Origin of the sequence: Amycolatopsis sp. NPDC101161, assembly GCF_044768185.1 — a bacterium.
GTDB lineage: Bacteria > Actinomycetota > Actinomycetes > Mycobacteriales > Pseudonocardiaceae > Amycolatopsis.
Genome location: NZ_JBIWPI010000001.1, coordinates 1,322,124 through 1,379,794, shown reverse-complemented (window position 1 = coordinate 1,379,794; position 57,671 = coordinate 1,322,124). Strand labels below are relative to the sequence as shown.

Annotated in this window: 44 protein-coding genes and 1 pseudogene (2 of these 45 cut by a window edge); 17 read left to right on the top strand and 28 right to left on the bottom strand. The window is 70.9% G+C overall.

Translation table 11 applies throughout. The features are described 5' to 3' along the window. Window positions 1–113 carry the 5' portion of an SDR family oxidoreductase gene (locus ACIRSS_RS06780; protein ID WP_400891439.1) on the bottom strand. The gene continues 646 nt to the left of window position 1, outside the view, so 113 of the gene's 759 nt are visible here — the first part of the coding sequence; it begins with the start codon at window positions 111–113; its stop codon lies beyond the left edge, outside the window. Between the two features lie 99 nt (window positions 114–212). On the opposite strand from ACIRSS_RS06780, the gene ACIRSS_RS06775 reads away from it, so the two are divergent. Beyond that, window positions 213–1,064 carry a helix-turn-helix transcriptional regulator gene (locus ACIRSS_RS06775; RefSeq protein ID WP_400891437.1) on the top strand — a complete coding sequence of 284 codons (852 nt, stop codon included), beginning with the start codon at window positions 213–215 and terminating at the stop codon, window positions 1,062–1,064. Window positions 1,065–1,112: 48 nt separating this feature from the next. Here the strand turns inward: ACIRSS_RS06775 and ACIRSS_RS06770 are convergent, their stop codons facing one another. From ACIRSS_RS06770 to ACIRSS_RS06750, 5 genes are read right to left on the bottom strand one after another with little or no spacing between them, the layout of a single operon-like run. Then, on the bottom strand, window positions 1,113–4,016 hold the full coding sequence (locus ACIRSS_RS06770) for a carbohydrate-binding protein (protein ID WP_400891435.1): 2,904 nt from the start codon (window positions 4,014–4,016) through the stop codon (window positions 1,113–1,115). Window positions 4,017–4,046: 30 nt separating this feature from the next. Further along, window positions 4,047–4,910: a carbohydrate ABC transporter permease gene (locus ACIRSS_RS06765; RefSeq protein ID WP_400891433.1), complete on the bottom strand. Its 864-nt coding sequence runs from the start codon at window positions 4,908–4,910 to the stop codon at window positions 4,047–4,049. Next, window positions 4,907–5,869, bottom strand: a complete 963-nt coding sequence (locus tag ACIRSS_RS06760) for a carbohydrate ABC transporter permease (RefSeq protein ID WP_400891431.1) — start codon at window positions 5,867–5,869, stop codon at window positions 4,907–4,909. Before ACIRSS_RS06760 ends, ACIRSS_RS06765 begins: the two co-directional genes overlap by 4 nt. Then, window positions 5,866–7,230, bottom strand: a complete 1,365-nt coding sequence (locus tag ACIRSS_RS06755) for an ABC transporter substrate-binding protein (protein WP_400891429.1) — start codon at window positions 7,228–7,230, stop codon at window positions 5,866–5,868. Before ACIRSS_RS06755 ends, ACIRSS_RS06760 begins: the two co-directional genes overlap by 4 nt. Before the next feature lie 12 nt (window positions 7,231–7,242). Further along, window positions 7,243–8,895 carry a glycoside hydrolase family 13 protein gene (locus ACIRSS_RS06750; RefSeq protein WP_400891428.1) on the bottom strand — a complete coding sequence of 551 codons (1,653 nt, stop codon included), beginning with the start codon at window positions 8,893–8,895 and terminating at the stop codon, window positions 7,243–7,245. Window positions 8,896–8,991: 96 nt separating this feature from the next. On the opposite strand from ACIRSS_RS06750, the gene ACIRSS_RS06745 reads away from it, so the two are divergent. Next, complete coding sequence (locus tag ACIRSS_RS06745) at window positions 8,992–10,020, top strand: LacI family DNA-binding transcriptional regulator (protein WP_400891426.1); 1,029 nt, start codon at window positions 8,992–8,994, stop codon at window positions 10,018–10,020. A 19-nt stretch (window positions 10,021–10,039) separates the two neighbouring features. Here ACIRSS_RS06745 and ACIRSS_RS06740 read toward each other — a convergent pair whose 3' ends face one another. Further along, window positions 10,040–12,427: a ricin-type beta-trefoil lectin domain protein gene (locus ACIRSS_RS06740; RefSeq protein WP_400891424.1), complete on the bottom strand. Its 2,388-nt coding sequence runs from the start codon at window positions 12,425–12,427 to the stop codon at window positions 10,040–10,042. 27 nt (window positions 12,428–12,454) lie between these two features. Then, the gene (locus tag ACIRSS_RS06735; RefSeq protein WP_400891422.1) at window positions 12,455–14,428 is read right to left on the bottom strand and encodes an alpha-L-fucosidase; all 1,974 of its coding nucleotides are present in this window, start codon (window positions 14,426–14,428) and stop codon (window positions 12,455–12,457) included. A 256-nt stretch (window positions 14,429–14,684) separates the two neighbouring features. On the opposite strand from ACIRSS_RS06735, the gene ACIRSS_RS06730 reads away from it, so the two are divergent. From ACIRSS_RS06730 to ACIRSS_RS06720, 3 genes and pseudogenes are all read left to right on the top strand, one after another. Continuing rightward, entirely contained in the window at window positions 14,685–16,034 is a 1,350-nt protein-coding gene (locus tag ACIRSS_RS06730; protein ID WP_400891420.1) for a glycoside hydrolase family 43 protein, read from the top strand. Window positions 16,035–16,056: 22 nt separating this feature from the next. Continuing rightward, complete coding sequence (locus tag ACIRSS_RS06725; RefSeq protein ID WP_400891418.1) at window positions 16,057–17,670, top strand: glycoside hydrolase family 27 protein; 1,614 nt, start codon at window positions 16,057–16,059, stop codon at window positions 17,668–17,670. Between the two features lie 207 nt (window positions 17,671–17,877). Then, window positions 17,878–18,474: pseudogene (locus tag ACIRSS_RS06720) on the top strand (transposase). A gap of 115 nt (window positions 18,475–18,589) precedes the next feature. Here the strand turns inward: ACIRSS_RS06720 and ACIRSS_RS06715 are convergent. The 5 genes from ACIRSS_RS06715 to ACIRSS_RS06695 form a co-directional block, all read right to left on the bottom strand. Continuing rightward, a complete protein-coding gene (locus ACIRSS_RS06715) occupies window positions 18,590–20,050 on the bottom strand; it encodes an arabinofuranosidase catalytic domain-containing protein (RefSeq protein WP_400891416.1) in 1,461 nt (486 codons plus the stop codon). 75 nt (window positions 20,051–20,125) lie between these two features. Next, the gene (locus ACIRSS_RS06710; protein WP_400891413.1) at window positions 20,126–21,151 is read right to left on the bottom strand and encodes a LacI family DNA-binding transcriptional regulator; all 1,026 of its coding nucleotides are present in this window, start codon (window positions 21,149–21,151) and stop codon (window positions 20,126–20,128) included. Window positions 21,152–21,218: 67 nt separating this feature from the next. After that, window positions 21,219–22,586 (bottom strand): RICIN domain-containing protein, encoded by a 1,368-nt coding sequence (locus ACIRSS_RS06705; RefSeq protein WP_400891411.1) that lies wholly within the window; start codon window positions 22,584–22,586, stop codon window positions 21,219–21,221. Between the two features lie 21 nt (window positions 22,587–22,607). Further along, window positions 22,608–23,927, bottom strand: coding sequence for a PHB depolymerase family esterase (locus tag ACIRSS_RS06700; protein ID WP_400891409.1), 1,320 nt, complete (start codon window positions 23,925–23,927; stop codon window positions 22,608–22,610). 389 nt (window positions 23,928–24,316) lie between these two features. Beyond that, the gene (locus tag ACIRSS_RS06695) at window positions 24,317–25,060 is read right to left on the bottom strand and encodes a FadR/GntR family transcriptional regulator (RefSeq protein WP_400891407.1); all 744 of its coding nucleotides are present in this window, start codon (window positions 25,058–25,060) and stop codon (window positions 24,317–24,319) included. Between the two features lie 230 nt (window positions 25,061–25,290). Here ACIRSS_RS06695 and ACIRSS_RS06690 point away from each other — a divergent pair, with 230 nt between their 5' ends. From ACIRSS_RS06690 to ACIRSS_RS06675, 4 genes are all read left to right on the top strand, one after another. Then, on the top strand, window positions 25,291–27,681 hold the full coding sequence (locus ACIRSS_RS06690; RefSeq protein ID WP_400891405.1) for a ricin-type beta-trefoil lectin domain protein: 2,391 nt from the start codon (window positions 25,291–25,293) through the stop codon (window positions 27,679–27,681). A gap of 17 nt (window positions 27,682–27,698) precedes the next feature. Further along, window positions 27,699–28,781 (top strand): ricin-type beta-trefoil lectin domain protein, encoded by a 1,083-nt coding sequence (locus tag ACIRSS_RS06685; protein ID WP_400891403.1) that lies wholly within the window; start codon window positions 27,699–27,701, stop codon window positions 28,779–28,781. A gap of 157 nt (window positions 28,782–28,938) precedes the next feature. Then, window positions 28,939–30,378, top strand: a complete 1,440-nt coding sequence (locus ACIRSS_RS06680) for a non-reducing end alpha-L-arabinofuranosidase family hydrolase (RefSeq protein ID WP_400891400.1) — start codon at window positions 28,939–28,941, stop codon at window positions 30,376–30,378. A gap of 142 nt (window positions 30,379–30,520) precedes the next feature. Further along, window positions 30,521–31,261 (top strand): ribonuclease activity regulator RraA, encoded by a 741-nt coding sequence (locus ACIRSS_RS06675; protein ID WP_400891397.1) that lies wholly within the window; start codon window positions 30,521–30,523, stop codon window positions 31,259–31,261. On the opposite strand, the gene ACIRSS_RS06670 is transcribed toward ACIRSS_RS06675, so the two are convergent. The 5 genes from ACIRSS_RS06670 to ACIRSS_RS06650 all read right to left on the bottom strand — a co-directional run bounded on the left by ACIRSS_RS06670 (window position 31,258) and on the right by ACIRSS_RS06650 (window position 38,000). Continuing rightward, the gene (locus ACIRSS_RS06670; RefSeq protein ID WP_400891395.1) at window positions 31,258–32,526 is read right to left on the bottom strand and encodes a mandelate racemase/muconate lactonizing enzyme family protein; all 1,269 of its coding nucleotides are present in this window, start codon (window positions 32,524–32,526) and stop codon (window positions 31,258–31,260) included. The genes ACIRSS_RS06675 and ACIRSS_RS06670 overlap by 4 nt on opposite strands. Next, window positions 32,523–34,532: an ABC transporter permease subunit gene (locus ACIRSS_RS06665; protein ID WP_400891393.1), complete on the bottom strand. Its 2,010-nt coding sequence runs from the start codon at window positions 34,530–34,532 to the stop codon at window positions 32,523–32,525. Before ACIRSS_RS06665 ends, ACIRSS_RS06670 begins: the two co-directional genes overlap by 4 nt. Then, window positions 34,529–35,965: an extracellular solute-binding protein gene (locus ACIRSS_RS06660; RefSeq protein WP_400891391.1), complete on the bottom strand. Its 1,437-nt coding sequence runs from the start codon at window positions 35,963–35,965 to the stop codon at window positions 34,529–34,531. The genes ACIRSS_RS06665 and ACIRSS_RS06660 overlap by 4 nt, the downstream gene beginning before the upstream one ends. Before the next feature lie 90 nt (window positions 35,966–36,055). Beyond that, a complete protein-coding gene (locus ACIRSS_RS06655) occupies window positions 36,056–37,204 on the bottom strand; it encodes a Gfo/Idh/MocA family protein (RefSeq protein WP_400891388.1) in 1,149 nt (382 codons plus the stop codon). Between the two features lie 16 nt (window positions 37,205–37,220). Continuing rightward, window positions 37,221–38,000, bottom strand: coding sequence for a FadR/GntR family transcriptional regulator (locus ACIRSS_RS06650; RefSeq protein WP_400891385.1), 780 nt, complete (start codon window positions 37,998–38,000; stop codon window positions 37,221–37,223). Window positions 38,001–38,073: 73 nt separating this feature from the next. On the opposite strand from ACIRSS_RS06650, the gene ACIRSS_RS06645 reads away from it, so the two are divergent. After that, window positions 38,074–39,231, top strand: coding sequence for a mandelate racemase/muconate lactonizing enzyme family protein (locus ACIRSS_RS06645; RefSeq protein ID WP_400891382.1), 1,158 nt, complete (start codon window positions 38,074–38,076; stop codon window positions 39,229–39,231). A 1-nt stretch (window position 39,232) separates the two neighbouring features. On the opposite strand, the gene ACIRSS_RS06640 is transcribed toward ACIRSS_RS06645, so the two are convergent. From ACIRSS_RS06640 to ACIRSS_RS06595, 10 genes are all read right to left on the bottom strand, one after another. Then, complete coding sequence (locus ACIRSS_RS06640; RefSeq protein ID WP_400891380.1) at window positions 39,233–40,612, bottom strand: hypothetical protein; 1,380 nt, start codon at window positions 40,610–40,612, stop codon at window positions 39,233–39,235. 12 nt (window positions 40,613–40,624) lie between these two features. Continuing rightward, on the bottom strand, window positions 40,625–41,557 hold the full coding sequence (locus ACIRSS_RS06635) for a hypothetical protein (RefSeq protein WP_400891378.1): 933 nt from the start codon (window positions 41,555–41,557) through the stop codon (window positions 40,625–40,627). 11 nt (window positions 41,558–41,568) lie between these two features. After that, window positions 41,569–41,808: a hypothetical protein gene (locus ACIRSS_RS06630; RefSeq protein ID WP_400891376.1), complete on the bottom strand. Its 240-nt coding sequence runs from the start codon at window positions 41,806–41,808 to the stop codon at window positions 41,569–41,571. Between the two features lie 135 nt (window positions 41,809–41,943). Then, on the bottom strand, window positions 41,944–43,167 hold the full coding sequence (locus tag ACIRSS_RS06625; RefSeq protein WP_400891375.1) for a 2-hydroxyacyl-CoA dehydratase: 1,224 nt from the start codon (window positions 43,165–43,167) through the stop codon (window positions 41,944–41,946). Next, window positions 43,164–44,174 (bottom strand): 2-hydroxyacyl-CoA dehydratase, encoded by a 1,011-nt coding sequence (locus ACIRSS_RS06620; RefSeq protein WP_400891372.1) that lies wholly within the window; start codon window positions 44,172–44,174, stop codon window positions 43,164–43,166. The genes ACIRSS_RS06625 and ACIRSS_RS06620 overlap by 4 nt, the downstream gene beginning before the upstream one ends. After that, window positions 44,171–45,409 carry a CaiB/BaiF CoA transferase family protein gene (locus tag ACIRSS_RS06615; protein WP_400891369.1) on the bottom strand — a complete coding sequence of 413 codons (1,239 nt, stop codon included), beginning with the start codon at window positions 45,407–45,409 and terminating at the stop codon, window positions 44,171–44,173. The genes ACIRSS_RS06620 and ACIRSS_RS06615 overlap by 4 nt, the downstream gene beginning before the upstream one ends. Then, window positions 45,406–46,545, bottom strand: a complete 1,140-nt coding sequence (locus ACIRSS_RS06610) for a CapA family protein (protein ID WP_400891367.1) — start codon at window positions 46,543–46,545, stop codon at window positions 45,406–45,408. The genes ACIRSS_RS06615 and ACIRSS_RS06610 overlap by 4 nt, the downstream gene beginning before the upstream one ends. After that, on the bottom strand, window positions 46,542–47,327 hold the full coding sequence (locus ACIRSS_RS06605) for an amino acid ABC transporter ATP-binding protein (RefSeq protein WP_400891365.1): 786 nt from the start codon (window positions 47,325–47,327) through the stop codon (window positions 46,542–46,544). The genes ACIRSS_RS06610 and ACIRSS_RS06605 overlap by 4 nt, the downstream gene beginning before the upstream one ends. Next, window positions 47,324–48,199 (bottom strand): amino acid ABC transporter permease, encoded by an 876-nt coding sequence (locus ACIRSS_RS06600; protein WP_400891363.1) that lies wholly within the window; start codon window positions 48,197–48,199, stop codon window positions 47,324–47,326. The genes ACIRSS_RS06605 and ACIRSS_RS06600 overlap by 4 nt, the downstream gene beginning before the upstream one ends. Beyond that, window positions 48,196–49,113, bottom strand: coding sequence for a transporter substrate-binding domain-containing protein (locus tag ACIRSS_RS06595; RefSeq protein WP_400891360.1), 918 nt, complete (start codon window positions 49,111–49,113; stop codon window positions 48,196–48,198). The genes ACIRSS_RS06600 and ACIRSS_RS06595 overlap by 4 nt, the downstream gene beginning before the upstream one ends. A 119-nt stretch (window positions 49,114–49,232) precedes the next feature. Here ACIRSS_RS06595 and ACIRSS_RS06590 point away from each other — a divergent pair, with 119 nt between their 5' ends. From ACIRSS_RS06590 to ACIRSS_RS06560, 7 genes are all read left to right on the top strand, one after another. Next, window positions 49,233–50,246, top strand: coding sequence for a PaaX family transcriptional regulator C-terminal domain-containing protein (locus ACIRSS_RS06590; RefSeq protein ID WP_400891357.1), 1,014 nt, complete (start codon window positions 49,233–49,235; stop codon window positions 50,244–50,246). 138 nt (window positions 50,247–50,384) lie between these two features. Further along, window positions 50,385–51,767, top strand: a complete 1,383-nt coding sequence (locus tag ACIRSS_RS06585; RefSeq protein WP_400891354.1) for an endo-1,4-beta-xylanase — start codon at window positions 50,385–50,387, stop codon at window positions 51,765–51,767. A gap of 93 nt (window positions 51,768–51,860) precedes the next feature. Then, window positions 51,861–53,306, top strand: coding sequence for a non-reducing end alpha-L-arabinofuranosidase family hydrolase (locus tag ACIRSS_RS06580; RefSeq protein ID WP_400891352.1), 1,446 nt, complete (start codon window positions 51,861–51,863; stop codon window positions 53,304–53,306). A 296-nt stretch (window positions 53,307–53,602) separates the two neighbouring features. Beyond that, window positions 53,603–54,631 carry a sugar ABC transporter substrate-binding protein gene (locus ACIRSS_RS06575; RefSeq protein ID WP_400891350.1) on the top strand — a complete coding sequence of 343 codons (1,029 nt, stop codon included), beginning with the start codon at window positions 53,603–53,605 and terminating at the stop codon, window positions 54,629–54,631. 11 nt (window positions 54,632–54,642) lie between these two features. Beyond that, window positions 54,643–55,611 (top strand): ABC transporter permease, encoded by a 969-nt coding sequence (locus ACIRSS_RS06570; protein WP_400891348.1) that lies wholly within the window; start codon window positions 54,643–54,645, stop codon window positions 55,609–55,611. Next, window positions 55,608–56,372, top strand: a complete 765-nt coding sequence (locus tag ACIRSS_RS06565; RefSeq protein ID WP_400891346.1) for an ATP-binding cassette domain-containing protein — start codon at window positions 55,608–55,610, stop codon at window positions 56,370–56,372. Before ACIRSS_RS06570 ends, ACIRSS_RS06565 begins: the two co-directional genes overlap by 4 nt. A gap of 98 nt (window positions 56,373–56,470) precedes the next feature. Beyond that, window positions 56,471–57,671, top strand: partial view of a DUF1800 family protein gene (locus ACIRSS_RS06560; RefSeq protein ID WP_400891343.1) — the 5' portion only. The gene runs 101 nt beyond the window's last position; only the first 1,201 of its 1,302 coding nucleotides appear in the window; its start codon is at window positions 56,471–56,473; the stop codon falls past the right edge of the window.

The following is a 57,671-nucleotide window of genomic DNA, read 5'->3' as shown; positions in this document are numbered from 1 at the left end:
CGGCGGCCGCCGACGACCACGGTGTTGCCCCGGTCCTTGAGGGCGAGGGCCAAGGCCAGGCCGATGCCGCTGGTCGCGCCGGGGATGAAGAGGGTGTTTCCGGTGATGTCCATGCCCCGACTCTCGCCCGGGCCGGCGGCCGGCGGCAGAGAGCACTCATCGGGGGATCGGCGATCCCTGGTTGCGGCCGCGGCGGGCGCGATACTGGGGGTATGGATCGTGCGGAACTGGCGGCCTTCCTGCGGCGGCGCCGGGAACAGCTGCGTCCCGGGGACGTCGGCCTGCTGCCGGGCGCGCGCCGCCGGACGGCCGGGCTGCGGCGGGAGGAGGTCGCGTCGCTGGCGGCGATGTCGACGGACTACTACACGCGGCTGGAGCAGCAGCGCGGTCCGCAGCCGAGCGAGCAGATGCTGGCCGCGCTGGCCCGCGCGCTGCGCCTGACCGACGCCGAGCGCGACTACCTGTTCGAGGTGGCCGGCCGCACGGCCCCCTCCCCCGCCGCGACGGCGGCGCACGTGGCGCCGGCGTTGCTGCGGGTGCTGGACCGGCTGTCGGACACGCCCGCGCTGATCCTGTCCAACCTCGGCGAGGTCCTGGTGCGCAACCGCCTCGCCGAAGCGCTCTACGGCGGCAAAGCGGAGCACACCGGCCTGGCGCGCAGCGAGATCTACCGCTGGTTCACCGACCCCGACGAGCGCCTGATCTACCCCGAGGGTGACCGCGACCGGCAAAGCCGGGCCCTGGTGGCGAACCTGCGCGCCGCGCACGGCTCGATGGGTCCGCGCTCGCGGGCCGGGGAGCTGGTGCGGGCGCTGATCCGCGAGAGCGACGAGTTCGCGCAGTTGTGGGAGCGGCACGAAGTCGCGAAGCGGTTCGAGGACCACAAGGTGCTCGTGCACCCGCAGCTCGGCGAGATCGAAGTGGACTGCCAGGCGTTGTTCACCGAGGACCAGTCGCAGGCGTTGCTGGTGCTGACGGCGCCGCCGCGCACGGAGGCCTTCGAGAAGCTGCAGTTGCTGGGGGTACTGGGCAACGAGCGGTTCGAGGACGCCGCCTCGTCCTGACCGTCGGAGGTGCGCTCCGCCCGGATCGGCGGAGCGCACCTCCCCCGGTCAGAAGCCCGAGTTGCCCGGTCCCCGGGTGAGGGTGAAGCCGCCCGGGTTGGTCAGGCCGCCCGAGGCCGCGCCCGTGACCGCCGTGTTCGACACCGAGCCCGACCCCGCCGAGCTGAGGTCGATCCCGTACGTGCCGGCCCCGGTGATCGTCACGGCGTCCAGGCTCAGCTGGGTGACCTTCCGGCCGACGACGGCCGCGCCCGGGTCGAGGCGCTCGTCGGAGACCTGCACGGCCTGCCGGGTCGTGTCGGTGATCGTCAGATCCGCTATAACGATCGGCGCGCTGATGTCCTTCGACAGTGCGAAGATCTGCAGCGCCCCGAACGGCTTCTTCCAGTTGGGCTCGTCCCCGCCGGTGCGGGTCAGGGTGTTGCGGCGCACCGCCGTCGTCCCGCTGAACGCCACCGGGTTGAACCGCGTGCTGACGGCGATGCCCGACGACGCCGCGACGGTGTCGCTGACGAGGTTGTCCTCCGCGCGGTTGCCCGTGCCGCCGTAGAGGCCGATGCCGTTGGCCAGCGTCGGCACCTGCACGGTGTTCGCGGTGAACGCGCTGTTCGTCACGGCGTTGCCCTCGGAGTACATCGCCAGGGCGTCGTCGCCGGTGTTGCGCAGCACCGACTGGTCCACGCGGACGTTGTTCGTGACCCCGCCCCCGGCGTGGACGTTCACGCCGTCGGCGTAGGTGTCGCGGATGCGCAGGCCGACGACGTACAGGCCGTCCGTCCCGGAGTCGGCCCACAGCCCGACCTTCGTGTGCTCGATCCAGAGGTTCTGCAGCAGCGATCCGGTGCCGAAGTTGCCTTCCAGCGCGGCGTTCCCGTTGGCGTCGTCCCGGGCGCGGTTGTCGCCGAAGATGGCCAGGTCGGCGATCGTCACGTTCGGTCCGGTGGCGAAGAACCCGCCTTTGAGGCCGGTGCCCTGGAGCACCGACGACCACGGTCCGGCGCCGAAGATCTTCACGTCGGCGACGCTGATCGGCGCGCTGATCCGGAACGTCCCCGCCGGGACGTAGAGCGGCTTGTTCTGCGACCGGGCCGCCGCGATGGCGGAGGTGATCGCGTTCGTCGCGTCGGAGCCGTCGTTCGGCACGGCGCCGTACGAGGTGATCGACAGCGAGCCCGCCGGCGCGGGCGTGGCGGCGGGCGCCTGTTCGGCGTCGACGAGGTCGACGTCGATGGTCGACGCGGCGGCCGAGTCCTTCTGGAGCTTCAGCACGGTGCCGGCCGGGAAGTCCCCGATCGTGGTGCGGACCTCGTCGAAGAACCGGTGCGGCAGCCCCTGCGACGGCGTGTTGGAGAACGGGTAGTCGCCGTAGACCCAGCTGTACTGCGAGGTCAGGGTGAGGTCCTTGACCTTCGTGCCGTTCGCGTAGAGCGCCAGCGGGGCGGTGCTGCCGGTTCCGTCGGCCGAGTCCGGGATCGAGAACCGCACGACGAGCGCGTTGGCCGGTTTCGCCAGGGTGACGGCGACCGACTGGCCGGTGCCGCTCAGCCGCACCGCGCGGCGGCCGCTGGCTTCCGAGGACACCGTCCGGTAGGTGCGATCGGCGGCCGGCGTGGTGGCGCCGCCGGCGAGGGTCCCGGCCTCGGCCTCGTACTCGGTGTACGGGGTGGTCGCGCCTCGGGTCGCGGCCGCCGTCTCGCCGCCGACGGTGACGCTGTCGACGAGCACGTCACCCCCGGTCGCGGACGTGCTCGCGAGGCCGAGCGTGTTCAGCCCCGCCCGCAACGGCACCGGCACGGTCGTGGTGCGCCAGCCGGTCCCCGACGTAAGGGAGACGCTGCCCACGTCCTGCCCGTTGGCCGAGACCGCGAGCACCCGGGTCGCGACGCTGCTGTTGGCGAACCGCACGGTGGCCGTGGCGGTTCCGGCCGAAGCCATCACGACGGTCCGGATCATCCGCGCGCCGACGTGGTCGAAGCCGGAGACGTAACCCGAGCCGTTGTACCCGGAGGTCGCGGTGGCGGCGGTCGCGCCGGACGACAGGAACGCGCCTTCGGCTTCTCCGGGACCGGCCGGGGTGTTAGTGCTCGCCGAGACGGTCAGGTTGTCGAGGTTGACGTTCCCGCTGTCAGTGGTGTCGTAGAGGTAGGCGACGGTGTGAGCGCCCGCGGACAGCGTCACGGTCTCGGTCGCGGTGGCCCAGGTGTCCCAGTTCGCTGTCGTGGGCAACGAGATCTGCCGAACCTTGACGCCGTCCACCAGGAGGGAAAGCGTTTGCGCGACACTGCTTCCGTTGGCGTAGCGCAGGGCGAGGTTCGTGGCACCCGTGGCGGTCACCGAAAAGGTCGTCTTGGCGGTGCCGCGGTTGCCGTCGGTGTACCCGCCGACGAACCCGCTGCCGGTGTAGCCGGCGTGGTCGGCCGCCACAGCCGCGCCCCCCGACAGCGTCGCGGACTCCGCTTCCAGCGCACCCGATTCCGACGTCGAGCCGGTGGTCACGTCGAGGTAGTCGAGGTTGACGTTGCCGTTGTCGGCCGTGCCGAAGGAGTACGCGATGTGGTGGACGCCGGACGACAGCGTGGCGGTCGTGCTTGCCTGGCCCCAGGTGTCCCAGTTCGCCGTGGCGGGCAACGAGATCTGGCGGGTGGCGCCGTCGATCGACACCGACAGTGTCCGGGTCGAGCCGGTGCCGTTGGCGTAACCGAGGACCAGGGTCGTCGAGCCGCCGGTCGAAGTGACCGTGAAGTCGGTCTTGGCGGTGCCGCGGTTGCCGTCGACGTACCCGCCGACGAACCGGCCGCCGCTCGCGCCGGGGTGGTCGCTCTGGGCCACGGCGCCGCCGGACAGCGCAGCCGACTCGGCTTCCAGCCTGGTGGCCGCCGCGGCGGCCGGTGGTGCGGTGGCGAACGACGCGACGACCGCGGTCACCGCGAGAAGCAAGAACGGTTTCTTCATTGAATCGCTCCTGAAAGGGGACTGGTGGGGTCAGCCTTTGACCGCGCCGCTGAGTGCGTCGCCGCGCAGCACCAGGCGCTGGAACACGAGGAACAGGGCCACCGGGATGACCGTGGCGATGGCCAGCGCGGCGAGGAAGACGTCGAGCTCGACGAAGGTCTGCAACGCCGGCAGCCGCACCGACAGCGGCTGCACCGCCGGGTCGGGCAGGACCAGCATCGGCCAGAGGAAGTCCTTCCAGGACGCGATGACGGCGAACACCGAGACCACGCCGAGGATCGGTTTCGACATCGGCAGCACGACCGAGACGAAGATACGCACCGGTCCGGCGCCGTCCACCCGGGCCGCTTCGAACACCTCACGCGGCAGGTTCGCGAAGAACCGTTGCACGAGGACGACGTTGAACGCGTTGGCCCCGGACGGCAGCCACACCGCCCAGAACGTGTTGATCAGCGACAGGTCGACCATGCTCAGGTACAGCGGCACGAGCAACACGACCGACGGGACGAACAGCGTCGCCAGCACGATCGCGGTGACCACCTTGTGGTAGCGCGGTTTCAGCACGGCGAGGGCGTACCCGGTGGTCGTGGCGACGAGCAGCTGGACCAGCCACGCGCCGAGCGCCACCCAGATCGTGTTGAGGAAGTACTTGCCGACTTCGACGCGGGTCCACGCCGTCGCCAGGTTGGCGAAGTCGAGGCCGTTCGGCCACAGCGCGAGCGGGTTGCGCAGGGTGTCCTGCGTGGGCGTGACCGCCGCCTTGGCCAGCCACAGCAGCGGGCCGAGACCGGCCGCGAACAACGCGGCCAGCAACGCGCCTTGCAGGGTCCGGGTGAGCCGCCGGACGCCCGGGCGGCGCCATTCCGTCGGGGCGATCAGCCCGCGGTCGCTCATGACGTGCTCCAGGACCGGGTCAGCCGCAGGAACACGGCGGAGAACACCGCGAGGGTCCCGGCGAGCAGGACGCTGAGTGCCGTGGCCGCGCCGTAGTCGCCGCCGAGGCTGTCGGCGAAGGCGTAGTTGTAGATGAGCAGCAGGATCGTCGTGGTCGCGTGCGCCGGGCCGCCGCCGGTGAACAGGAACGGCTCGAGGAACACCTGCGTGGTGCCGATGATCTGCAGGATGAACGTCGTCAGCAGCACCCCGCGCAGGTGCGGGAGGGTGACGTGCCGGACCTTGCCGCGGATGCCGGCGCCGTCGAGTTCGGCGGCTTCGTACAGCTCCGGCGGGACGCTGGTGAGCGCGGCGAGGTAGATGATCACGGTGCTGCCCGCCGCGGCCCACGTCGCTTCGATGACGAGTGACCCCATCGCGGTCGACGCGGACTGCAGCCACGGCACCGGGCCGACGCCGACCAGGCCGAGGATCTTGTTGAACAGGCCGTCCGGGCCGGCGTCGTAGAACACCTTCCACAGCAGCACGGCCACCACCGGCGGGATCACCACCGGCAGGTAGGCCAGCGCGCTGAACAGGCCGCGCGCCTTCCGGACCTCGCTCATCAGGACGGCCAGCGCGAGCGGGACCGGGTAGCCGATCAGCAGCGCCAGCAGGGCGAACAGGCCGGTGTTGCCGACGGCGGTCCAGAACATCGGGTCGCTCAGCACGGTCCGGTAGTTGTCCAGGCCGACGAACTCCGGCGCGGTGACGAGGTTCGTCCGCTGGAAGCTCATCAGGGCGGACTCGCCGATGGGCAGCCAGGCGAAGAGCCCGAAGACGAACAACGCCGGCAGGAGGAACAGCACCGGGGCGAGGCCGCCGCGGCGCGCCCACCGCAGCGGCGTCCGCCGGGGCCGGCCGGCGCGCTCCCGGGCCGGCGCGGGCGTCTTGATCCGGGGTGGCGCCGCGGTCGTCACGACCGGTCCAGCAGAGCCTGGGCCTGGGTCTGGGCGTCCGCGAGCAGCGCGTTGACGTCGGCACCCCGGTCGGTGAGGACCTTCTGGACCACGGTGTCCAGCACGCCGTAGACCTTCTGGGTCGCGCGGGTGGGCTCGGGCAGCAGCGGCTGGTCGAACATCTTGGTGGTGTAGGGCGTCATCTGCGGCAGCGGGACGTTGACGTACTGGCCGATCCACCGCAGCCGCTCGTCGTAGGTCGCCTTGTCGAACACCGGCAGCTCGGGCGAGCCGACCGCCTGCTTGGCGTCCGCGTCGGTCTTCGCGTCGGCCTGCGCCGCGGCCTGGTCGGTCAGCTTGCGCAGGTAGTAGAAGTCGATCCACTTCACCGCGGCCGATTGGGTCTTCTTCGACGCCTTGACGTTCACGACGGCCAGGGTGCCGCCGCCGAGGGCGCCGGCGTCCGGGCCGGTGAGCGGCAGCGCGGTCACGCCGTAGTCGGCGGGTTTGATCGCGTTCTGGGCCAGGAGGTCCTTGTAGTTGCCGCCGCCGGAGACGTACATGCCGATCCGGCCGGCGGCGAAGTCCTGGTTGATGCCGTTCCAGTCGTAGAGGAAGTTCGCGCCCATGCTGTTGTCGTCCCAGCGCATCGCGCGCAGGTTCTGCAGCACCTGCCGCAGCTGCGGAGTGTCGAGGGTGGCGGTGGCCTTGCCGCCGTCGAGCTTCTCGGTGCGGCCGCCGAACGCGTAGTCCTGGGTGACGAGGATCCAGCCGCCGGTGTTGTCCTTGGTCATCTGGGCGTAGCCGGCGGCGCCGGTGCGCTCGGCGATCCGCTTCGCATCGGCGCGCACTTCGTCCCAAGTGGACGGTGGCCGGTCCGGGTCGAGGCCCGCTTGTTCGAACAGCGTGCGGTTGTAGTGCAACGCCTGCGTGTAAGCCGCGATCGGGATCGCTTCCTGCTTGCCCGACGCGTCCTGGCCCGTCTTCGCGACCTCGGGGTTGAACTTCCCCGCGTAGGGCAGCTGGGCGACGTCGCCGCTGATGTCGGCGATCTGGTGGCGCTCGATCAGGCCGCGCCCGTCGGTGAACGGGACGGTGACGACGTCCGGCAGCGTGCCGCCGGCCAGCTGCGCCGTGAACTTGGTCGGGTCCCACTTGAACTCCTGGACGACCAGGTCGATCCCGGGGTTCGCCTGCTCGAACTGCGCGACGCGGGCGTTGAACGCGTCGACGGCGCTCTTGTCCTGGCCGGGCTCGAGGGCGACCTTGACGACGGTCTTCCCGTCGGCGGTGGTGTCCCCGCCGCTGTCGGTGCCGCAGGCCGCGAGCACCGTCAGGCCGAGTGCGGCGGTGAGGACGGTGGCGAAGGTTTTCGAGGACATCCTTGTCCCTCCTTAGTTCCGAAGGCGCAGCCAGACGGCGGTGTCGGCGGGCAGCAGCCCGCGGTCGAGCGCGCCGCTGCTCAGCAGGACCTCTGCCTCCGGCAGCGGCTGGGGTTCGGCGGTGAAGTTGACCAGGCAGGCGAAGTCGTCGCCGCGGTGGAAACCGAGCACGCCCTCGGGGGTGTCCAGCCAGGCGAACTCCTCGCCGGTCAGCGCCGGGGTCGTGCGGCGCAGTTCGAGGGCAGCGCGGTAGAGCGTCAGCATCGACGTCGGCGATTTCTCCTGGCTCTGCACCGAAAGCCCGGCCCACTCCGGCGGCTGGGGCAGCCACGCCGTCGCGTGAGGGTCGACGCTGAAGCCGTGGGTGGCGCCGGATTCGTTCCACGGCAACGGGACGCGGCAGCCGTCGCGGCCGGGGTCGGTGCCCCCGGTGCGGTGGAAGACCGGGTCCTGGCGGGCTTCGGCCGGCAGATCGTCCACTTCGGGCAGCCCGAGCTCGTCACCCTGGTAGATGTAGAGGGATCCGGGCAGGGCCGCGGACAGCAGTGCCGCGGCGCGCGCCCGGCGGTGGCCGAGCGCGAGGTCCGTCGGGACGTCGAACGTGCGGGCGTGCAGGAACGAGCTGTCCTCGCGGCCGTAGCGGGTGACGGGCCGGGTGACGTCGTGGTTGGACAGCACCCACGTCGGCGCCGCCTGGACCGGCCGGTGGCTGGCGAGGGTCTCGGTGATCGACTCCCGCAGCTGCCCGGCGTCCCACGGGCGGCGCATGAAGTCGAAGTTGAAGGCGCTGTGCATCTCGTCCGGGCGCAGGTAGCGGGCGAACCGGGCCGCGTCGTCCAGCCACACTTCGCCGATCAGCACGCGCTTTTCGGGGTAGGAGTCGGCGACGGCGCGCCAGGAGCGGTAGATCTGGTGCACCTCGTCGCGGTCGACGAACGGGTGCGGACCCCCTTCGTCCAGCTCCGGCAGCGCGGGGTCCTTGACCGGCATGGTCGCGGAGTCGATCCGCACGCCGGCGACGCCGCGGTCGAACCAGAAGCACAGGACGTCCTCGTGCTCGCGCCGCACCTCCGGGTGGCTCCAGTTGAGGTCGGGCTGCTCCGAGGCGAACAGGTGCAGGTACCACTCCCCCGGCCGGCCGTCCGGTTCCGTCACCCGGGTCCAGGCCGGGCCGCCGAACGTCGAGGGCCAGTCGGTCGGCGGCAGCTCGCCGCCTTCGCCCCGGCCCTCGCGGAACCAGAACCGTTGCCGCTGCGGTGATCCCGGCCCGGCGGCCACCGCTTCGGTGAACCACGCGTGCCGGTCCGAGACGTGGTTCGGGACGACGTCCACAATGGTCCGGATGCCGTGCTCGCGCGCCTCGGAGATGAGCGCTTCGGCCTCGGCGAGCGTGCCGAAGGCGGGGTCGATCGCCCGGTAGTCGGCGACGTCGTACCCGCCGTCGGCCAGCGGCGAGGCGTACCACGGCGTGAACCACAGGGCGTCGACGCCGAGCGAGGCCAGGTACGGCAGGCGGGACCGGACGCCGGCGAGGTCGCCGGTGCCGTCGCCGTCGCCGTCGGCGAAGCTGCGCGGGTAAACCTGGTACACGACGGCGGTGCGCCACCACCGGTCCCGGGTGGTGTCCGGCGGCGCGGCCACGGTCGGTGAGCTGAGGGTCGTCAACGGTCCCCCTTGAAGGGTTTAGCGCTATACCTGATGGCAGGACGGTAATGTGCGCTTGATACGCTGTCAACACTCGAGCCGGGAAGGACGGTGCGCGTGCGGGTCACACTGCGAGAGGTCGCCGAAGAGGCGGGCGTCAGCATGATGACCGTGTCGAACGTGATGAACGGCAAGGCGGCGCGGGTGTCGGCCGCCACCCGCGAGCGCGTGCACCGGATCGCCGCGGACATGGGGTACGTGCCGAGCGCGTCGGCCCGCAGCCTGGCGAGCAGCTCGTCGAAGCTGATCGGCCTGCTGGTCCCCGCGGCCGACGACGACAGCCTGATGATCAGCCCCCACCACATGGCGATCGCCGGCCACGTCGAGCGGGCGCTGCGCAAGTCGGGCTACCACTTGCTGCTCCGCGGCATCGCGCGGCTGGAGGAGGTGACCGAGGCGCTGCATTCGTGGAGCCTCGACGGCGCGATCCTGCTGGGGTTCGTGGACGAGCAGATCGACAAGCTGACGAAAGCGACGGCGGGCCCGGTCCCGATGGTGGCGATCGACAGCTACTCCCGCAACCGCCTCACGACGGGCCCCCGTTCGGATGACTTCGTCGGCGCGCGCCTGGCCGCCGCGCACCTTCTCTCACTGGGTCACCGGGAGATCGTGTTCGCGGGTCCGTCGTTCGGCCGGGCCGGGGTGGTCCACGAGCGGTTCGAGGGCTTCCGCGCGGCGTTCACCGAGGCGGGGGTCACCTGGGACCCGTCCCTGGTCGAGGTCGTCAACACGACGCACGCCGAGGGGGTCGAGTGCGGTTCGACGCTGCTCCGGCGGCACCCGACGGCCACGGCGGTGTTCGCGACGGCGGACATCCTGGCGGTCGGGATCATGGAGGGCCTGACCGCGGCGGGCGCGGTGATCCCCCGGGACGTCTCGGTGGTCGGCTTCGACGACCTGGAGTTCAGCGAGTACGTGACACCGAAGCTGACGACGGTCGCCCAGGACATCGGCCGCAAGGGCGCGACGGCGGTGGCGATGCTGGTGGAGGCGATCGAGCAGCGGACCCGGCCGCGCCGTCCGGTCACCTTGGACGTCAGCCTCACCGTCCGCGACTCGACCGCCCCACCGTCCGAACGTCGTTGACGCGCCGGCCGGGCCGCCGCTAGCTCCGGGTCCACTGCTGGGAGCCGCCGGCCACGCAGGTCTGCAGGGTCACCGGCGTGCTGTTCGCCGTGCCGCCGCTCGGGGCGAGGCACAGTCCGGACGCGACTCCGGTGATCGTGCCGTCGGTGTTGGTGGTCCACTGCTGGTTGGCGCCGCCCGTGCAGTCCCAGATGATCGCCCGGGTGCCGGGGGTGGTGGCGGCGCCTTCGGCGTCGAGGCACTTGCCGCCGTACACCAGCAGCTGCTTGCCGGACGTCAGCGTCCACTGCTGGTTGCTCCCGCCGTTGCAGTCCCACAGCGCCACCTGGGTGCCGTTGGCCTGCGACACGTTCGGGACGTCGAGGCAGCGGCCCGAACCGGTGTTGCGCAGCACCGACGTCGACCCGCCACCCGAGCCCGTCACGGCCAGGTTGTCGAACTGGGCGGTCTCCCCCTGGCTGGTGCCGATGCCGACCTGGCCGGCCGCGAAGGTGGTGTCGGTGACCGTCCCGAGCACGACGCCGTCGGCCGAAGCGGTGATGGTGCTGCCGGAGAAGCCCAGCGCCAGCTTGTGCCACCGGTTGGTGCCCAGCGCGGCCGTCGTGCCGCTGCGCAGCGTCGTGACCTGCTGGCTGGTGTTGTTGCGCTGGATCGACCACGCGCCGGTGTCGCTGATCCGCAGGTAGTACGCGTTGACCGCGCCCTGGTTGCCCGTGTCCTGCGAGCCGACGCGGCCGAGCAGCTGGACGTACCCCGGCTTTTCCAGCAGCACGTCCACGTTGACCGTGTAGGTGCTCCAGGCGACGTTGCCCAGCAACGCGTACGGATCGGTCGTCTTCTTCCACGGGATCGCCTTCTGGGGCGCGGCTTGGCGCACGCAGGTGCCGGCGCGCCCGGCGCCGCAGGACGACGTCTCGAACGCGCCCTCCATGTCCATCAGGTACTTGGCTTCCTTGCCGGTCGCGTAGCCGTCGAAGTCGTCGCTGTAGGGCAGGTTCAGCGAACCCTGGGACGGGCCGGCCGCGGTGCCCTTGCCCTGCCCGGTGGTCGTCGTGACCGTGTACAGGTAGCCGGGCTGGGCGGTCAGGGAGAACGCGCCGCCGGACGGCGTGATGTCGGCCGTGTGCACGAAGTGGTCGGCCGGGTTGTTCGAGTTCAGGTTGGTCGCCCACACGTGAACCTGGCCGGTGGACAGCCCGCCGGTGGTCGTGAAGTTCAGCGTCTGGGCCGAAGTGGCGTCCATCGTCTCGATGATCGTGCTGTGGTCACCGGTGTTCGGGGACCTCAAGGACACGTAGCTGCCGTTGGCGCGGTTGCCGCCGAGGTACCCGCTCGAGGCGTCGAGGTACTTCCAGCCGGGCGCGGTGAACTGCGTGGTGTGCGCCAGCGCCCACGTGTCCTTGCCGACCGAGTAGGAGCCCGACCACGGCTGGTTGGCCAGCACCAGCCCGACGGTCGGCCACGGGATGTTCGGCGTGGTGGCGGCGATGAGGTCCCAGTTGAGGTACGCGGTCATCTTGCCGTCGAGGTAGACGCGGTTGATGCCGCGGGCCAGCGGCTTGGCGCCGTCGTTGTAGTCCTGCGAACCGTTCTCGCTGGACCACAGCGTTTTACCCGTGTTCGTGACGCTGGACGGGACGCTGCACGACGTCTGCGCGCTGAGGTAGCCGCACGTGTAGTGGGCGCTGAGCACGTCGGTCGCGGTGCGGTAGGCCGTGTTCGTCGAGATCGCGCTCGCGGGCCCCCAGTCCCCCGGCCACGAGTCGCCGGAGATGAGCTTGACGGCGTTGTACCCGTTGGCGTTGAGCGCGTTGCGGATCGTAACGGTCCAGTCGGCGCTCCACTGCTTCTCGTTCTGGACGGTCGTGAGGTAGTCGATGGTCAGCCCGTGCTGCTTCGCGCACCCGAGCCACGAAAGGTAGTAATCGGTCAGGTCGTTGGAGAAGAACGTGCCGTTGCCGATCCAGCCCGGCGCGCCCCACGGCAGGCCCACGAGCTTGATGCCGGGGTTGCGCGCCTTGGCCTGCTCCATGATCCACCACTCGTACCCGCGGTTGCAGTCGAGATCACCGCGGAAGTGCGCGTGGCTGGGTTCCGCGCCGCTGGTGGAGTTGGTGTCCCCGCCCATCTCCACCTTGAGGATCTGCAGGGCGGCGCCGTACCCCGGCTTGAAGAGGTAGTCGAGGATCTGGCCGCGCTGGGGCTCGGGGTAGTCGATCAGCAGGCGGCTGTTGCCGCCCCCGCCGCTGACCGCGCCGACGCCGTCGAACGTCCGGCCGGCCGAACCGCCGTCGAGCGTGATCGAGGTGGCGGCCTGGGCCGGCGCGGTGCCGGCCGCGACGCCGGCGGCCACGAGGACGGTGGCGACCACCGCGGCTCGCACCCGCCGCAGCAGGGTTCGGGGCATGGCAGCTCTCTCTTCCGGCGAAGGGGTTCAGACGGCCGTGACGGTCCACTGGTTGTTGGTGCTGCCGTTCGGGGCCCACAGGACCACCGCCGAGCCGGACGTGGCGTTGCCCGCGCCGTCGAGCGCGGTGCCGGTGGCCCGGTTGACGATCTGGTAGCGGCCGTTGCCCAGCGAGGCCAGGCGCCACTGCTGGTTGTCGCTCCCGGTCCACGCGGCCTGCACGGCGTTGACGCCGTTGCCGGTGCGGCCGCCGCTGTCGGCGACCATGCCGTTGGTGCGGTTGACGATCCGGTGGTAGCCGGTGCCGAGGTCCACCAGCTGCCACTGCAGGTTCGCCGAGCCGTCGTAGGACCACTGCTTGAGCACCGACCCGGCCGCGACGTTCCCGCCGCTGTCGAGCGCCAGACCGGTCGTGACGTTGGCGATCCGCACCCAGCTCGTGGGAACCGGGCCCGAGCCCAGCGCGGGGATCTGGCCGGCGAACGCCAGCTTCACCACGTACGCCGGCGCGCTGAACGGCGCGGTGGCCGACGGCATCCGGATGTGCAGCCCGGAACCGTCCTGGGTGCGGTCGGGCAGGTCGGTGTACGACCCGGCGGTGGAACCGAGCAGCTGCACGGTCTTCAGCGTGCCGAGGTCGATCCGGCCCGAGCCGAGCGTCGTGATGTCCAGCGTGCCGCCCGGCCAGCCCAGGACCGTGGCGTAGAGGACGGTGTTGTCCTTGCCGCGGGTGAACCGGATGTCGCGGTTGGTGCCCTCGCGCGGCGTGGTGAACGAGCCACCGCCCATCTGCGTCGGGCCCTCGCCGAAGGCCGACCACGCGCGGGTGGCGTAGATCGACTCGCCGAAGCGGCCGAGGTAGTCGCCGATGCCGAGCAGGATGGTCCGCTGCCCGGACGGGATCGTGCCGTCGGCCATCGGCGCGATGTTGAGCAGCATGGTGCCGTTCTTGCTGACGCGGTCGATCAGCGCGTGCAGCATCGCCTTCATCGAGTAGTAGCCGATGCCGGTCGTGTAGCACCAGCTGGAGCTGGAAATGCTGTCGTCGGTCAGCCAGTACGGGTTCTGGATGTCGCCGGGCCCGCCGCGCTCGAAGTCGAAGACCTCGCCCCGGTTGTCGAACCCGTCCTTGTAGGTGGCGACGACGTCCTTGTTCCAGGCGACGGCCTTGTTGTAGTAGTGCGCCAGGAAGTCCAGCCGCCGGGACTCGTCGACGTGGGACAGGTTGAAGTCCTGCCAGAGCAGGTCCGGCTGGTAGCCGTCGACGACCTCGGCCAGCTTGTCGTACCAGAGCTGGTTTTCCGCGGCCGAGCCCAGCTGGCCGTACAGCTTGCGCAGGCTCGCGTCCGACTGCGCCGGCACGTGGTCGTAGTAGCCGGTGAAGTGGTAGGCGTGGTGCAGCGACACCATGAACTTCAGGCCGCGGGCCCGGATCGCGTCGGCGTGCAGCCGCACGAGGTCCAGCCGCGGTCCTTTGGCGACCGAGTTCCATTCGTTGACGGCGCTGTTCCACATCGAGAAGCCGTCGTGGTGCTCGGCGACCGGCCCGGCGAACTTCGCGCCGGCGTCGGCGAACAGCTGCGCCCACTCCGCCGGGTCGAAGTTCCCGCCCGCGGACTTGAGCTTCGGCGCGAACTGCACCCAGTTGCCCGCCTTGTCGCGCGCCCCGTTGACGAAGTTGTGGTACGGCCACGCCGACGGGTCGCCGTACACGGCCTTGTGGTGGTTGTTCTCGCTGGACCCGCCGATGTACATGTTCCGGGGGTACCACTCGTTGCCGAACGCCGGCACGCTGAAGACGCCCCAGTGGAAGTAGATGCCGAACTTGGCGTCCTGGAACCACTCCGCGGCGGGCGGGTGCTGGTCGACCGACGACCACGCGGGCGTGTAGCTGCCGGGTCCCGCGGTGGCCGACGCGGTCCCGGCGCGCAGGAGACCGGCCGCCGCCGCGCCGCCGACCGTGAACAAGCCCAGTGCTGTGCGACGGCTGAACTCGGTCATGTCGGGAAAGCCTCCTCGGCTCCGGATTGCGTTAGCGCTAACACGATCTGTCTAGGCTCGGGCATTGCCGACGGTCAAGCCTTTGCCGGGCACGGAATCGGGGAATATCCGGAAATCCCAGCGTGAACCATCCGCGCGAGGGTGTAACTTTCACGCCCTGCGGCGACTGCTTGTGAGCGTGAACATCGCCGTGCCACACTGCTCCTCGCCTGGCCTCGGAGCGCGAGCAACGGTGACCACCATCGAAGGAGCACCCGTGAAAGCCGCCACCCTCGTCGTCGTGCTGCTGTGCGCTCTCGGGCTGTTCCCGGCCCCGGCCGTGGCGGACAACCCGATCGTCCAGACCATCTACACCGCCGACCCGGCACCGCTGGTGTACAACGGCCGCGTCTACCTCTACACCGGGCACGACGAGGACGGCTCGACGAACTACACCATGAAGGAATGGCGGGTGTGGTCCTCGGCGGACATGGTGAACTGGACCGACCACGGATCGCCGTTGAACCTCGCCAGTTTCAGCTGGGCGAGCGCGAACGCCTGGGCGGGCCAGACGGTCTACCGGAACGGCAAGTTCTACTGGTACGTCCCGATGACGGTCCGGGCGACCGGCGCGATGGCCATCGGCGTCGCCGTGTCGACCAGCCCGACCGGGCCGTTCAGCGACGCACTCGGGCACCCGCTCGTCGCCAACGGCGAATTCGACCCGACGGTGTTCATCGACGACAACGGGCAGGCCTACCTGTACTGGGGCAACCCGCACCTGTGGTACGTGAAGCTGAACCCCGACATGATCTCCTACTCCGGCGCGGTGACCCAGATCCCGCTCACCACCGCCGGGTTCGGCACGCGCACGGGGAACGCGAGCCGGCCGACGCTGTTCGAGGAAGGCCCCTGGGTCTACAAGCGCAACGGCTTGTACTACAACGTCTTCGCGGCGAGGTGCTGCTCCGAGTTCATCGCGTATTCGACCGCGCCCGGCCCCACCGGGCCGTGGACCTACCGCGGGACGGTGATGCCGACCCAGGGCGCCAGTTTCACCAACCACCCGGGGTTGATCGACTTCAACGGGAACTCCTACTTCTTCTACCACAACGGCGCTTTGCCGGGCGGCAGCGGCTACACGCGTTCGGTGGCCGTGGAGAAGTTCACCTACAACGCCGACGGCTCCATCCCGACGATCACCATGACCACCACCGGCGCGCCGCAGGTGGGCACGTTGAACCCGTACACGCGGCAGGAAGCCGAGACGATCGCCTGGGAGTCGGGCGTCGAGACCGAGCCGTCCAGCGAGGGCGGGATGAACGTCGGCTACCTCGAGAACGGCGACTGGATCAAGGTCAAGGGCGCCGCTTTCGGTTCCGGCGCCCGGTCTTTCACCGCGCGAGTCGCCTCCGCGGCGGCCGGCGGGCGGATCGAGCTGCGGCTGGACAGCACCGGCGGCCCCCTTGTCGGCACCTGCACCGTCGGGGGCACCGGTGGCTGGCAGACCTGGACGAGCGTGTCCTGCCCGGTGTCCGGAGCCACCGGGACGCACGACCTGTACCTCCGGTTCACCGGCGGCAGCGGCTACCTGTTCAACGTGAACTGGTGGCAGTTCGCGGCCTGACGACTTCGGGAAAGGGGCGACGATGCCCGTTCGACCGCGTCACCTGCTCACCGCCGCGGCCACCGCACTGGCCGTGCTCACCGTGCCGACGACCGGCGTCGCCGCGCCCGGCAGCCCGGCGCTCACCCCGCCACTGGGCTGGAACAGCTGGAACAGCTTCGGCTGCGGCGTCAGCGAAACCGCGATCCGCCAGGCGGCCGACGCGATGGTCTCGTCCGGGATGAAGGACGCGGGCTACCAGTACGTCGTCGTCGACGACTGCTGGTTCGACCCGCAACGCGACTCCCAAGGCGCGTTGCGCGCCAGCTCGTCGAAGTTCCCGAGCGGGATGAAGGCCTTGGGCGACTACATCCACAGCCGGGGCCTGAAGTTCGGCATCTACCAGGTGCCGACCGACCGCACCTGCGCCCAGCGCACCGGCACCTACCCCGGCTCGACCGGCAGCGCCGGGCACGAGGTCCAGGACGCCGGGACGTTCGCTTCCTGGGGCGTCGACTACCTCAAGTACGACTGGTGCTCCCCCGCCGGCACGCGCGACGAGCAGGTCGCCCGGTTCACGGTGATGCGCGACGCGCTGCGCGCCACCGGCCGCCCGATCGTCTACAGCATCAACCCCAACAGCTACCACGCCATCACCGGCGACAAGTACGACTGGGGCCAGGTCGCCGACCTCTGGCGCACCACCGAGGACCTCCTCGACATCTGGCAGAACGGCAACACCAACAGCTACCCGATGGGCGTGGGCAACGTCCTCGACGTCACCGCCCCGCTCGCCGCCCAGGCCGGCCCGGGGCACTGGAACGACCCGGACATGCTCGTGGTCGGACGGCCCGGGCTGACGCTGACCGAGTCCCGCGCCCACTTCGCCCTGTGGGCCCTCATGGCCGCGCCGCTGATGGCGGGCAACGACATCCGTACGATGTCCGCCGACATCAGCGCCGTGCTCCGCAACCCGCGGCTGCTGGCGGTCGACCAGGACCGGCTCGGCGCGGGTGGCCGCCGGGTGCGCGACGACGGCGACGTCGAGGTGTTCGCCAAGCCGCTGGCCGACGGGTCGGTCGCGGTCGGGCTGCTCAACCGCGGCGGAGGGACCACGACCGTGAGCACGACCGCGGCGCAGATCGGGCTGGCCGGCTCGGCGTTCACCCTGACCGACCTGTGGACGGGCGCGACGTCGACGACCGGCGGCGCGATCAGCGCGAGCGTGCCCGCGCACGGCGTCGCGGCGTACCGGGTGTCCGGCGGTTCCCCGCGAGCGGCCACGACGTCCCGCCTGCGCGGCACGGCATCCGGGCGCTGCCTCGACGTCGACAACGCCTCGACGGCCGCCGGGGCGGGCACGCTGATCTGGGACTGCCAGACCGCGGCTAACCAGCTGTGGACCACTTGGGACAACGGCGAGATCCGGGTGTTCGGCGACAAGTGCCTCAGCGGTGCCACGAGCGGGGCCCGGGTGACGAGCATGCCGTGCACAGGGCAGGACGACCAGAGGTGGACGTTCGCCGCGGACGGTTCGGTGCGCAACGTCCGTTCCGGACTGTGCCTGGACGCCGAAGGGGCAGCCACGGCCAACGGGACCCACGCGATCCTGTGGTCCTGCAACGGCCAGCCGAACCAGCGCTGGAGCCGCGCCTGATCCGCACGGTGACCAGCCGAACGCCCGAGCCGTCCTCCGATGGGATGGCTCGGGCGTTTCGCTTTCCTCCGATGGCTATCGCAGCCTCGGCGGTCGCGGCCCACGGATCACCCTCGGCGGGCCAGCCGAAGCCGATGACTTAGGGGTCAGTCAGAATGAGTCGGCGTGTCTTCTTGCCAGGACTGCAGCCCTTTCCAGAATCTTGGTGTGCGTGAGGAGGTTCTGACTGACCAGCTGTGGCAGCGGCTCGAGCCGCTCCTTCCCGAGCACCCAGGGCGTTTCCGCTACCCGGGCCGCAAGCGCGCCGACGACCGTGCCGGTCAGCCGTCGCCAGCAGGAGGCGCCGAACAGCGCGGTGGGAAGGCGGTTCCAGTCGATGCCGGTGCCGGACTGCTGGACCTCTCCGCCGCGCTGGTCGACTCCACCCACCTGCGGGCCCTCAAAGGGGGAGAACGCCGGCCCCAGCCCGGTCGACCGGCGCAAGCTTGGCTACGAGCACCACCTGATCACCGACGCCCACGGCCCCCGCTCGCTGTCACGCTCACCGGCGGCCCATCGCGATGAAGTCACCCAACTGATTTCCCTGCTCGACGCCATCCCGTCGATCCGGGGCGTGGTCGGCAAGACACGGCGCCGACCACGGCTCCGGCCTCGGCACCATCCGCTGGCCCGTCGAACGCACCTTCGCCTGGCTCAAGAACTTCCGCGCCTACGCATCCGCACCGAACGACGAGCCGAGTGCACCAAGCCATCCTCAGCCTCGCCTGCTCCGTGATCTGCCTCCGCGAACTCATTCTGAACTGACCCCTTACGCAGCCCCCGGCACCCGCCACCTCCCGACCACCCACCCGGCGAGACAGCCGGACGCCCGAGCCGTCCACCAGCGGCTCGGGCGTCCGGTTCTCCCCGGCGGGTGGCCTCAGCGGTAGCCGGCCGCGACGATGTTCGCCTGGACCGCGTTCTCCGTCGCGTCGGACGGATAGCCCGCGACCATCGCCCCTTCGTAGAACGTTCCCGCGCTCAGGTTCGCGCCGCCGCCCGGCTTGCAGCAGTCGCCGCCGCTGCCCAGGACGATCGCTCCCTGCTTCTTCATCGGGCTGTACCCGCTCGGGAGCCCGCCGTCCCACAGCGTCGTGAGGCCGCCGGACTGGGCGTCGCTGCCCTTGAGCGCGAACCGGGACGTCCCGTTGTTCTTCAGCACCGCCGTGACGAACTTGCTGCCGAACGCCCGCTGGTTCGGGTTCCACGTCTGGCTGCCGCCGGGGTAGAGCCCCCACTCGAGGTCGGCCTGCACCCACGGCCCGGTTCCGGAGCAGCCGCCGAACCAGCACTCCTTGCCGAAGTTGATCGCGTCCATGGCGCCGGCCGCGTCGGCCTTGCGGGTCGTTTCGCTGTTGCCGTAGTCGAAGCAGCAGCCGCTGTTGACGTGCGTCCCGCTGGTCACCATGTACATGCCCTCGGGCGCGCTGCCGGTGGGCACGCCGGTCAGGTGACCGTCGCGCCAGTAGCTGTTGCCCGGGTTGATGTACAGCGAATACGCCTTGCTGCCGCCGACCGCGAGCGACTCCGTGGTCGCCTTCGCGGGGCTGCTCTGGCTGGAACCCGGCACCACGCTCGACCCTTGGTACCACAGGTCGTTCCCGCGCCCGGACTGGTCGTAGACCACCGTGATGACGCAGGAAGTGCCGCTGCAGAAAGAGTCCTGGGCCGTGGCGTCCGCGACGCCGCCCGCCGTCAGGACGCCGACGTTGCGGGTCGCGTTGTCGGACGCGCGCCGGACCTGGTACAGGCTCCCGTTGTAGGACCCGTACAGCGCGCGGACCGTGCTGTGCGCGGCGACGCACGGCGTGCCCCCCGACGCGTAGATGTCGCACGGGCCCGTGCCGGACGGCGGGGTGGTGGTCCCGCTCGTCCACCGCTGGTTGCTCTGGCCGTGGCACGTCCACAGGATGACCGCGGTGCCGTTGGCCGTCCCGGCGCCGTTCACGTCGAGGCACAGCCCGGACTGGACGCCGGTGATCGTCCCGTCGGCGTTCTGCCGCCACTGCTGGTTCGCCCCGCCGGTGCAGGACCAGATGATCACCTCCGTCCCGGGCGCCGTCCGGTTGCCGTAGGCGTCCACGCACCGCGTCCCGTTCAGCGTCCGCAGCTCGCCGGCGCCGGTGAACTCGAAGGCCTGGCTCGCCTGGCCGGTGCAGTCCCGGATCTCCAGCGCCGTGCCCGGGGTGTCGACGCCGCCCGTCACGTTCAGGCACCGGCCCGACGCCGCGCTCGTGAGCGACGCCGGCGCCGCGGCCGCCGGTACCGCGCCGGCCAGTGCGGCCGCCACCAGGGCGGCGAGGACCAGCACGGCCCGCACCGGGTTGACTCGAGTGGTCACGAATCCTCCTTCGGGCACCGCGGCGCGCCGCAGCGCCATTGTTAGCGCTAACACTTAAGTGGTGAGGTGTCCCGTTCATCCGGAAATGCGGGCGACGAGCTCGGTGTCGAGCACCGCGCAGCGGGGCCCGGCCGAGCCGCCGAGCATCGCGAGCAGCTCGCCCGTCATCCGGGCGCCCATCTCTTCGATCGGCTGGCGGACGGTGGTGAGCGGCGGGTCCGTGCGCCGGCCGATCGGCAGGTCGTCGAACCCGATGACGGCCACGTCGCCGGGCACCCGGCGGCCCGCGCGGCGCAGCGCCCGCATCGCGCCGACCGCCATCATGTCCGACGCGGCGAAGATGGCGTCGACGTTCGGCCGGCGGTCCAGCAGGCGGGCGGTGGCGTGCTCGCCGGAGGCCTGGCCGAAGTCCCCGAACACCACCAGCCCCCGGTCGCCGTGCCCGGCGCCCGCCACCGCCTGCCGGTAGCCGAGCAGCCGGTCCACGCCGGCGGTCATGTCCTGGGGCCCGGCGATGGTCGCCACCGTGCGCCGGCCCGCGTCCAGGAAGCGCTGGGTGGCCCGCTGGGCGCCGCCGCGGTTGTCCACGTCGACGTAGGAGTACCGGCCGGGTTCCCGGCCGCAGACCGGACGGCCGCCGAACACCACCGGGATGCCGAGCCAGCCCAGGTCGAGCGGGCGGCGGCCGTGCATCCCGATGACCAGGGCGCCGTCGACGTGGCCGCCGTCGAGGAACCGGACGACCGGGGCCTGGTAGTCCTCCGTCGCCGGCACGGTGAGCAGCACCAGCTGCAGGCCGACGCCGGTCAGCGCCTTGCCGGCTCCGGCGGCGATGCGGGCGAAGTAGGGATCGGCGAACAGCCGCGGGACTTCTTCGCACACCACCATGGCGACCGAGCCGGTGGGCCCGGCCGCCGCCCGCGCGGCCCGCTGGCGGGCGTAGCCCAGCTCCGACATCGCCGACTCGACCTGCTTGCGCGTTTTCGGCCGGACGCGGGGAAAGCCGTTGAGCACGCGGGACGCGGTGGCGGTCGACACCCCGGCCGCCCGCGCGACGTCGGCGAGGGTCGGACGGAGTTCGGGTGACTCGACGGAGGACACGTTCGCTCTCCCAAGACGTCGTTGTCTTCGTGGGCTCGCTCGAGGATAGCGCCGGATCCGGGCCGCCTCAGGCGCGCTGGATCCGGAACCGCTGGTTGGCGGCACCGGTGTACGTCCACTGGGACACCCGCGCGCCGTCGGCGCTCGAGGCTTCCCAGACGTCCATCGCCAGGCCGCTCAGCCGGTTGACCAGGCTGACCACGCCGCCGCCCTGGTCGGTGACCCGCCACTGCTGCGCGGGGGCGCCGGAGTCGGGTTGCTGCGTGATGTCCGCGCCGGTGGCGGAACCGGCCACCTGGAGCACCAGGCCGCTGTGCCGGGCCCGGATCCGGTAGTAGCCGTCGCCGGAGTCGAGGAAGTCGAACTGCTGGTTTTGGCCACCGGTGGCCGTCCACTGCTGCAGCGGGGCACCGGCGGCGGTGGAGACGCCGCTGATGTCCAGGAGCTTGCCGCTGTGCTCGGCCGCCAGGGTGTAGTTCACGCCGACCTGCACCGGCGACCCGGACGGCGGGGTCGGCGAACCGAACTGCGTGATGAACTTCCACACCTCGCCCGAGGTCCAGGTCTGCCAGCCGCTGCAGGCGCACCCGTCGCGCGGGCCGGGGTCGTGGCCGCCATCGAACGCGGCCCAGACCACCGGGTAGCCGGCCCGGCAGCCGGAGTAGGCGGTGACGATGTGGGTGTGGCTCCCGCTCGCGGGTTCCGGCGGGTTCTGCGGGGTGCACCCGTTGTTGCGGACGAACTGGTCACGCAGCGACCGTCCGGACGCGATGGGCAGGACGTTGTCCCCGATGCCGTGCATGCCGATGTAGGCGACGGGCTGGGTGCCGCCGCTGCACCCGCTGAGGTTCGCCCCGGAGTAGACGGCGACCGCGCGGAACACCGTCGGCCGCGCGCAGGCCAGCGCGTAGCTCATCGCGGCGCCGTAGCTGAAGCCGCCCGCGAAGACCTGCGAAGTGTCGACGCACAACGCCGCCTCGAGCTGCCTCAGCAGGTCGTCGACGAACGTCACGTCCTGGCCGCCGGGGTTGGCCCAGCCGTTGCCGTTGCCCTGGGGCGCCACGAAGATCGTGCTGTTGCCCGCGCTGTCCGCGAGCCGCCGGAGCCCGTAGTACGACCAGTTGTAGCCGTCGGTCCCACCGGAGTCGACGTCGTTGGCCGTGCCGCCGCGCCAGTGCAGCCCGACGAACAGCCGGTACGGGTGGCTGTTGTCGTAGTTCGCCGGCACCCGCAGGATGTAGCTGCGGTTCTGGCCGCCGCTGGAGATCGTGTGGTTGCCGCTCGCCAGGCCGGGCGCGGTCCCGCAGCCCGCGGTGCCCGCGGCGGCCACCGACGGCGACGGCCCGCCGGCGACGGCGGCTTGGGCGGTGCCGATCCCGGGCGTCGCCAGCAGCGCCCCGATCGCGACGGACGTGAACAGCCGTCTGAACCTCATCACGGAAGCTCCTTCCACCGGTCAGTTCCGGGTCCATTGCTGGGTGGCCGCGTGGGTGCAGGTCCCCAGCCGCACGGCGGTGCCGTTGCCGGTCGCGCCCGCGAGTTCCAGGCAGAGCCCCGACTGCGTCGCGGTGACCGAGCCGTCGGAGCCGATCCGCCACTGCTGGTTGGCCCCGCCGTGGCACGCCCAGATGATCGCGGCCGTGCCGGGCGTGGTCCCGGCGCCTTCGGCGTCCAGGCAGCGCAGCGAGCCGCCGGAGTAGACGGTCAGCTCCCCGGCGGCGGTGGCCGTCCACGTCTGGTTCCCGCCGCCGTGGCAGTCCCAGATCTGCGTCCGGGTGCCCTGGGTGGTCGACTGGCCCGGCACGTCCAGGCACCGGCCCGCGGCCACCGAACGCACCGGCGCGCCGGTGGTCCCGCTCGCGCCGCTGTCGAGACCGAGGAAGGAAATCGCGTACGCGAGCATTCCCGCCTGCGGCAGGGTGTGGCCGGTGCCCGCGATCGTGATGCCCTCGACGGGGGCCTGGGTCCCGGTGCCGCCGTAGCGGTTCCGGGTCCACGACGACTGCGGGTGGTCGGTGGCCGACGGCGTCTGGCCCAGCCCGCGCAGCGCGGTCCACTGCTTGATCTCTTCGCCGTAGTTCGGGTACGCCAGCGTGGTGTCCTGGTCGCCGTGCCACAGCTGCATCCGGGGGTAGGCGCCGGTGTAGCCGGGGTACATCGCGTGCGCCTGGTCGGCCCACTGCTGCGCGGACTTGATGACGTTCCCGCCCGCGCACTGGCTGTTCCAGAGCGAACCGTCGGTGGTGGCGAAGCACCCGGCGGGCACCCCGGAGAACGCGGCACCGGCGGCGAAGACGTCGGGGTATTCGGCGGCCAGGACGTTGGTCATCATGGCGCCCGAGGAGAAGCCGCTGACCACGATCCGGCCCGGATCGACGTTGTAGTGCTGGCGGGTCCAGGCCACCATCGCCATGATGCCGGTGGTGTCGCTGCCGCCGTCGCGGGTGAGGCCCGCTTTCGTGGACACGTCGAAGCAATGGCCGTCCCGGGTCGCCTCGGGGACGACGATCACGTAGCCGTAGCGGTCGGCCGCCGTCGCGTAGTCGTGCCCGTTGCCGTTGAAGATCGCGCTCGCCGACCCGCCGCAGTAGTGCACCAGCACGAGCAGGGCCGGCTTGGGCGCCACGTTGTCCGGCACGTACAGGTACATGCCGAGGTTGGTCGGGTTGGCGCCGAACCCGGTGACGCGGGTCAACGCGGCGGCCGCGGCCGGCCGGGCGGTCGCGAACACCACCGCGAGGGGCAGCAGGAGGAGGAAGACGAGCAGACGTTTCACCGCAGGCTCCATCGCCGGTCGGCCTGGCCCCCGCGGGACCACGGGAACCCGGTACTGGTGTTCGCGCTAACATTCGACCGTTGACCGGGTTGCCCGGTGCGGCCGGAGTCGTCCACTGTGGACAGGACGTGCGGGAGGGCCGCGCGCAGAGTACGGGACAGCGTCGTCACGGGTACTCCTCTTCGGGAGCGCAAGGAGCGCGCGGGGTGCGCGCTGCGAAACCGCCCGGTTACCGACCGAACGGACTCCAGCCAAGATAGGAGCCGCCGGTGGCAAAGGTCAATCCATCGTGAAAATTACCCACCGGCACCGGATCCCCGCCCGGAGTCCACAAAGGAATGAACTCACGGCGGGCTTCCCGGGCCGGGCCCGGGGAGTCCGCGGTGAGCTCATCGGCCGAAGACGCGGCGCTGGATCTCCCGGCGGTAGTCCTCCAAGGTGTTGTCGAGGTGCACGGCGACCGCGGCGGCCGCCGCGTCCGGATCGCCGTCGCGGATCGCCCGGTGGATCGCGGCGTGTTCGTCGATCGCGCCCGCCGCGTGCCCGCCGACCGTGCCGGACATCCCGATGGCGTTCGACTGGCGCTGCAGGCGGCGGGCTTCGCGCACGGACGCCACGAGGAACTGGTTGTGCGACGCGGTGGCGATCCCGAGGTGGAAGTCGTCGTCGCCGCGGTCGAACAGCGCGGACCGGCCGGTCAGGTGCCCTTGGCGGCAGGTCTCGGCGGCGGTCTCGATCGCGCGCAGCTCCGCCGGGGTGGCGTTGACCGCCGCCAGCCGGGCGGCGGCGGTCTCCTGGACCCGGCGGAACTCGAACAGCATGTAGACGTGGTCGAGGTCGGTGGGCAGGAAGAAGCCGCCCCAGCGCGAAGCGCCGAGCATGCCCTCGTCGTCGGACACATACAGCCCCCGCCCCTTGTGCGCACGTACCCGGCCGATCGCCGAGAGGATCTTGACGGCCTCCCGCACGACGGTCCGGCTGGTCCCCATCCGCGCCGCCAGCTCGACCTCCGTCGGCATCCGGTCACCGGGCCTCAGCCCCAGCTCGGCGATCAGCTGCAGGATCTGCTCGGCCACCAGTTCGTAGCCGGGCCGGTACGGGGCCGGCAGCGCGGTCTTCTCATCACCGGTCACCCGATGAGTATGACTCAAGGGGCGCCGGCCAGTGACCATACCTCGGGGCCCCGCACTCCGGTCAACACTCGCGAGCCCGGCGTGAAATTTACATGCATCCCCGCAGTTGGACGCGGTGAAAGCCGCTCGGTTCGCGTCCTCGCTTGACGCGATTCGGCTCATGGCCCCATATGAGTCCGACACATCCGCCGCGGTCCGCGGGCCGGAACCACAGCGAAGTGGGGTAGCCGATGAGGGGTCGACCACGCGGCACGCGGCCGCGCACCGGATCCGTGACCGCCGCGCTCGCCGCCGCCCTCGTGGTGAGCGCGCTCGCCGCGCCGCCCGCCCACGCCGCGGCCGTCACCATCGCCGTGGCCCCGGGCGGCGACGACGCCAACCCCGGCACCCCCGAGCAGCCCGTCGCCACCCCGGCCAAGGCGCAGCAGCTGGCCCGTGCCCAGTCGGGCGCCGGTGACGTGGTCGTGCAGCTCGCCGGCGGCACCTACCGGCTCGCCGCCCCGCTGACGTTCACCAGCGCCGACTCCGGGCAGAACGGCCACACCGTCACCTGGCAGGCCGCGGCCGGCCAGACGCCGATCCTGTCCGGCGGCTCTTCGGTCACCGGCTGGACGGTGCAGGACGCGAACCAGAACATCTGGGTGGCGTCCGTGCCGCAGGGGTCCGACTCCCGGCAGCTGTTCGTCGACGGCGCATTGGCGCCACGCGCGTCGATCCCGATCTCGCGCGGCGACGTGCAGGTCACGACGTCCGGCCTGACCATCGTCAACTCCGCGCTGAACTACCTCGCCACGCTGCCGCGGCAGAACCGGATCGAGGTGGAGAGCCAGAACTCCTTCACCGACCGGTACTCCCCCGTCGACCACGTCAGCGGCACGTCGATCGTCATGCAGCAACCCGCGTGGAACAACAACAACTGGGGCTACGACACCCTCGCCAAGCCCTTCGGCGGTGGCCAGCTGTACCTGGAGAACTCCTACTCGTTCCTGAAGAACGCCGGCCAGTGGTACCTGGACCCGCAGGCCGGCAAGCTCTACTACAAGGCCCCCGGCGGGTGGGTCCCCGGCAGCCACGACGTCGAGCTGCCGCGGCTGACGTCGCTCCTGCGGATCAGCGGCAGCTACGACAACCCGGTGCGGGGCCTCACCTTCAAGGGCCTGCACTTCGAGCACACGACGTGGCTCACGCCGGGCACCTCGGCCGGCTACGCGAACCAGCAGAGCGGCACGTTCCTCGCGGCCGCGGCGCCGATGCCGGGTGACTTCCTCGGCTCGTGCCAGTCGGGCTGCCCGCTGTTCGAGGGCGCGCGCAACAGCTGGGCGCAGGCCCCGGCCGCCGTCCAGGTCTCGGCCGCCACCGGGATCACGTTCAGCGGCAACACCTTCACCCACCTCGGGCAGGTGGCGCTGGGCATCGGCAACGACGCCGACGCGCACGCGTCCGGGGTCGGTCTCGGGGCGTCGTCGATCACCGTGGACCACAACACCTTCACCGAGGACTCCGGCGCCGGCATCGTCGTCGGCGGCGTGCGGCCCGACGCCCACCACCCGTCGAACGCGGCGATGACCGACCGGGACATCACGCTGTCGGACAACACGGTGAGCCGGGTCGCGCTGGACTACCGGGAAATGGCCGGCATCCTGTCGACGTACGTCACGCACGCCGTGATCACGCACAACGACGTGGCGAACCTGACCTACGACGGGATCGACGTCGGCTGGGGCTGGGGCGCGAACGACCCGGGCGGCAGCCAGGACTACCGCAACCGCGGCCTGTACGACTACCAGCCCGTGTACTCCACCGCGACGACGTTGCGGGACACCGTCGTCAGCTACAACCGGGTGCACGGCACGAAGAAGCTCATGCACGACGGCGGGAGCATCTACAACCTGTCCGCGAACCCCGGCAGCTCCATCGACCACAACCACGTCTACGACAACAACCGCACGGTCGGCCTTTACCTGGACGAAGGTTCGCGGTACGTGAGCCTGTCGGCCAACGTGATCCAGGACTCCGGGGTCTGGGCCTTCACCAACGCCAGTGGCAGCAACAACACCGACGACAGCACCTTCAGCGGCAACTGGTACAACGGCGGCGCGACCAACGTCGCCACCGGGCCGCCGCACAACAACGTGCTGAGCGGCAACGTCCAGGTGAGCGGCACCAGCTGGCCGTCGGACGCCCAGCAGGTCATCGCCGCCGTGGGCCCGCGCGGTACCGGTCCGGCCGCGAGCCCGGTGCGCGCGGCCGGGGCGGGCAAGTGCCTGGACGTCAACGGCGTGAGCACCACGCCCGGTGCCCAGGTGCAGATCTGGGACTGCAACGGCGGCCCCAACCAGTCCTGGACCCGGACCACCGCGGGCGAGCTGACCGTCTACAGCGGCGACAGCACCCGCTGCCTGGACGCGTCCGGGCAGGGCACCACCCCGGGCACCAAGGTCGTCGTCTGGACCTGCAACGGCGGCGCCAACCAGCGCTGGCAGGTCACGCCGGCCGGCGCCGTCACCGGTGTCCAATCCGGACTGTGCCTGGACGTGACCGACGGCGGGACCGCCAACGGCACCGCCGTCCGGCTCTGGACCTGCACCGGGCAAGCCAACCAGAAGTGGACCTTCGGCTGACCGATCGAGGAGTTTCCATGAGAATCCGGTTCATCGCGGCCGCGACGGCCCTGTTCCTGAGCGCGTTGCTCCCCGGCACCCCGGCGGCCGCCGAATCCAACGGCGGGGTCCGGGTCATGCCGCTGGGCGACTCCATCACCGAGGGCACCCAGGTCCCCGGCGGGTACCGGATCGGGCTGTGGCAGCGCCTGAGCGCGGGCGGCTACCGCGTCGACTTCACCGGCTCGCAGTACAACGGCCCGGCCACCCTCGGCGACCACGACCACGAGGGCCACCCGGGCTGGCGCATCGACCAGATCGACGCGAACGTCGTCACCTGGCTGCGCAACACCGGCTCGCACACGGTCCTGCTGCACATCGGCACCAACGACATCCTGCAGAACTACGACGTCGGCCGCGCACCCGCCCGGCTGTCCGGGCTGATCGACCACATCACCGCGACCACGCCGGACGCCGAAGTCTTCGTCGCCACGATCATCCCGCTCGCCAACTCCGGCCAGGAGTCCGCGGCCCGCACGTTCAACTCAGCGATCCCGGGGATCGTGCAGAGCAACCAGAACGCGGGGAAGCATGTGCACCTGGTGGACATGCACTCCGCGCTGACCACCGGCGACCTGACCGACGGTGTCCACCCCACGGCCACCGGGTACGACAAGATGGCCGCCACCTGGTTCGCCGCGCTGCAGTCGGTGCCCGGGAGCATCGGCACCCCGGGGACGTCCACCGCGCGGCAGATCGTCGGCGCGCAGTCGGGCCGGTGCGTGGACGCCGCGACCGCGGCCAACGGCACCCAGGTGCGGCTGCAGGACTGCGGCGGGCAGGCCGGCCAGGCGTGGACCCGGGCGGGCCAGGAGCTGACCGTCGGCGGGACCAAGTGCCTCGACGCGTCCGGCCACGGGACGGCCAACGGCACGCCGGTGATCGTCTGGGACTGCCACGGCCAGGCCAACCAGCAGTGGACCGTCACCTCGAACGGCACGATCACCGGCGTCCAGTCGGGGCTCTGCCTCGACGCGTACGGGCAGGGCACCGCCAACGGCACCCAGCTGGTCCTGTGGACCTGCAGCGGGCAGGCGAACCAGCAGTGGACGCTGCGCTAGGAGGCGACGAGATGGCCCGAGTGCTCGTGCTGACCGGTGACGCCGCGTTCGCCGACGGACCCGATGTCGTCGACGGTGCGATGTCCTGCCGCGGCGGGCCGGACCTGCCGGCGACGACAACTGCCTCACCCCAAGGAACTCAGGTCGGGAGAACGTCATGACGAAAAGAAGAATCAGCCGCAGGATCCGGTTTCTGGTCGCGGTGCTCACCGCCGCGGCGACCGTGGTGGTGACGGTGACGCTGGGCGCCGGCCCGGCCGCGGCCGACGTCACCGGCGCCCTGCGCGGTGTCGGTTCGGGCCGCTGCCTGGACGTCCCGAACGCGAGCCAGACCGACGGCACCTTGCTGCAGATCTACGACTGCTCGGGCGGCGCGAACCAGCAGTGGACATCGACGGCGAGCGGTCTGCTGACCGTCTACGGCGGCAAGTGCCTCGACGTGCCCGGCAGCGCGACCACCGCGGGCACCCGCGTGCAGATCTGGACCTGCCACGGCGGCGCCAACCAGCAATGGCGGGTCAACGCCGACGGCACGATCGTCGGGGTGCAGTCCGGGCTCTGCTTGGACGTCACCGGCGCCGCGACGGCCAACGGCACCACCGTGGCACTCTGGACGTGCAACGGCGGCAGCAACCAGAAGTGGACCGGCCTGTCGAGCACACCGACGACCACGACCACGACCGGCGGCAGCAGTTGCTCACTGCCCTCGACCTACCGCTGGTCGTCGACAGGTGTGCTGGCCACGCCCAAGAACGGGTGGGTGTCGCTGAAGGACTTCACGAACGTCGTCTACAACGGCAAGCACCTCGTCTACGCGTCGAACGTCTCGGGGTCGTCGTACGGCTCCATGGCCTTCACGCCCTTCACCAACTGGTCTGACATGGCCTCTGCGGGCCAGACCGGGATGAGCCAGTCCACGGTGGCGCCCACGCTGTTCTACTTCGCGCCGAAGAACATCTGGGTGCTGGCCTACCAGTGGGGCGCGTGGCCGTTCATCTACCGCACCTCGAGCGACCCCACCAACCCCAACGGCTGGTCGTCGCCGCAGCCGCTGTTCACCGGCAGTATTTCCGGTTCCGGTACCGGCCCGATCGACCAGACGCTGATCGCGGACGGCTCGAACATGTACCTGTTCTTCGCCGGGGACAACGGCAAGATCTACCGCGCGAGCATGCCCATCGGAAACTTCCCCGGCAGCTTCGGCTCGAACTACACCACGGTGATGAGCGATTCGACGAACAACCTGTTCGAGGCGGTCCAGGTCTACAAAATCCAAGGCCAGAACCAATACCTGATGATCGTCGAAGCCATCGGCGCGAACGGCCGCTACTTCCGTTCCTTCACGGCCAACAGCCTGAGCGGATCCTGGACGCCGCAAGCCAACAGCGAAAGCAACCCGTTCGCGGGCAAGGCCAACAGCGGCGCGAGCTGGACGAACGACATCAGCCATGGCGACCTGGTCCGCTCCAACCCGGACCAGACCATGACCGTCGACCCCTGCAACCTCCAACTCCTCTACCAAGGCAAAGACCCCAACGCCGGCGGAGCCTACGACCAGCTCCCCTGGCGGCCGGGCGTACTGACGCTGCAGCGGTAACCGGCGCCGAGGAGGGAACCCCAGTCGTCCACCGGCTGGGGTTTCTTCCTTCCGGACAGGGGTTTTCCCGGCTAGGCTCGGTCCCGGACCGATCGGAAACTCCGACCGGCGCGGTCAGCGCGGACCCGAGGGAGCCATCGACGTGGTCGAAACGCCCGACATCGTTCGCCCGCCCGCCGAGCTCAGCGCGGCCCTCGCGGCCATCGGCAGCGCGACCGCCAGCGGTGAGCTCAGCCGGATGGGCATTCGCAGCGCCTTCATCCGCGGCCCCGTTTCGGTGACCCCCGGCGTGCGCGTCGCCGGACCCGCGCTGACGCTGCAGTTCCTGCCCAAGCGGGAGGACCTCTACCCCGTCGACGAGTACGAGGAGCCGGAAAAGCAGCTGCACCGGCACGTCATGTACCACACGCGGCCCGGCGACATGATCGTCGTCGACGCGCGCGGGGACATGGAAAGCGGTGTCTTCGGCGAAATGATGCTGACCTACTTCAAGGGCCGCGGCGGCGCCGGCGTCGTGGTCGACGGGTGCCTGCGCGATACCCCCGAGGCCAAGAAGCTCGGCCTCGGGCTGTGGATCCGGGGCGCCACGCCGAACTTCCACGCCCAGACCGGCATCGTCCCGGTCGCCGTCAACGTGCCCGTGGCGTGCGGTGGCACGGTCGTCGAGCCGGGCGACATCGTCGTCGCCGACGACGACGGGGCGGTCGTGGTGCCGGTCAAGCTCGCCCCCGCCCTGGTGGCCCACGCGCAGGAACACGCGGAGTGGGAGGAGTTCTCCCGGATCCGCCTGGCCGAGGGCGGCGACCTGCGGCGGTACTACCCGCTCTCGGACGAAGCCCGGCCCGAGTACGAGCGGTGGCGCGCCGACCAGGGCCACGCCTAGCTCCACAGCCGGTCGTGGCTCGATTCGGTGTCCCAGTGCGTCGTCTCGGCGAAGAACACCGGGTCGCGCGGGTCGAGGTGGCGGCGCAGCAGGTCCTCGTCGAGGTCGCCGAACCCCAGGCCCGGGGTGTCCGGCACGGTGATGTGGCCGTCCCGGATCAGCGGGCGGGGCAAGCCGGTGACGAGGTCGCTCCAGAACTCCACGTCGGCCGCGTGGTGTTCGAGCGCCAGGAAGTTCTCCGTGGCGGCGGCCAGGTGCACGCACGCCATCGTCGCGATCGGCGACGCCGCCAGGTGCAGCGCCATCGGGATCCCGCGCTCCTGCGCGTAGTCGCCGAGCCGCTTGGTCTCCGCGATCCCACCCGCCGTCGCCGGGTCGGGGTGCACGACGCGGATGGCGCCCGCGTCCAGCAGCGGCCGGAAGCCGTCGAGCAGGTAGATGTCCTCCCCCGTGCACGTCGGGACGGCGACGGCCGCGGTCAGCCGGCGCCACTGGTCGGTCAGCTGCCACGGGATCAGGTCCTCGATCCACGCCAAGGTAAAGGGCTCCAGCGCGCGGCCGATCCGGATGCACGAGTCGAGGGCGATGTGGCCGAAGTGGTCGGCGGCGAGCGCGACGTCGTAGCCGACGACGGACCGGACGATGTCCACATAGGACACCAGGTGGTCGACCCCCTGCGCGGTGATCTGGATACCGGTGAACGGGTGCATCGTCGACCGGTCCTCCCGGGCTCCCGGCGGCGCGATCAGCGCCCCCGGGATGTCCCACAGCAGGTCGATGCCCACGTCCATCTTCAGCATCGTGAACCCGCGCAGCTTGCGCTCCAGCAGCCGGGCGCCCATCGCGTGCGGGTCCGGCAGCGACGGCGTGTCCGCGTAGCAGCGGATCTCGTCCCGGAACCGGCCCCCGATCAGCGCGTACGCGGGCACGCCGTACGCCTTGCCGGCCAGGTCCATCAGCGCCATCTCGACGCCGGAGACCCCGCCGCCCTGGCGGCCATGGTGCCCGAACTGCTTGATCTTGCGGAAGATCTTGTCGACGTTGCAGGGGTTCTCGCCGACGAGCCGGCTCTTGAGCACCAGCGCGTAGGTGGCGCTGGCCTGGTCGCGCACCTCCCCGTAGCCGACCAGCCCCTGGTTGGTGTCGATCCGGATGATCGACGAGCGGAACGGCACCCCGTCCACAGTGGCCACCCGCAGGTCGGTGATGCGCAGGTCGCTCGGCCGCGACGCCGTCGAGACGTGCTCCTCCGTGATCGCGCTCATCCCTTCACCGCGCCCGCGGTGAGGCCCTCGGTCAGGAACCGCTGCCCGAACCCGTACATCAGCACGACCGGGATGCTGACCAGCAGCGAGGCCGCGGCCAGCTGCCCCTGCGGCACGACGTCGCCGAAGATCATCGACTGCATGCCGACCGGCAGGGTCTTGTTCTCGTCCTTGGTGATGAACACGAAGGCGAACAGGAACTCGTTCCACGCGTTGGTGAGCGTGAACAGCGCGACCGCGAGCAGGCCCGGCTTGGCCAGCGGCAGCACGATCCGGCGGAACGCCCCGAACCGCGTGCAGCCGTCGACCAGCGCGGCTTCTTCGAGGTCGGCCGGGATCGACTTGAAGTAGCCGACGAGCAGCCAGGTCGCGAACGGCAGCGTGAACGTCGGGTAGGCGAGCACGAGCGACCACAACGAGTCGTTCAACCCGATCCCGCTCATCAGCTGGTACAGCGGGATGAACAGCAGCGCGCCCGGCATCACGTAGGTGAGCAGGATCGTCACCGTGAAGCTCTCCGAACCCCGGAACTTCAGCCGCGCCAGCGCGTAGCCGGCCAGCGCCGCGCAGACCAGGGCGATCGCGGTCGACGCCACCGACACCAGGATCGTGTTGACGTACCAGGTGCCGAACGCCCGGCCGGTGAACAGGTTCGTGAACTGCTCGGTGCTCCACGGGGTCGGCCAGAGGTCGTCGGTGCGCGCGACGATCTGGTCGTCGGACTTGAACGCGGTGATCGTCATCCAGTAGATCGGGGCGAGCACGAAGCCCAGCAGCCCCACCAGCGCGACCCCCGAGCCGGTACCGCCGACCACACGGGCGGCCAGCCGTTTGCTCCGCGCGGCGAGCGCGGAGACCACCCGGCCGACGACGGCCGCGAGCACCACGAACACGCCCAGCACGAGCGCGGCCTTCCAGACGATGTGCGGCGACGCCCAGACCAGCACGAGCACCGCGGCCACGACGATCACCCACGGCAGCGCCCGGCGCTGGGCGGGAGTCAGCTTCCGGCGCCCCAGGTCGGCCGCGCCGGGCTGGTCGCTGCGTCGCATCATCCGCACGAGGATCACCACGAGCACGGCGATGACCGGCAGCATCACCAGCGTGACCGCGGCGCCCGCGCCCAGCTGCAGCTGCTGGATGGCCTTCGAGTAGGCCACCATCACGTACGGAGCCGTGGCGTCCCCCGGCCCGCCCTGGGTCATCAGCCAGATCAGGTCGAAGTTGTTGAACGTCCAGATCGACGACAGCAGCACCGTCACGATCATCACGGGACGCAGCCCCGGCAGCGTGATGTGCACGAAGCGCTGCCACGGCGAAGCGCCGTCCACCATCGCCGCCTCGTGGAGGTTGCCGTCGATGGCCTTGAGCCCGGCGAGGAACGTCACCGTGAAGAACGGGATGCCCTTCCAGACGTTGACCAGGATGACCGCCGGCATCGCGAGCGCGGGGTCGGACAGCCACTCCGCGGGCCACTTGTCGACGAGCCCGATCGCGGCGAGGCCGGGCCCGATCCCGGTATCGGTGAGCAGGACGTTGACGCTGCCGAAGATCGGGTCGAGCAGCGACCGCCAGGTGAACGCCGTGACGACCGTCGGGATCACCCACGGCAGCAGGATCACCCCGGCGATGAGCGCCTTGCCGCGGCGCATGTGGTGCAGCATCAACGCCGCGATGAGGCCGAGGGTCACCTTGAAGATCTCGGCGTACGCGGTGAAGACGAACGAGTTGAGGACGCCCTTGTGGAACAAGGCGTCGTCGATGAGGGCGGTGTAGTTGTCCAGCCCGGCGAAGACCGTCTCGGCACCGTGGCGCTCGGTGACGCTGGTGAAGACCGAGCTGACGATCGGCACCAGGATCAAGCCGGCCACCAGCACCAGCGTCGGCCCGATGAACACGGCGGCGAGGCGCCAGTCGCGCCCGAGCAGCCGCTGCGTCCTGGTGAGCGACGAAGACGCGCGCGGCGCCGGACCGGCCGGCGCCGGGCGCGAACGCAGGACGGTCACTGCCGATAGCCCTGCTGCTCGAAGATCTGCACGATCCGGCCGTGGGTCGCGGCGACGGCGTCGGCCGGCTTGGCGCCCTGGATGACCGACTGCATCATGTCGGTCAGCAGGTAGGCGGCGGTGGCGGCCTGCTCGCCGGGGCTCGGGGCCTGGGGGAACGCGTAGCCGGTCTTGGTGGTCACCGGGAGCTGCGCGCGGGTCTGCTCCCGCAGCGCCGGGAAGGCCGGGTCACCGCTCGTGTAGTACGGGTCGGAGTCCCACACCTTGTCCCACGACGGGTTGACCAGGCACGGTGCTTCCTTCGCGACCCCGAGCAACGCGCTCCCGCCCGCCATGAACTTCGCCACCAGCTTGGCGAGATCGGGGTTCTTCGCCCCCTTGAACACGACGAACGAGTTGGACTCGCCGAACGCGAGCGGCCGGTCGAGCGCCGGCCCGGTGGCGCCGTTGAACACGTGCGTGTTGGCGTACACCGGGTTCTTCTTGGTCTTCGAGTCGGCGTAGACGCTGAACTGGTTGAGCGTGAGCCCGAGGATCTGGGCCAGCCAGTTCTCGTTGTTGCTCGAGTCGGTCCAGCTCCCGACCCCGGGTGGCAGCATCGGCCGGTACTTCGGGTTCGTGTAGATGTCGCCGATGAACGTGACGGCCGCGACGGTCTCCGGCGAGTTGAACACCACCTTCGTGCCGGTGTTGTCCGCGATAGCCCCGCCGTAGGTGTTGATGACGTTCGCGATGAAGCCGTTGGCGTCGCCCGAGCGGTTCACCGTGAGCCCCCAGCCGAAGCGCCGCTTCCCCGGGTCGGAGACCGCCAAGGCGTTGTCGCGCAGCTCTTCCCATGAGTAGTAGGGCTTGAGCGGGAGCCCCTTCTCCGCGTACCAGTCCTTGCGCAGGTACATCCCGGACGCGATGAAGTGGTACGGGATCGCGAACCAGCGGCCGTCGAACACGCAGTAGTCGTTCGCCTCGGTCGCCGGGTTGCCGTAAAGCGCTTTCATCTCGGTGACCACGTCGGTGACGTCGGTGAGGGCGCCGAGGTTGTGGAGCTGGCCGACGAACCGCCGGTCGCTCACGAAAGCCAGGTCGCGGTTGGTGCCCGCCTTCACCTCGGCGTCCATCTTCGCGACCATGTCGCCGGCGTCGCCGGAGACCAGGTCGTTGCGGATCGTGGTCCCGGTGGCCTGCGCGAACACCTGCAGCGACTTGTCCAGCGCCTTGTTGGCCGCCTCGGCGTACAGCTTCTGCGAGAGCATCCCCACCGACCCGCCGCGCAGCCTGGAAGCTTCATCGAGCAGTGCCTGGGGGACCTGGACGTCGACCTGCGGCGCGGGTGCGGAGCCGCTCCCGCACCCGGCGAGACCGAGCACGCCCAGCGCGCCCACCCCCGCGCTCATCCCGAGGAAGGTGCGCCTCGACAGGTCCGTTTTCTCTTCCATGACAACTCCTCATACCGACGGGGCGACGTTGCGACCGGCGGGGACAGCGAGGCGAGTGCCACGCTGCGGTCTTTCAAAGCTGCGGGTCTTTCAAGCGGCGAAGGACGCCGAACTGCTGATGCGCTGCCCGGGCAGCCCGTCGAACAGCCCGGCCGAACCGCGGGGCCGCCACAGCGGAACCGGGCCGGCGCCGGGCACGGGGTCGAGGGCCAGTGCGGCCGCCTGGTCCGCGGAGTCGAGCGCCCGCTGGACGACCATCGCGTTGGCCACGCTCTGCGCGACGCTGCCGACCGGCCGCACGCCGAACTGCACGGCGTCGGCGAAGTCGACGAGCTCCGCCCGGTAGCCGTTGTCGCTGCCGCGGAAGACGGTCGTGTGGGTGGTGGCGTCGCGGCTGCTGCGCGTCACGCGGAGCTCCGACTCGGATCCGGCGAGCACGAGGACGCCCTCGGTGCCGTAGAGCCGCATGTCGTTGGGTTCGGGCGGCAAGGGGATTTCGGGGAAGGACGCGGTGTAGCTGCCGATGGCGCCTCCGGTGAAGACGAGGGTGAGCGCGAGGTCCGACGGAGCGTCGATCGTGCTGTTGGCCGCCTGCACGGCACCGTGCACCCGCGCGATGTCGCCGCAGAGCAGCCGGATCTGGGCGATGTGGTGCACGCCGAAGTCGAGGTGCACGCCACCGCGGTACTGCGGCCGGTGCCGCCACGGCGTGCTGGTGAACCCGCCCGGCCGGGGCACCGACTGGCCGGCGTACCGCCACGCCATCAGGTGCGGGCGGCCGATCGCGCCGCTGTCGAGCAACGCGCGAGCGTAGCGCAGGTCGTCTCGGTAGAAGTAGTTCTCCCCCACCACGAAGGTGCGGTCCGGGTGCCCGGCGGCCAAGGCCAGGAAGGCCGCGGCCTGCTCCGCGTCGGCACCGGCTGGCTTCTCGCAGAACACGTCCTTGCCGGCCGCGAGCGCGTCGCGCGCCACCTCGTACAGGTGCGGGATCGGCACCGAGATCAGCACGGCGTCCACGTCGTCGCGGGCCAGCAACGCGGCCCGGTCGGCGACGGCCACCGCCGGGTCGGTTCCGCTGTAGCCGGTGAACCGCCTGCGCTGGTCCGCGGACGGGTCGGTGAACGCGGTGACGACGTACCGGTCGGCGAGGCCGCGCAACGCCGGCCAGTGCAGCTTCTCGACCGCGAGGCCGGTGCCGATCAGCCCCAGCCGGATCGGCGGGATCCCCGGTGCTCCCATGCCCAGTCCGTTCTCGTCAACGGTTGGCGGAACTCGGTCGTGCCGTGTGCTGACGCCGCTTGGCGGCCCGCTTGCTTCGCTGCTTCTTCTCCGCGACGAGCGTGGAGTAGTTGTTGCTCAGGTGGTTGCGCATCGCCGCGCGGGCCGCTGCCGGGTCGCGCGCCACGAGCGCCTCGTAGATCTCCGTGTGCTGGGCGGTGGCGCGGTGCAGCCCGGCCGGCGCCTCGTTGGTGACGCGCCGGCTGGCCGTGCCGAGCCAGCGCGCGGAGTACATGATCCGGTCGAGGATGCGGTTGTCGGCCGCCCGGCAGATCTCCATGTGGAACTCGTGGTCGACCTCGAGGTAGGCCTCGGGGTCCGCCTCGAGTGCCGCCATGCGGCCGATCTCGCCCCGCAGCCGCTCCAGCGTCTCGTCGGTGATGCTGGCCGCGGCCATCGCGGCCAGTTCGGGTTCGAGCAGTGCGCGCATCTGGTGCAGTTCCTGCAGCAGCTCTTCGACGATCTCCGCGGGCAGCCACTCGATCAGCAACGGGCTCAGGTAGTCCCACTCCGCGCGGGGGCGCACGACGACGCGGCGGCCCTGCGCGACGTCGACGATGTCCAGCGAGGCGAGGATCTTGAGCGTCTCCCGCGCCACCACCCGGGACACCCCGAACTCAGTCGAGATCTCGAGCTCCGACGGGGCCCGGCCGTCCTCGACGGCACCGCTGACGATGCGCCGGGTCAGGTGGGCCGCCACCTGCACCGGGAGGGTCCGGACCTTGACAGCGTCCGGAGACTCTTGTCTCCTTGGCATGTCATCAGCTTATAGGACAAGTTGGACCTCGCGACAGTCCCGTTCTTCGGCACTACCCAGCGGCAGGAGAGCAATGCGGATCGTGAACGTCACGACGGCGGTGGTGGCCTACCACGGTGAGGCCACCCTGGTGCGGATCGACACCGACGAGGGCCTCAGCGGGTTCGGCGAGGCCAATCCCGACGCGGGCGCGGGCGCCGTCGTCGGGATGATCGGTTCCCTGACCCCGCTCCTGCTCGGCGAGGACCCGCGCAACGTCGAGCGGTGCTGGGAGAAACTGCGCCGCAGCAAGGTTTTCGCGGGCGCGCAGAGCGGGGTGTTCGTGATCGCCCTGTCCGGGATCGAGCTCGCGCTGTGGGACCTCGCGGGCAAGGCCGCGGGCCAGCCGGTCCACCGGCTGCTCGGCGGGAAGTTCCGCGACAAGATCCGCCTCTACGCCGACTGCGGCGACGGTGACGACCCCGCGGGCTCGGTCGCCGGGTGCGTCGACCGCGCCCAGCGGATGGTCGCCGAAGGCTTCACCGCCCTCAAGTTCGACATCGACAACCTGCGCCACCCGGCCAAGTTCGACGCCTTCAACCACACGGTCAACGCCGCCGAGCTGCGTTCGATGGTCGAGCGCGTGGCCGCCGTCCGGGACGCGATCGGCCCGGACGTCGACCTCGCCATCGACCTGCACGCCCGCTACGACGTGCCGAGCGCGTGCCGGATCGCGTGGGAGCTGGAGCCGTTCCGCCTGATGTGGCTGGAAGAACCGCTGCCGGCGGAGAACGTCGACGCGCTGGTCCGGGTGCGCGAGCAGACCCGCACGCCGATCTGCGCTGGAGAAAACCTTTACCTGCGCTGGGGATTCCGCGAGCTGCTCGAACGCGGGGCCGTGGACGTCATCGAGCCGGACGTGCCGAAGTGCGGGGGTCTCGCCGAGGCCAAGAAGATCGCCAACCTCGCGGAGCTGCACTACATCCCGTTCGCCCCGCACCTGGTGTCGACGCCGCTGGGCACGATGGCGACGTCGCACCAGTGCGGCGCGATCCCGAACTTCCTCGTCCAGGAATGGCACGCGCTCGAGGAGCGGGCGGTGTGGGACAGCTACGTCCACGCCCCCGACGGGAGCGGCTCGATCGTCAAGGACGGCTACATCACGCTGCCCGACACCCCCGGCATCGGCGTGGAGCTGGACCTGGACGGCGTCCGGAAGCACGCCGTCGCGGGCTACGGGGTGTTCGAGTGACTCAGCCGCCGACGGCGGGGTACGCCCGGTTGAACCGCGGCGGCGTGTAAGGCAGGTAGCGTCCCGGCGCGCCGTCCGCGGCCTCGGCCAGCCGGTTCATCGTCCGCGGTGCGGTATCGGGCCAGTGCCCGGTCCGCAGCCGCGTGAGCATCCGGTCGATCGCCGCCTGCTGTTCGCCGGTGGTGTAGGTGCAGTGCCCGGCGGTCTCGACGTACGTCTGCCGCAGCAGCGGCGCGGTGCCCGACCGGGCGGCCAGGGCGCCGTAGGACCGCTGCTGGGCGACGGTCGAGATCTGGTCGCCGGTGCCGTTGACCGTGAGCACCGGGATCCGCAGGTCGCCGGTGAACACGATGCCGCGCTCGAGGTAGCGGACGGCGGCGGGATCGGCGGCCACGCGGGGTTCGGCGGCGAGCCGGCCGAGGTCGGCGCGCAGGTCGAGCCCCGCCCGCGCGTACAGCCGGCGGACGGCGTCCTGCTGCTCCGGCGCGGCCATCGTGAGCTGGTGGGCGTAGTCGATCCCGGTGTTCCACGACGGGTTCCCGCCCGCCAGCTGTTCGATCGCGCGGCGGCTGCTGACCGCCTGCCCGAGGTACGGCAGCGGGCCGCCCGCGAGCGCCAGGAACATACCCCGCTCGACGCCGTCGGCATCGCGGCCGTCCGGGACCGGGGTCGTCGTGCCGTCGGCGGCCAGGCCCCAGCCCGGCAGCTGCCCGATCGCCGCCGCGAGCGCGATCCGCGCCCGGCCCTCCGCGGTGGCCTGGGCCGACGTCACCGCCGAAATCCACTGCTGCTGGGTTCCCGGGACGTCGGCGGGGATGCGGGTCACCGGCAGGGCCGAGTCGCGGAACAGCAGCGTTTTCAGCGTGAAGACGGTGTCGAGCTTCTGGTTCCACTGCCCCACCGCGCCGCCGAGACCGCCGCACATCGGGACGGCCGCGTCGAAGCGGTCCGGGTGCACCTGCGCCACTCCCGCGGCGACCATCCCGCCCATCGAGCGGCCTTCGGCGATCGCGTACCGCGCCTGGCCGAACGCGGCTTCGAAGCGGCCGAGCGCCTCGGCCTGGTTGTCGATGGCTCCGGCGATGTTCCAGCCGGTGACCGTGCGCGTCGTGCCGCCCACCGCGTAACCGCGCTCCAGCAGGCTCACGGTGAGCGCGCTCGGGCCGCCCGCGGCGAAGTCGAGGTCGACCAGCACGGCCCCGTTCCACCGCGCCGGCTTGGCGAAGGCGTACGGCGTGCCGTCGGTCAAGTGCCCATCGGTGCACCTCGCCGCCGAGACCGGGTCCGGGCACGGTTTCCCGGTTTCCGCCGCCTGGGCGGTCGCCGGCAGGCCCGCGAAGAGGACCGCGATCGCGGCCAGTGCGGTGATCCTGGGACGCATGAATCGCTCCTGTCAGAAGTTCTTGGCGGTGACGGTCCAGCCCGGCGTGGTGCACAGCCCGCACCCCGCGCCGAGGAAGGAGCCGCGCGCGGTCCGGTTGCCGTTGAGGGTGAAGTCGAACCAGTCGACGAGCACCCGCACCGCTTCTTCGCGGACGCTCGGGTCGGGGTTGCCGTCGCGCTGGCCGTAGACGAACCCGGTGTGCCCGGCGGCGGGGTTGGTGACCCGGACCGCGGGGACGGTGACGAGGTCGTAGTTGGCCCCGCTGTTCGGGTAGGCGACGTCGGCGGGACCGCCGTCGGCGAACAGGACCGGTGTGTGCAGCTTCCGCAGGTTCTCCCGGCCGTAGCCGAGGGTGCCGTCGGCGAAGAATCCGCTGTCGAGCGAAAGCACCGACTTCACCCGCGGGTCCGCCCCGGCGACGAGGGCCTCGATGCCGCCGCAGGAGTGCCCGGCCACGCCGATCCGGTGGGTGTCGAGCTTGGTCCGCAGCGCACTCCCCCGGCGGTCGTTCTCCCGTTCCGCCCAGGTGATCGCGTCGAGGATCACCTTCGGTTCCGGGCTGCCGTTCTCGGTCAGGGCGGGCTCGTCGAACCCGCCGACGGCCACGACGACGAACCCGTGCGCGGCGAGCAGCGTCTCCAGGGTGAGCAGCTCGTCGTTGCTCGTGTGCCGGCACGCGCCGTTGCCGAACACCACGACCGGCAGGCGCCCGCGCACCCGGTCCGGGTCGGCGGGCCGGTAGACGGTGTACTCGGCGGCGTAGTCCCCGGTCCGGGCCGCGGGTTCGCGGACCACCGGGTGGAACACCGCGGCCGCGGGCGGCGCGGGGGCGGCCGCGACGTCGGCGCCGGCGCCGGGAGAGCCGGGCACCGTCGTAGCGGTCACCGCGACGAGCACGGTCGCGGCGGCGACGAGGGCGGGCTTGAGCCAGGTGCGTCCCATCGAAAGTCCTTTCACCGTGGGGTGGCCGCGTCGAAGACCGGGCCCGGCCCGGACGTCTTGGCCTCGGTCATCCCGGCGGCGTCCGCGCGGCCGGAGCGCGTGGCCAGGAGCGTGTCGTCGAGGCCGACGGTCTGCGTCGGCTTCCGCTTGTTCTCCCTGCAGAACCGGGACAGCTTGTTCAGCCGGTCCTCGATCCGCTCGATGCCGGCCGTCGAATCGGCGGAGAACACGTAGGCGGTGCGGGTGGTCATCGGCGGTGGCCGTTGAACGCGTCGTACCGGCCGGCCAGCATGCCCTGGAGCGCGGCCAGCCCGATGGCAGCGGCGAGGACCGTGCTTCGGCTACGTCGGCGAAGTGGCGATCTCACGGGGATCCTTTCCGGACGGTCAGGTCAGTTCGTCGAGCCACGCGGTCATCCGCGCGCTCAGGTCGGCGCCCGTGCGGGCGTCGACGTTGTCCGCGTGCAGCTCCAGCACCGGGATGCCGGCCGCGCGCAGGGCGCGGGTGGTGAAGTAGCCGCCGCGCGCGTCGTCGGACACGAGGTGGACCACGCCGTCGACGCCGTGGTGGCGGGCTTCCTTGACGTACCACTCCGCCGACCACGGCGGCGTGTAGAGCTGGTCGCTGAACGCGGCGAAGCGGGCAGCCAGCGCGCGCAGCGGGTCGTCGCCGTAGCGCAGGTAGCCGTCGGCGGCGATGGCCAGGTACATCGACCACACGAACACCGCGCCGTGCGACTCCTGGAACCGCCGGTAGAAGTCGAGGTCGAACCACAGCCCGCGGCCGATCCACATCAGCCGCAGCCGCTCGTCCGGGCACGCCGCGACGCCGGTGTCGACCCGGTCGCGCACCTCGTCGTGGAACGCGCGGGCCGCGTCCCGCGCCCACTCGGTGCCGCGGTGCCACTGCGGCACCATGACGCTCGGGATGCCGTCGGTGACGGCGATCGGGCACGGCCGGGCCGCGGCGATCAGGTCGCGGGTGCGGCGGTTCCACTCCTGCTGCTCGTTGACCAGGTCCAGGACCTCGCGGAAGCGCGTCTCGGAGAACACCCGGCCGGTGGTCTGCTCGAGGAACCGGATGAGCCCGGTCAGCTCGCCGGTCAGCAGGTCGAGGCGATCGCCGCCGATGGCCTCCTCCCAGCGGTGCGGCATCAGCTCCCACCACCGCTCCGGAACCTCGTTCTCCGCCGCGCTTTCCAGCGGGTAGTACGTGACGCCGGGCTGGGCGTCCCAGACGTCGAAGATCTTGCGGGACGCGTCCCCGGTCGTCTCGCCGAGCACGATCGACGGCGTCGGCAGGCCGCCCCACGGCGCCTGGCCGGCATCGTCCTCGAACGCGGACGCCAGTGAAGTCGCGCTGTACTGCTCGACGTAGTCGGGGTAGCCGCGTTCGCGCAGCAGGCCGAGGTAGCGCTGGGTCTGGCGTTTCGCCGCGACGATCGAGGCCCACCACTGGTTGACGACGTACGGGATGCCCATAGCGCGGAAGATCTCCTGCGGCGCGTCCGCGTTGACCAACGCCAGGGGGCCACCTTCGTCACGCACCCGGGCGAACCACTCGCGCTGGTAGGCGGTCGCGGTGGTCGCCGACGCCAGCCGGGCCGTCATGCCGCCGCTCCGGCCGGGACCAGTGCCGCCAGCGCCTCGGGAGTCAGCTCGCCGTACGGCTGGCGCTCCGCCAGAACCGCGCGCAGTCCCGTCGCGGCCCGCTGCCCGGGGAAGTCCCACGGCGGAGCGTCGTCGTGGACGCGCGCGTAGGAGAGCAGGACCTCCGCACCGCAAGCACGGGCGGCCGCGGCGGTGTGCGCGGCGCGCTGCCGGATCGACGCGCGCGGCGCCGACGGGCCGTTGTACTGGTAACGCTCGGCGAGCGCGAGTTCCGTCGGTGCCGCGCAGGTGCGCGCGAAGAGCAGCTCGCCCCAGTCGTGGTCCTCCCCCACGACGAGGAACCCGTTGCGCTCCAGCGTTTCGTACACGTCCGGGCCGTCGTGGGAACTCCCGGTGAGGAACAGCCGCACCCCTTCGGTCTCACGCGGGTCGGCGGATACGCCGTCGACGAGCGTGATGGCTTCGGTGACCGGCAACGCGGTGGTCTCGGCGACGACCTCGAGGAACCGGGTGCCGCTCAACCGGTTCGCCCGGCGCAGGTCGGCCAGCCGCCCGAGCGACCGCCGCAGCGTGTCGTGCGCGGTGATGGCTGCGGCCAGGTCGTCGTCGCCGATGGGGTGCCACCGGCTCAGCCACTCGCGCAGCTGGGCGATCTTCGCGTGGACGTACCGGGTGGTCGTGTGGTGCGGCAGGTGCAGGACGTCGACCAGGCGCACCGGCGGCAGCCCCAGCGCCGGTTCGACGCGGTGCAGCTCGCGCAAGGCGTAGAACAGCCGCAAGGACGCTTCGCAGTCGCGCGAGACGACGATCGCTTCGAGCGGGCCGTAGTCCTCGGTGAGGATCCGCGTCAGGACCGACCGGGCGACCGGGTCGACGCCGCGGCCGAGGTAGCGGTCGCCGAGCGTGCTGCCCTCACCCGGCTTCCCGGTCAGCCGCAGGGGCCGTAGTCCCGCCGCGGTGATCAGCTCGACCGGGACGTCGGCGCCGACGTACCCGACGGTGCTCAAATGACCGCCTCCGCGACGAGGTCCGCCAGCTGCTCTTCGGTGTAGCCGAGCAGCTCGCGGTAGACGTGCTCGTTGTGCTCCCCCAGCCCCGGCGCGGGCCGGTCGAGGGAGACGCGGGCCGCGGAGAACCGGATCGGCACGCCGGTTCCGGCCAGGTCGGCCACGTCGCCGTGCCGCGGGTGCCGCAGCGGGACGACTTCCTCGCGCGCCAGGACCAGCGGGTCGCGTAGCGCCTCACGCGGCTCCCTGACCTCGGCCGCGGGCACCCCTTCGGCCGTGAAAGCGGCGAGGATCTCTTGCAGGGGCCGCACGCGGCACCACTCGCGGATGAGCCCGTGCAGCTCGTCCGCGGCTCGGACCCGCTGGTCGCGCGTGCGGTAGCGGTCGTCCTCGGCCAGTTCCGGCCGGCCGATCGCCCGGAGCACGCCGTGGGCGAAGGCGTCGGTCGGCGCGCAGAGGGCGAGGTAGCCGTCCGCGGCCGGCAGGATCCCGAACGGCGCCAGCCGCGGCACCATCGACCCGGTGCGCTGGGGCAGGCCGACCGCGTCGAAGGCGTCGAACGGCTCGCACGCGACCAGCGAGGTCAGCGCGCCGAGCATGGAGACGTCGACATGCTGGCCCTCACCGGTGTGCTCGGCCTGCAGCAGCGCGGACACCGTGCCGACCACGGCGAACAGCGGGGCGAGGAGGTCGCCGATCGGCAGGCCGAAGCGGACCGGGCCCTCGTCGGGCTCGCCGGCGGTCATCATCACGCCGCTCAGCGCCTGGATGATCGAGTCCATCGCCTTGCCGGACCCCGGGCCGCCCTGGGCGCCGAACCCGCTGATCGAGGTGTAGACGAGCCGCGGGTTGATTTCCCGGACGTGGTCGTAGGAGATGCCGAGCCGGTCGGTGACGCCGGGGCTGTAGTTCTCGACGAGCACGTCGGCGTCGCGGACGAGGTCGGTGAACACCGCGCGGGACCGCGGGTTCTTCAGGTCGAGGGTCACGCTGAGCTTGTTGCGGCCGCGCAGCAGCATCGACACCGAGAGGTCGTCCTCGTGCTTGCGGGCGAGGTTCAGCCCGTCGCGGCCGACGTAAGGCGCGTTGTTGCGCGACGAATCCCCGCCCGTGGCCGGGTTCTCGACCTTGATCACGGTGGCGCCGAGGCCGGCGAGCAGCAGCGTCGCGTACGGCCCGGCGAGCGCGGTGGTCAGGTCGACGACGGTGCGGCCGGCCAGTGGCTGGTCGGTCATGCGGAAATCCCTTCGGAGAGATCGACGAGCACTTCGGTGCCGCGGGTGGTGAACCGGCCGTTGAGGTTCGCACCACGGGTGATGTCCTCGATGTACTTCGCCACGGCCTCGCCTTCCGGTGTGCCGCCGACCGGGACCGGCCGGCCGTGGTCGTCGATCCAGCACGGCACGAACCCGGCTTCGCGCAACCCGGTCTCGTCGAAGCGGCAGAAGGCGATCGCAGTGTTGCGGCTCTCGGGGTGGAACGGGAAGAACGGCATGTCCGGGTCGGGGGCGAAGCCGTAGAGCTTGGTGCGGCGTTCGGCCCACGCGCGCAGTTCGTCCGCACCCACGCCCGCGCCCGGCGTCAAGGCGTGGGTGACGGTGGCGAAGTTGCCGAGGCCGTGGAAGATCGGCCGTCCTCTGTGGACTTCGATGCCGCGCATGATGTGCGGGTGGTGGGAGAACACCGCGTCGGCGCCGGCGTCGATGGCCGCGCGGGCGACCGGGCTCTCGTACATCGCGACGACGACCGGCGTGTGCCCGACGCCCTTGTGCAGCGCCACCACCACGACGTCGGCTTCGGCCCGGAGGCGGCGGACGTCGTCGGCCATCGCCTCCAGGCTGTCCGGGTCGGCGAAGGTGTAGATCTTCGGCGGTCCGCCCGGGCTCGCGTGGTCGAGCTCGTAGTGGGTGAGGACGTGCACGTACGCACAGCCGGGTTTGCGAGACGTGGCCCAGGATTCGCGCGGGCCGACGCAGTTGTACGACAGCACGCCGACGCGCAGGCCACCGCGTTCGACGATCGCCGGCCGCCGGGCCCGCGCGAGGTCCGGCCCGGCACCGGTCGTCCGCATCCCCGCCGCGCGGGCGTAGGCGATGGTGTCGGCCAGTCCCCCGTCACCGGCGTCCATGACGTGGTTGCCCGCCAGGGTGACCACCTCGAACCCGGCCTCGGCCACCGCTTTCAGCGCCGCGGGGTCCGCCGGCGGGGCGGGGACGTCGGTGCTGTGCTGGACCGCCGTGGTCGAGTGCGGGACCTCGACGTGGCCGATCGCGAGGTCCATCCCCTTCAGCACCGGCGCGGCCGGGGCGAGGAAGAACTCCGGGTCGGGCTCGTCCAGGATGAGGTCGCCGACGGCGCCGACAGTGATCACGAGACACCCTCCTTTTCGGACAGATGGCGGGACAGGAAGGCACGCAGCCGGTCGGTGCGCGGCCGGGTGAACAGCTCGGCCGGCGGGCCCTCCTCGACGATCCGGCCCGCTTCCATGAACACGCACCGGTCGGCGACTTCGCGCGCGAACGCCATTTCGTGGGTGACGACGACCATCGTGGTGCCCGCCGCGGCGAGGTTCCGCAGCACGGCCAGGACCTCGTCGACCAGCTCCGGGTCGAGGGCGCTGGTCGGCTCGTCGAACAGCATGATCCGCGGCCGGACCAGGACGGCCCGGGCGATGGCGACCCGCTGCTGCTGGCCGCCCGACAGCTGCCGCGGGTAGTGGTCCTCGCGCCCGGCCAGGCCGATGCGCTCGAGCAGCTCCCGGGCCTCTCGCTCCACTGTGGACCGATCACGGCCGTGGACGCGGACGGCGGCGTCGGTCACGTTGCGCAGCACGGTGAACTGCGGGAACAGGTTGAACTGCTGGAAGACCATGCTCATCCGGCGCCGCTGCGCGGCGATCCGCCGCTCGGTCAGCGGGCGCAGGCCGCCCGGCGAGCGGCGGTGGCCCAGCAGCTCGCCGTCGAGGTACATCGCGCCGCCGTCGATCGGCTCGAGCTGGTGGGCGCAGCGGACGAGCGTCGACTTGCCCGAGCCCGAGGGTCCGATCACCACGACCGCCTCGCCTTCGTGCACGTCGAGGCTGACCCCGGCCAGCGCGGTCACCGCGCCGAACTCCTTGCGGACGTCGTGGATCCGCAGCACCGGCGCGCTCATCGGACGCTCCGGTGGCCACGGGAGAAGCGGCGTTCCAGCCGGCGTTGCCCGGCCGTCAGGAGGGTGACCACGACCAGGTACCAGAAGCAGGCCACCAGCAGCATCGGCACGATCTCGTAGGTGCGGTTGTAGATGACCTGCACCGAGTGCAGCAGGTCCGACATCGCGATCACCGACACGAGCGCGGTGCCCTTGAGCACGTTGATGAACTGGCTGCCCGCGGGCGGGATGATCACGCGCATCGCCTGCGGCAGCACGATCCGCAGCAGCGTCTGGCCCGGCGGGTACCCCATCGCGCGGGCCGCGTCACGCTGCCCGGGATCGACCGACGACACCCCGGCGCGGAAGATCTCCGCCAGGTAGGCCGATTCCACGAGCGACAGGCCGATCACCGCGGCGGTCAGCGGTGTGATGACGGTGTTGGCGTCCCACATCCCGAACACCGGGCCGAACGGGATGCCGAGCGACAGCTTGGGCAGCAGGTAGGCGAGGTTGAACCAGAAGATCAGCTGCACCAGCGGCGGGATCCCCCGGAAGAGCCCCACCCACAGCGTCGCCACCCACCGCGCGGGCCCGAAGCCGCTCAGCTGCATCGCCGCGACCACCCCGCCCGCCAGCGAACCGAGCACCATCGCCGCGACCGCGAGCAGGACCGTCGTGCCCAGCCCGGCCATGACGCTCTTCTCGAACAGGTACTTCGCGACGACGTCCCACTGGAACCGGGAGTTGCCGGCCAGGAAGACGGCCAGCTGCGCGGCCAGCACCACCAGCACGAGCACGAACAGCCAGCGCAGCGGGCGGAACCGGCCGCGGGCCCCGGCGACGTCGTCACCGACCGCCGTCGGTTCCTCCACAGTGGACACGGCGGTCATTTCGCGGACGCCGCGTCGAACAGCGGCTGCGGGACCGTGACGTCCTGCAGCCCCCACTGCCGCATGATCCGGGCGTAGGTGCCGTTGCGGAACAGCTCCTCGAACGCCTTCTGCAGGACCGGGCCGAGCTTGCCGGACTTCGGCGTGTAGAGCGCGAGGTTGTCCTTCGTGGCGCCCTGTTCCTCGGTCTGCGTGACGTATTCGTACTGTCCTTTTTGCTGGGTCGTGACGTCGATCGCCGCGGCCTGGGTCATGCCGGCGGCCTCGGCGCGCCCGGACTTGGCGGCCAGCAGGGTGGCGTTCGTGTCGTCGAGCCCGACCACTTGGATGGCGGGGCGCTGCTGCTTTTCGCAGAACGCCGACAGCTTGGCGAGCTGGTCTTCCACGACGCTGGCGGTGACCACCGCGACGCGCTTGCCGCACAGGTCGGCGGCCTGCTTGATGCCGGCGGCGGAGCCTTCGGGGATGACGTACGAGGTGCGCGTGGTCATCCAGGTGACGGTGTCGAACTGCTTCTCGCGCTCGGCGGTGGCTTTGACCGGCCCGTTGAAGGCCTCGTAGCGGCCGCTGAGCATGCCTTGCAGCGCGGCCGGCAGACCGCTGACGATCGTGGTTTCCGTGCGCACGCCCAAGAGCTGGCCGAGCGCCTGCTGGAAGTCGTTGTCGATGCCGGTGACCGTCTTGCCGTCCGGGCCGACGGTGCGGTACGGCGGGTGCGAGTCGCCGGCGAACCGCAGGACACCCGAGTCCTTGACGGCCTGCGGCAGCTGGTCGTGCAGTGCCTGGTCGGCGCTCAGGGCCGCGGCGGTGGGCGCCGCGGCCGGGCCGTCGTCGACCGTGCACCCGGCCAGCGCGAGTCCGGCGACGACCGCGGCGAGCGTGCTTCGACGCCATTGACGAAGTGAGAAACCCATGTCGGTTACTTCCTGCGGAAGGCAATAGGTTGCTAATCGGGTGCCGATCGTCGCATGATGTGTCGCGTGATTCAACCCCTCGATGCGCCCGGCCGGACCGCACTGACACCATGGAGGCCATGGACACCCGCAGTGGGCACGCGATGACAGCGGCGCCCTCGGGCCCGCTGCCCCGCGCACAGCAGGGAGCCGAACCGCAGCTGCTGCTGACGTCCCTGCTCGGCGACTTCTGGTACTGGCGCGACGAGCACATCCCCTCGGCCGCCCTGGTGGAGCTGCTCGGCGAGTTCGACATCAGCCCGGCGAGCGCGCGGGCGGCGATCCGCCGCCTCGCCGCCCGCGGTCTGCTCACCGTGTCGCGCAGCGGGCGGACGACGGCGTACGGCATCCCCGCGCGCACGTCCGAGGTGATCATCGAGCGCACGCACCGGATGCTGACCTTCGGCACGACCGCGCCCGAGTGGGACGGGCGGTGGACCGTGGTCACCTTCTCCGTGCCGGAGCAGGACCGCGGGCTGCGCACGGCGCTGCGGTCGCGGCTGCGGGTCCTGCGCTTCGCCGCGCTGTACGACGGCGTGTGGGTCAGCCCGCACGATCTGACCGGCCCGGCGCTGGCGGCCCTGGACGAGCTCGGCCTCCGCAGCGCCACGGTCTTCCGCGCCACCGAGGCCCCCGGGTCGGCCGCCGCGGTCACGGCGTTCGACCTCGGCCCGCTGGCCCGCGAGTACGAGCAGTTCGTCGAGCGGTACGAGCGGGTCCTCACCGGCCTGGACGCCGGCCTGATCAGCCCGGCGCAGGCGTTCCGCACCCGCACCGAGCTGCGCGTGGACTGGCGCCGGTTCCCGGAGAGCGACCCCGACCTGCCCGCCGACCTGCTGCCCGCCGACTGGGCGCGCGACCGGGCCCAGAAGGTGTTCCTCCAGATCTACGACCGGCTCGGCCCGCTCGCGGAGATCCGGTTCCGCCAGGTGCTGGCCGCGACGGACCCCGCGCTGGCCGAGCTCGCGTCCCACCACGACTCGGTCAAGGTGGCCGCGTTGTTCGCCGGGCTGGGCGATCGCCACCCGGCGGGCGACACGCCGTTCGAGCAGGCGGCCGAGGCCCGTCGCCTGGACGACGCGCGGCGCCGGTAAGGGCGGCACTTCCCGCGTCGCCCGCACGGTCACCTGGGCTCGAAAGTCGATCGAAACTCTTTGCGGACCGGCTCGGACCCGTGTTCTTCTGCTGACGGTAAGCAACAACGTCGATGCGTGCCGTTAAGGAGACCACCCATGCCAGGAAGTTCGCCGAGCCCGCGCAGCAGATGGTGGCGATCACCCGCCACCAGGGCACTGGCCGGAGTGGCCACCGTCGCCGCGACCGCCGCCGTCCTGGTCACCGCGCCCGGCGCCGATGCCGCCGCCGGCACGTTGGGTGCCGCGGCCGCGCAGTCCGGCCGGTACTTCGGGACCGCGATCGCCGCGAGCAGGCTCGGGGACTCGGCCTACACCACGATCGCGGCGCGCGAGTTCAACATGGTGACGCCCGAGAACGAGATGAAGCCCGACGCGACCGAGCCCAACCAGAACCAGTTCAACTTCTCCGCCGGCGACCAGGTCTACAACTGGGCGGTCGGCCACGGCGCCAAGGTCCGCGGGCACACGCTGGCCTGGCACGCCCAGCAGCCGGGCTGGATGCAGAGCATGGGCGGCAGCGCGCTCCGCAGCGCGATGATCAACCACATCCAGAAGGTGATGGCCCACTACCAAGGCAAGCTCGCCTACTGGGACGTGGTCAACGAAGCGTTCAACGAAGACGGCAGCCGCCGCTCGTCGAACCTGCAGAGCACCGGCAACGACTGGATCGAGGTCGCGTTCAAGACCGCGCGCGCCGCCGACCCGTCGACCAAGCTCTGCTACAACGACTACAACATCGACAACTGGAACTACGCCAAGACCCAGGGCGTGTACAACATGGTGCGGGACTTCAAGTCCCGCGGCGTGCCGATCGACTGCGTCGGCCTGCAAGCCCACTTCACCGGCGGCAGCTCGGTCCCGAGCAGCCTCCAGACGACGATCTCCAGCTTCGCGGCGCTCGGCGTCGACGTGGCGCTCACCGAGGTCGACGTCACGAACGCGTCCACGTCGCAGTACGCGGCGCTGACCCAGGCGTGCGTGAACGTCGCGCGCTGCGTCGGCATCACCGTGTGGGGTGTGCGGGACAGCGACTCGTGGCGCTCCAGTGAGAGTCCCCTTCTGTTCGACGGCAACGGGAACAAGAAGGCCGCGTACAACTCGGTGCTGAACGTCCTCAACTCCGGCAGCGGGACGACCACGACACCCACCACACCCACGAACCCGACGACGACACCGACGACACCGACGGCTCCGACCACGACGCCGGGCGGCGGCAGCTGCACCGCGTCGCTGTCGGCCGGGCAGTCCTGGAGCGACCGGTACAACCTCAACGTCTCGGTCAGCGGCGCCAGTTCGTGGACGGTCACCATGACCGTGCCGAGCCCGGCCCGGATCAGTGCCACCTGGAACATCAACGCGACGTGGCCCAGCAGCCAGGTCCTCATCGCGACCCCCAACGGGAACGGCAACAACTGGGGCGTCACCATCCAGCACAACGGGAACTGGAACTGGCCCAGCGTCAGCTGCAGCGCTTCCTGACCCGCGAAGGGGCTCGTTCGCCGAGTCACACCGGCGAACGAGCCCTCTCGACCGTCGCAGAATGTTAGCGCTAACAATACCGGAGGGGTCATCATGAACAGAGCAGGTAAGAGCCGCAGGATCGCGGCGCTCGCCGCCGCGGCGACGTTCGCGGCGGCCGTGGCGTCGGCGGTGACGCTGGGCGCCGGCCCGGCCGCGGCCGACGTCGCCGGCTCCTTGCACGGGGTCGGGTCGGGCCGCTGCCTGGACGTCCCGAACGCGACCCAGACCGACGGGACGTACCTGCAGATCTACGACTGCTGGGGCGGTTCCGGCCAGCAGTGGACGGCGACGGCGAGCGGTCAGCTGACGGTCTTCGGCAGCAAGTGCCTGGACGTGCCGGGCAGCGCGACGACCGCCGGCACCCGCGTCCAGATCTGGACCTGCCACGGCGGCGCCAACCAGCAGTGGCGGCTGAACTCCGACGGCACGATCGTCGGCGTGCAGTCAGGACTCTGCCTCGACGTCACCGGCGCCGGCACCGCCAACGGCACCGCCGTGCAGCTCTGGACCTGCACCGGTGCCAGCAACCAGAAGTGGACGGGTCTGTCGACCACACCCACGACGACGACCACCACGACCGGCGGTGGCAGCAGCTGCGCACTGCCGTCGACGTACCGCTGGTCGTCGACGGGCGTGCTCGCGACTCCGAAGAACGGGTGGGTGTCGCTGAAGGACTTCACCAACGTCGTCTACAACGGCAAGCACCTCGTCTACGCCTCCAACGTCTCCGGATCCACCTACGGGTCCATGGCCTTCAGCCCCTTCACCAACTGGTCCGACATGGCCTCGGCGGGCCAGACAGGGATGAGCCAATCCGCCGTCGCACCGACACTGTTCTACTTCGCGCCGAAGAACATCTGGGTCCTCGCGTACCAATGGGGCGCGTGGCCGTTCATCTACCGGACATCCAGCGATCCGACCAACCCCAACGGCTGGTCGTCGCCGCAGCCGCTGTTCACCGGGAGCATCTCCGGTTCCGGTACCGGCCCGATCGACCAAACACTGATCGCGGACGGCTCGAACATGTACCTGTTCTTCGCCGGGGACAACGGCAAGATCTATCGCGCGAGCATGCCCATCGGGAACTTCCCCGGCAGCTTCGGGTCGAACTACACCACCGTCATGAGCGACTCCACCAACAACCTGTTCGAAGCCGTCCAGGTCTACAAAGTCCAAGGCCAGAACCAATACCTGATGATCGTCGAAGCCATCGGGGCGAACGGCCGCTACTTCCGCTCCTTCACAGCCAACAGCCTCAGCGGTTCCTGGACCCCGCAGGCCAGTAGTGAGAGCAATCCCTTCGCAGGCAAGGCCAACAGCGGTGCCAACTGGACCAACGACATCAGCCACGGCGACCTCGTCCGCTCCAACCCGGACCAGACCATGACCGTCGACCCCTGCAACCTCCAACTCCTCTACCAAGGCAAAGACCCCAACGCCGGCGGAGCCTACGACCAGCTCCCCTGGCGGCCGGGCGTCCTGACGCTGCAGCGCTGACCGGCTCGGTGAACCCCAGCCGCCCCAAGGCTGGGGTTCACCGGCGCGCACCCCGAAACCGATTCCTTCGATGAATTCGACGAAGAATTCCTCGACGCCGTTATGAGGATTCGGTCAAGACCTCCGGCATTTGCGCCGAATGCCGGAACGCGCACTTCCGTCGAACGCATAGACTCGACCGGCCGATGACCCACGTACACCGCTGAGATGAATGCGGGGTCGCTCGAATGTTTCCAGCAGCAGGGACCACTTCTCGCAGAACGGCGCTGAAGCGACTGGGACTGGGCGGTGGTGCGGTGGCCGCGACCGCCTTGCTGTCCGCGTGCACCAGCGTCCAAAATGGACCGAACAACGCGAGCTCCGGCCCGTTCCCGGGTACGCCCGGCTGGCGGTTCGTGTTCGTCAACCACGTCACCACGAACTCCTTCTTCGTGCCGACCCGGTCCGGGCTCGCCGACGCCGCGGCGTTGCTCGGCGTGCCCGAGCCGCAGTGGACCGGCTCGGAAAACGGCAACGTCGCCCAGATGGCGAGCGCCATGGAAACCGCGATCACCGGCAAGGCCGACGGGATCGCCGTCGCGCTGACCGACAACAACGCGTTCGTCGACCTGACCAAACGCGCGCTGGGCCAGGGCATCCCCGTGCTCGCCTACAACGCGAGCGCGGCCGGCAACTACCCGCTCACCTACGTCGGCCAGGACCTCTACCTGTCCGGTTTCCGGATGGGACAGCGGATCGCGCAGAAGATCACCTCCGGCGACATCCTCGTCGGCATCGCGCAGCCGGGCGGCAACAACGTCCAGCCGCGGCTGGACGGCATCACCGACGCGCTCAAGCAGGCCGCGCCCGGCGTGCGCGTCCAGTCGGTCAACACCGGGGCCGAGCAGGCGGGCGAGCTCAACGCGATGACCGCCGCCTACACCGGCAACCCCGGCGTCAAGGGGATCTACGCGGTCGACGCCGGCAGCACCGCCGCGTGCGCGAAACTCATCGCCGACCGCAAGCTGTCCGGCAAGATCGGCGGCGGCGGGTTCGACCTGCTCGACGACACGGTCGCCGGGGTGCAGAGCGGCGCGCTCGACTTCACCATCGACCAGTCCCCCTACCTGCAGGGCTTCCTGTCGGTGCTCTACCTGTACCTGTTCCGGCTGTCCGGGACGCTGGTGGCACCGCCCGCCACCGACACCGGCCTCACCTTCGTCACCAAGGAGAACGTCGGCCCGTACGCGACCGCCCACAGCCGGTTCGAAGGCGGCGACAAGAAGGACGTCCTCGCGATGCCCGCGTCGATCCCGTTGCCGCCGGCGTCGGTGCTGAGCCGGTAGCGGGGGCAACGGTGAGAGGGCTGCTGCTCGGGGTGATGCGGGTCAAGGAGCTGAGCATCCTGCTGGTCACGATCGCCGCCGGGATCTACTTCACGGCGACCAGCGACGCGTTCAACTCCTTCGACAACTACCGCACGATCGCCCAGTACGTCGCGCCGTGGTCGATCATAGCCGCCGGGCAGGTGATGCTGCTGATCTGCGGCGAGATCGACCTGTCCGCGGGGTTCGTGTTCACCCTGTCCCCCTTCATGCTGATGCAGCTGTTCGTCAACGGCTGGCCGCTGTGGCTCGCCCTGCTCGGCGCGATCGCGGTGAGCACGCTGATCGGCGTGGTGAACGGGCTCATCCGGACGGTGCTGACGATCCCGTCGTTCATCACCACCCTGGGCATGGCGTTCCTGTTGCAGGGCCTGGTCCTGATCATCTCCAACGCCCGGCCCGTCGCGGCGCCGAAGGACAGCGCGGTGCTCGAGGTCTTCGGCGGGGCGCGCTGGAGCGAGTTCCTGTGGGCGATCGGGGTCGTCGTCGTCATGCAGGTGGTGCTTTCCGCGTCCCGGTTCGGCATCCACACCCAGGCCACCGGCGGGAACCCGGTCGGCGCGGCGGAGTCCGGCATCGCGGTCAACCGGGTGAAGGTGGTCAACTTCGCGATCACGAGCACCCTGGCCGGGCTCGCCGGCATCCTGCAGGGCACCCGGGTCGGCTCCTACGACCCGACCAACGGCGGGTTCACCACGATGTTCTTCGCCGTCGCCTCGGCCGTGATCGGCGGCACGGCGCTGCTGGGCGGGTCCGGTACGGTGGCCGGCGCATTCCTCGGCGCGCTGCTGCTCGGCATCGTGTTCGACGGCTTCAACCTGACCGGGGTCAGCGCCAACGCGTTCAACGTCGTGCTCGGCGCCGCCATCCTGCTCGCGATGGTGCTGAACGTGACGCTGATCGTCGTGCGCAAACGCGCCGGATCCCGGGAGCCGGCATGACCACCGAACCCGGCGACGACGTCATCCGCGTCGAAGGCGTCGGCAAGAGCTTCGGCCCGGTGAGCGCGCTCACCGACGTCAACCTGCACGTGGGGCGCGGCGAGATCCTCGGGCTCATCGGGGACAACGGTGCCGGCAAGTCGACCCTGATCAAGATCCTCACCGGCTACCACCAGCCCGACGCCGGCCGCATCCTGTTCGAGGGCGAGCCGGCGATCCTGAAGTCCGTGGTGCACGCGCGAGCGCTGGGCATCGAGACGGTCTTCCAGGACCTGGCGATGGTCGACGACCTGCCCGTGTACCTGAACCTGCACCTGAACCGGGAGCTGACCCACCGGCCGATCCCGTTCCTGCGGCGCCGCGAGATGAAGCGCCGCGCCCGGGAGGCACTGGACTCGATCGGGATCACGGTCCCGTCGGTGACGGCCGAGGTGGGCATGCTTTCCGGCGGCCAGCGCCAGGCGATCGCGGTGGCCCGCTCGGTCTATTCGAAGGCGAAGCTGCTGCTCCTCGACGAACCGCTCGCCGCGATGGGCGCCAAGGAGAGCGCGGTGATCCTGCGCCTGCTGCGAGAGCTGAAGCAGCGCGGCGACATCGCGATCATCCTCATCGCCCACAACTACGGGCAGGTGATGGACGTGTGCGACCGGGTGAACCTGCTGCAGCACGGCCGGATCACGTTCGACCAGCCGGCCGCGAACACCTCCGTGGCGGAGCTGCTCGAGCTGGTGAACGCGGAGTACCGGCTTTCGGACACCTGACCGGGGCGGAACCCGCCGGGACCGCCGTAGCTGTGGATCGGCTTAAAGAACCCGCCGGGTGGTCGCCGCGGCCCGTCGCGGCTTCCACCATCGAAGGCATGGTGGTGCTTTCCGAACGAGCGGCCGTCCGGCGGCTGCACGACCGCCTCGGCTTCGGGCCGCGGCCCGGCGACCTCGACCGCGGGTTCGCCGAGACCCGCGACCGGCTGCTGGGCGGCGGGCCGGACGCCGGCGCGGCCGCGACGCCGATGCCCGATCCCGGCCCGCCGGCGGACAAACCCGGCAAGAACGCCGACCAGGCCGCCAAACAGGAGGCCCGCAAGCAGACCCAGGCCCAATCCACCCAGGCCGTGGGCTGGTGGCTGGACCGGATGGTGGCCGCCGACCTCGCGTCCGTCGAGCGGCTGACCTGGTTCTGGCACGGCCACTTCGCCACCGGCGAGCAGAAGGTGCGCAGCCCGCGGCTGATGCTCGCGCAGATCCGGACCCAGCGCGAGCACGCGCTCGGCAGCTTCACCGACCTGGCCCGCGCGATGGCCGTCGACCCGGCGATGCTGCTGTGGCTCGACGGCAACAGCAACAAGGCGGGCAAACCCAACGAGAACCTCTCCCGCGAGTTCATGGAGCTGTTCACCCTCGGCGTCGGCCACTACACCGAGGACGACGTCCGCGAAGCCGCCCGCGCGCTGACCGGCTGGACCGCCCAGCGCGACGACCCGGCGTCCCGGCTGGTCGCCAAGCGGCACGACGACGGCGTGAAGCGGATCCTCGGCGCCAGCGGCGACTTCGACGCGCAGTCCTTCGTGGACCTCGTCCTGAGCCGGCCGGAGTCGGCGCCGTTCGTCGCCGGGCGCGTCTGGTTCCGGCTGGTGTCCGCGACGCCGCCGCCCGCCGACACGCTCAACCGCCTCGTCGCCGCGTACGGGAGCCGCCGCGACATCGGCGCGTTGCTCCGCACGATCACCGACGAACCGGCGTTCCACGACAGCGCGACGTCGCTGGTCAAGCAGCCGGTCGAGTGGCTGGCCGGCTTGCTGCGCGCGCTCGGCGTCCGGCCGGGGAAGCTCGACGAGAAGACGCGGACGCAGCTGCTGGCGGCGTTGCGCGGGATGGGCCAGGTGCCGTTCCAGCCGCCCAGCGTCGGGGGCTGGGCGGCCGGCGGGGCCTGGCTGACGACGTCGGCGGGCGTGGCCCGCCTGCACGCGGCGCAGCTCGTCGCCGAGCACGCCGACCTCGGCGCGGTGGCGAAGGCGCGGGACAAAGCCGCGGCGATCGGCGACCTGCTCGGCGTCGACGCGT

What these genes read in the sequence shown, in the direction of transcription:
- ACIRSS_RS06680 (WP_400891400.1), top strand. Translation starts at nt 28,939, where the DNA reads ATGACGAAAAGAAGAATCAGCCGCAGGATCCGGTTTCTGGTCGCGGTG.
- ACIRSS_RS06565 (WP_400891346.1), top strand. Translation starts at nt 55,608, where the DNA reads ATGACCACCGAACCCGGCGACGACGTCATCCGCGTCGAAGGCGTCGGC.
- ACIRSS_RS06645 (WP_400891382.1), top strand. Translation starts at nt 38,074, where the DNA reads ATGCGGATCGTGAACGTCACGACGGCGGTGGTGGCCTACCACGGTGAG.
- ACIRSS_RS06615 (WP_400891369.1), bottom strand. Translation starts at nt 45,409, where the DNA reads ATGACCGACCAGCCACTGGCCGGCCGCACCGTCGTCGACCTGACCACC.
- ACIRSS_RS06650 (WP_400891385.1), bottom strand. Translation starts at nt 38,000, where the DNA reads ATGCCAAGGAGACAAGAGTCTCCGGACGCTGTCAAGGTCCGGACCCTC.
- ACIRSS_RS06670 (WP_400891395.1), bottom strand. Translation starts at nt 32,526, where the DNA reads ATGAGCGCGATCACGGAGGAGCACGTCTCGACGGCGTCGCGGCCGAGC.
- ACIRSS_RS06765 (WP_400891433.1), bottom strand. Translation starts at nt 4,910, where the DNA reads ATGAGCGACCGCGGGCTGATCGCCCCGACGGAATGGCGCCGCCCGGGC.
- ACIRSS_RS06725 (WP_400891418.1), top strand. Translation starts at nt 16,057, where the DNA reads ATGCCCGTTCGACCGCGTCACCTGCTCACCGCCGCGGCCACCGCACTG.
- ACIRSS_RS06640 (WP_400891380.1), bottom strand. Translation starts at nt 40,612, where the DNA reads ATGCGTCCCAGGATCACCGCACTGGCCGCGATCGCGGTCCTCTTCGCG.
- ACIRSS_RS06775 (WP_400891437.1), top strand. Translation starts at nt 213, where the DNA reads ATGGATCGTGCGGAACTGGCGGCCTTCCTGCGGCGGCGCCGGGAACAG.
- ACIRSS_RS06705 (WP_400891411.1), bottom strand. Translation starts at nt 22,586, where the DNA reads ATGAGGTTCAGACGGCTGTTCACGTCCGTCGCGATCGGGGCGCTGCTG.
- ACIRSS_RS06625 (WP_400891375.1), bottom strand. Translation starts at nt 43,167, where the DNA reads ATGACGGCCCGGCTGGCGTCGGCGACCACCGCGACCGCCTACCAGCGC.
- ACIRSS_RS06770 (WP_400891435.1), bottom strand. Translation starts at nt 4,016, where the DNA reads ATGAAGAAACCGTTCTTGCTTCTCGCGGTGACCGCGGTCGTCGCGTCG.
- ACIRSS_RS06690 (WP_400891405.1), top strand. Translation starts at nt 25,291, where the DNA reads ATGAGGGGTCGACCACGCGGCACGCGGCCGCGCACCGGATCCGTGACC.
- ACIRSS_RS06605 (WP_400891365.1), bottom strand. Translation starts at nt 47,327, where the DNA reads ATGAGCGCGCCGGTGCTGCGGATCCACGACGTCCGCAAGGAGTTCGGC.
- ACIRSS_RS06600 (WP_400891363.1), bottom strand. Translation starts at nt 48,199, where the DNA reads ATGACCGCCGTGTCCACTGTGGAGGAACCGACGGCGGTCGGTGACGAC.
- ACIRSS_RS06595 (WP_400891360.1), bottom strand. Translation starts at nt 49,113, where the DNA reads ATGGGTTTCTCACTTCGTCAATGGCGTCGAAGCACGCTCGCCGCGGTC.
- ACIRSS_RS06685 (WP_400891403.1), top strand. Translation starts at nt 27,699, where the DNA reads ATGAGAATCCGGTTCATCGCGGCCGCGACGGCCCTGTTCCTGAGCGCG.
- ACIRSS_RS06655 (WP_400891388.1), bottom strand. Translation starts at nt 37,204, where the DNA reads ATGGGAGCACCGGGGATCCCGCCGATCCGGCTGGGGCTGATCGGCACC.
- ACIRSS_RS06660 (WP_400891391.1), bottom strand. Translation starts at nt 35,965, where the DNA reads ATGGAAGAGAAAACGGACCTGTCGAGGCGCACCTTCCTCGGGATGAGC.
- ACIRSS_RS06755 (WP_400891429.1), bottom strand. Translation starts at nt 7,230, where the DNA reads ATGTCCTCGAAAACCTTCGCCACCGTCCTCACCGCCGCACTCGGCCTG.
- ACIRSS_RS06590 (WP_400891357.1), top strand. Translation starts at nt 49,233, where the DNA reads ATGGACACCCGCAGTGGGCACGCGATGACAGCGGCGCCCTCGGGCCCG.
- ACIRSS_RS06635 (WP_400891378.1), bottom strand. Translation starts at nt 41,557, where the DNA reads ATGGGACGCACCTGGCTCAAGCCCGCCCTCGTCGCCGCCGCGACCGTG.
- ACIRSS_RS06585 (WP_400891354.1), top strand. Translation starts at nt 50,385, where the DNA reads ATGCCAGGAAGTTCGCCGAGCCCGCGCAGCAGATGGTGGCGATCACCC.
- ACIRSS_RS06580 (WP_400891352.1), top strand. Translation starts at nt 51,861, where the DNA reads ATGAACAGAGCAGGTAAGAGCCGCAGGATCGCGGCGCTCGCCGCCGCG.
- ACIRSS_RS06740 (WP_400891424.1), bottom strand. Translation starts at nt 12,427, where the DNA reads ATGCCCCGAACCCTGCTGCGGCGGGTGCGAGCCGCGGTGGTCGCCACC.
- ACIRSS_RS06630 (WP_400891376.1), bottom strand. Translation starts at nt 41,808, where the DNA reads ATGACCACCCGCACCGCCTACGTGTTCTCCGCCGATTCGACGGCCGGC.
- ACIRSS_RS06735 (WP_400891422.1), bottom strand. Translation starts at nt 14,428, where the DNA reads ATGACCGAGTTCAGCCGTCGCACAGCACTGGGCTTGTTCACGGTCGGC.